40 protein-coding genes and 2 pseudogenes (1 of these 42 cut by a window edge) are annotated in these 55,972 nt (G+C 72.4%); 13 read left to right on the top strand and 29 right to left on the bottom strand.

All coding sequences use genetic code 11. From position 1 onward, the window contains the following. The 10 genes from ACZ5Y0_RS25335 to paaA form a co-directional block, all read right to left on the bottom strand. Positions 1–92: the 5' end (the start) of a GNAT family N-acetyltransferase gene (locus tag ACZ5Y0_RS25335; RefSeq protein WP_469130965.1), read on the bottom strand. 811 nt of this gene lie to the left of the window's left edge; 92 of the gene's 903 nt are visible here — the first part of the coding sequence; its start codon is at positions 90–92; its stop codon lies beyond the left edge, outside the window. A gap of 435 nt (positions 93–527) precedes the next feature. Then, positions 528–1,787: a kynureninase gene (locus ACZ5Y0_RS25340; RefSeq protein ID WP_469130966.1), complete on the bottom strand. Its 1,260-nt coding sequence runs from the start codon at positions 1,785–1,787 to the stop codon at positions 528–530. Further along, positions 1,784–2,632, bottom strand: coding sequence for an alpha/beta hydrolase family protein (locus ACZ5Y0_RS25345; protein ID WP_469130967.1), 849 nt, complete (start codon positions 2,630–2,632; stop codon positions 1,784–1,786). The genes ACZ5Y0_RS25340 and ACZ5Y0_RS25345 overlap by 4 nt, the downstream gene beginning before the upstream one ends. Next, the gene (locus ACZ5Y0_RS25350; protein ID WP_469130968.1) at positions 2,622–3,470 is read right to left on the bottom strand and encodes a tryptophan 2,3-dioxygenase; all 849 of its coding nucleotides are present in this window, start codon (positions 3,468–3,470) and stop codon (positions 2,622–2,624) included. The genes ACZ5Y0_RS25345 and ACZ5Y0_RS25350 overlap by 11 nt, the downstream gene beginning before the upstream one ends. 92 nt (positions 3,471–3,562) lie before the next feature. After that, on the bottom strand, positions 3,563–4,339 hold the full coding sequence (locus tag ACZ5Y0_RS25355) for an SDR family oxidoreductase (protein WP_469130969.1): 777 nt from the start codon (positions 4,337–4,339) through the stop codon (positions 3,563–3,565). A gap of 52 nt (positions 4,340–4,391) precedes the next feature. Then, positions 4,392–5,675, bottom strand: a complete 1,284-nt coding sequence (locus ACZ5Y0_RS25360; protein ID WP_469130970.1) for a 2Fe-2S iron-sulfur cluster-binding protein — start codon at positions 5,673–5,675, stop codon at positions 4,392–4,394. A gap of 8 nt (positions 5,676–5,683) precedes the next feature. Then, complete coding sequence (gene paaD / locus ACZ5Y0_RS25365) at positions 5,684–6,196, bottom strand: 1,2-phenylacetyl-CoA epoxidase subunit PaaD (protein WP_469130971.1); 513 nt, start codon at positions 6,194–6,196, stop codon at positions 5,684–5,686. Further along, positions 6,193–7,113 carry a 1,2-phenylacetyl-CoA epoxidase subunit PaaC gene (gene paaC, locus ACZ5Y0_RS25370; RefSeq protein ID WP_469130972.1) on the bottom strand — a complete coding sequence of 307 codons (921 nt, stop codon included), beginning with the start codon at positions 7,111–7,113 and terminating at the stop codon, positions 6,193–6,195. The genes paaD and paaC overlap by 4 nt, the downstream gene beginning before the upstream one ends. Continuing rightward, positions 7,094–7,405, bottom strand: a complete 312-nt coding sequence (locus ACZ5Y0_RS25375; protein ID WP_469130973.1) for a 1,2-phenylacetyl-CoA epoxidase subunit B — start codon at positions 7,403–7,405, stop codon at positions 7,094–7,096. The genes paaC and ACZ5Y0_RS25375 overlap by 20 nt, the downstream gene beginning before the upstream one ends. Further along, on the bottom strand, positions 7,402–8,523 hold the full coding sequence (gene paaA / locus ACZ5Y0_RS25380; protein WP_469130974.1) for a 1,2-phenylacetyl-CoA epoxidase subunit PaaA: 1,122 nt from the start codon (positions 8,521–8,523) through the stop codon (positions 7,402–7,404). The genes ACZ5Y0_RS25375 and paaA overlap by 4 nt, the downstream gene beginning before the upstream one ends. Positions 8,524–8,897: 374 nt before the next feature. Here paaA and ACZ5Y0_RS25385 point away from each other — a divergent pair, with 374 nt between their 5' ends. From ACZ5Y0_RS25385 to ACZ5Y0_RS25395, 3 genes are all read left to right on the top strand, one after another. Next, positions 8,898–9,146 carry an acyl carrier protein gene (locus tag ACZ5Y0_RS25385; protein ID WP_469130975.1) on the top strand — a complete coding sequence of 83 codons (249 nt, stop codon included), beginning with the start codon at positions 8,898–8,900 and terminating at the stop codon, positions 9,144–9,146. Further along, a complete protein-coding gene (locus tag ACZ5Y0_RS25390) occupies positions 9,146–10,630 on the top strand; it encodes a class I adenylate-forming enzyme family protein (protein WP_469131006.1) in 1,485 nt (494 codons plus the stop codon). Before ACZ5Y0_RS25385 ends, ACZ5Y0_RS25390 begins: the two co-directional genes overlap by 1 nt. A gap of 115 nt (positions 10,631–10,745) precedes the next feature. After that, a complete protein-coding gene (locus ACZ5Y0_RS25395) occupies positions 10,746–11,333 on the top strand; it encodes a hypothetical protein (protein ID WP_469130976.1) in 588 nt (195 codons plus the stop codon). 320 nt (positions 11,334–11,653) lie between these two features. Here ACZ5Y0_RS25395 and ACZ5Y0_RS25400 read toward each other — a convergent pair whose 3' ends face one another. The 4 genes from ACZ5Y0_RS25400 to ACZ5Y0_RS25415 all read right to left on the bottom strand — a co-directional run bounded on the left by ACZ5Y0_RS25400 (position 11,654) and on the right by ACZ5Y0_RS25415 (position 25,806). Then, the gene (locus ACZ5Y0_RS25400; RefSeq protein WP_469130977.1) at positions 11,654–11,848 is read right to left on the bottom strand and encodes an antitoxin; all 195 of its coding nucleotides are present in this window, start codon (positions 11,846–11,848) and stop codon (positions 11,654–11,656) included. 123 nt (positions 11,849–11,971) lie between these two features. Beyond that, entirely contained in the window at positions 11,972–13,201 is a 1,230-nt protein-coding gene (ccrA, locus tag ACZ5Y0_RS25405) for a crotonyl-CoA carboxylase/reductase (protein WP_469130978.1), read from the bottom strand. Between the two features lie 67 nt (positions 13,202–13,268). Then, entirely contained in the window at positions 13,269–17,084 is a 3,816-nt protein-coding gene (locus ACZ5Y0_RS25410) for a type I polyketide synthase (RefSeq protein ID WP_469130979.1), read from the bottom strand. Further along, positions 17,077–25,806, bottom strand: coding sequence for an amino acid adenylation domain-containing protein (locus ACZ5Y0_RS25415; RefSeq protein ID WP_469130980.1), 8,730 nt, complete (start codon positions 25,804–25,806; stop codon positions 17,077–17,079). Before ACZ5Y0_RS25415 ends, ACZ5Y0_RS25410 begins: the two co-directional genes overlap by 8 nt. 471 nt (positions 25,807–26,277) lie before the next feature. Here ACZ5Y0_RS25415 and ACZ5Y0_RS25420 point away from each other — a divergent pair, with 471 nt between their 5' ends. Next, positions 26,278–27,609, top strand: a complete 1,332-nt coding sequence (locus ACZ5Y0_RS25420; RefSeq protein ID WP_469130981.1) for a phthiocerol/phthiodiolone dimycocerosyl transferase family protein — start codon at positions 26,278–26,280, stop codon at positions 27,607–27,609. A gap of 60 nt (positions 27,610–27,669) precedes the next feature. After that, positions 27,670–28,188, top strand: a complete 519-nt coding sequence (locus ACZ5Y0_RS25425) for an RNA polymerase sigma factor (RefSeq protein ID WP_469130982.1) — start codon at positions 27,670–27,672, stop codon at positions 28,186–28,188. Positions 28,189–28,319: 131 nt separating this feature from the next. On the opposite strand, the gene ACZ5Y0_RS25430 is transcribed toward ACZ5Y0_RS25425, so the two are convergent. Beyond that, positions 28,320–28,637, bottom strand: a complete 318-nt coding sequence (locus ACZ5Y0_RS25430; RefSeq protein ID WP_469131007.1) for a LuxR C-terminal-related transcriptional regulator — start codon at positions 28,635–28,637, stop codon at positions 28,320–28,322. Positions 28,638–28,652: 15 nt separating this feature from the next. Further along, positions 28,653–29,087, bottom strand: a pseudogene (locus tag ACZ5Y0_RS25435) (PAS domain-containing protein); the annotation flags it as partial. 719 nt (positions 29,088–29,806) lie between these two features. Between ACZ5Y0_RS25435 and ACZ5Y0_RS25440 the strand changes: the two are divergent. Further along, positions 29,807–31,114 carry a helix-turn-helix domain-containing protein gene (locus ACZ5Y0_RS25440; RefSeq protein ID WP_469130983.1) on the top strand — a complete coding sequence of 436 codons (1,308 nt, stop codon included), beginning with the start codon at positions 29,807–29,809 and terminating at the stop codon, positions 31,112–31,114. 195 nt (positions 31,115–31,309) lie between these two features. Here the strand turns inward: ACZ5Y0_RS25440 and ACZ5Y0_RS25445 are convergent, their stop codons facing one another. After that, the gene (locus ACZ5Y0_RS25445) at positions 31,310–32,587 is read right to left on the bottom strand and encodes an APC family permease (protein WP_469131008.1); all 1,278 of its coding nucleotides are present in this window, start codon (positions 32,585–32,587) and stop codon (positions 31,310–31,312) included. A gap of 347 nt (positions 32,588–32,934) precedes the next feature. Here ACZ5Y0_RS25445 and ACZ5Y0_RS25450 point away from each other — a divergent pair, with 347 nt between their 5' ends. Further along, complete coding sequence (locus ACZ5Y0_RS25450; RefSeq protein ID WP_030933194.1) at positions 32,935–33,105, top strand: DUF5670 family protein; 171 nt, start codon at positions 32,935–32,937, stop codon at positions 33,103–33,105. A gap of 470 nt (positions 33,106–33,575) precedes the next feature. Then, positions 33,576–34,301, top strand: coding sequence for a dienelactone hydrolase family protein (locus ACZ5Y0_RS25455; protein WP_469130984.1), 726 nt, complete (start codon positions 33,576–33,578; stop codon positions 34,299–34,301). Positions 34,302–34,924: 623 nt separating this feature from the next. Here the strand turns inward: ACZ5Y0_RS25455 and ACZ5Y0_RS25460 are convergent. The 7 genes from ACZ5Y0_RS25460 to ACZ5Y0_RS25490 all read right to left on the bottom strand — a co-directional run bounded on the left by ACZ5Y0_RS25460 (position 34,925) and on the right by ACZ5Y0_RS25490 (position 44,812). Further along, positions 34,925–36,133: an SGNH/GDSL hydrolase family protein gene (locus ACZ5Y0_RS25460; protein WP_469130985.1), complete on the bottom strand. Its 1,209-nt coding sequence runs from the start codon at positions 36,131–36,133 to the stop codon at positions 34,925–34,927. Beyond that, positions 36,130–38,499 (bottom strand): glycosyl hydrolase family 95 catalytic domain-containing protein, encoded by a 2,370-nt coding sequence (locus ACZ5Y0_RS25465; protein WP_469130986.1) that lies wholly within the window; start codon positions 38,497–38,499, stop codon positions 36,130–36,132. The genes ACZ5Y0_RS25460 and ACZ5Y0_RS25465 overlap by 4 nt, the downstream gene beginning before the upstream one ends. A gap of 63 nt (positions 38,500–38,562) precedes the next feature. Continuing rightward, entirely contained in the window at positions 38,563–40,365 is a 1,803-nt protein-coding gene (locus tag ACZ5Y0_RS25470) for an alpha-galactosidase D (RefSeq protein ID WP_469130987.1), read from the bottom strand. Positions 40,366–40,422: 57 nt separating this feature from the next. Beyond that, positions 40,423–41,337 carry a carbohydrate ABC transporter permease gene (locus tag ACZ5Y0_RS25475; RefSeq protein WP_469130988.1) on the bottom strand — a complete coding sequence of 305 codons (915 nt, stop codon included), beginning with the start codon at positions 41,335–41,337 and terminating at the stop codon, positions 40,423–40,425. Further along, positions 41,334–42,248: a carbohydrate ABC transporter permease gene (locus tag ACZ5Y0_RS25480; RefSeq protein WP_469130989.1), complete on the bottom strand. Its 915-nt coding sequence runs from the start codon at positions 42,246–42,248 to the stop codon at positions 41,334–41,336. Before ACZ5Y0_RS25480 ends, ACZ5Y0_RS25475 begins: the two co-directional genes overlap by 4 nt. A gap of 21 nt (positions 42,249–42,269) precedes the next feature. Beyond that, the gene (locus ACZ5Y0_RS25485; protein ID WP_469130990.1) at positions 42,270–43,583 is read right to left on the bottom strand and encodes an ABC transporter substrate-binding protein; all 1,314 of its coding nucleotides are present in this window, start codon (positions 43,581–43,583) and stop codon (positions 42,270–42,272) included. A 50-nt stretch (positions 43,584–43,633) separates the two neighbouring features. Further along, positions 43,634–44,812, bottom strand: coding sequence for an ROK family transcriptional regulator (locus ACZ5Y0_RS25490; protein ID WP_469130991.1), 1,179 nt, complete (start codon positions 44,810–44,812; stop codon positions 43,634–43,636). Positions 44,813–45,604: 792 nt separating this feature from the next. Between ACZ5Y0_RS25490 and ACZ5Y0_RS25495 the strand changes: the two genes are divergently transcribed. Together ACZ5Y0_RS25495 and ACZ5Y0_RS25500 are read left to right on the top strand one after the other, a co-directional pair. Next, positions 45,605–46,630, top strand: a complete 1,026-nt coding sequence (locus ACZ5Y0_RS25495; protein ID WP_469130992.1) for a hypothetical protein — start codon at positions 45,605–45,607, stop codon at positions 46,628–46,630. Positions 46,631–46,840: 210 nt separating this feature from the next. Further along, on the top strand, positions 46,841–47,263 hold the full coding sequence (locus ACZ5Y0_RS25500; RefSeq protein ID WP_469130993.1) for an organic hydroperoxide resistance protein: 423 nt from the start codon (positions 46,841–46,843) through the stop codon (positions 47,261–47,263). A 422-nt stretch (positions 47,264–47,685) separates the two neighbouring features. On the opposite strand, the gene ACZ5Y0_RS25505 is transcribed toward ACZ5Y0_RS25500, so the two are convergent. Continuing rightward, the gene (locus tag ACZ5Y0_RS25505) at positions 47,686–48,375 is read right to left on the bottom strand and encodes a cytochrome b/b6 domain-containing protein (RefSeq protein ID WP_469130994.1); all 690 of its coding nucleotides are present in this window, start codon (positions 48,373–48,375) and stop codon (positions 47,686–47,688) included. After that, the gene (locus ACZ5Y0_RS25510; protein ID WP_469130995.1) at positions 48,323–49,045 is read right to left on the bottom strand and encodes a molybdopterin-dependent oxidoreductase; all 723 of its coding nucleotides are present in this window, start codon (positions 49,043–49,045) and stop codon (positions 48,323–48,325) included. The genes ACZ5Y0_RS25505 and ACZ5Y0_RS25510 overlap by 53 nt, the downstream gene beginning before the upstream one ends. 592 nt (positions 49,046–49,637) lie before the next feature. Between ACZ5Y0_RS25510 and ACZ5Y0_RS25515 the strand changes: the two are divergent. Together ACZ5Y0_RS25515 and ACZ5Y0_RS25520 are read left to right on the top strand one after the other, a co-directional pair. Then, positions 49,638–49,784, top strand: a pseudogene (locus ACZ5Y0_RS25515) (WHG domain-containing protein); the annotation flags it as partial. 467 nt (positions 49,785–50,251) lie between these two features. Beyond that, positions 50,252–50,707 carry a MarR family winged helix-turn-helix transcriptional regulator gene (locus ACZ5Y0_RS25520; RefSeq protein WP_469130996.1) on the top strand — a complete coding sequence of 152 codons (456 nt, stop codon included), beginning with the start codon at positions 50,252–50,254 and terminating at the stop codon, positions 50,705–50,707. Positions 50,708–51,591: 884 nt separating this feature from the next. Here the strand turns inward: ACZ5Y0_RS25520 and ACZ5Y0_RS25525 are convergent. Both ACZ5Y0_RS25525 and ACZ5Y0_RS25530 read right to left on the bottom strand, forming a co-directional pair. After that, a complete protein-coding gene (locus tag ACZ5Y0_RS25525) occupies positions 51,592–52,173 on the bottom strand; it encodes a hypothetical protein (RefSeq protein ID WP_469130997.1) in 582 nt (193 codons plus the stop codon). Between the two features lie 658 nt (positions 52,174–52,831). Next, positions 52,832–53,323: a MarR family winged helix-turn-helix transcriptional regulator gene (locus ACZ5Y0_RS25530; protein ID WP_469130998.1), complete on the bottom strand. Its 492-nt coding sequence runs from the start codon at positions 53,321–53,323 to the stop codon at positions 52,832–52,834. 226 nt (positions 53,324–53,549) lie between these two features. On the opposite strand from ACZ5Y0_RS25530, the gene ACZ5Y0_RS25535 reads away from it, so the two are divergent. Beyond that, positions 53,550–54,395 carry an alpha/beta fold hydrolase gene (locus tag ACZ5Y0_RS25535; RefSeq protein WP_469130999.1) on the top strand — a complete coding sequence of 282 codons (846 nt, stop codon included), beginning with the start codon at positions 53,550–53,552 and terminating at the stop codon, positions 54,393–54,395. A 528-nt stretch (positions 54,396–54,923) separates the two neighbouring features. Here ACZ5Y0_RS25535 and ACZ5Y0_RS25540 read toward each other — a convergent pair. Further along, positions 54,924–55,568: a DsbA family oxidoreductase gene (locus tag ACZ5Y0_RS25540; protein ID WP_469131009.1), complete on the bottom strand. Its 645-nt coding sequence runs from the start codon at positions 55,566–55,568 to the stop codon at positions 54,924–54,926. Between the last annotated feature and the right edge of the window lie 404 nt (positions 55,569–55,972).

A 55,972-nucleotide genomic window follows, 5' to 3' on the forward strand; every position in this document is an offset into this window, starting at 1 on the left:
GACTCGCGGCGACCGACCGTCGCCTCCTCGTCCCGGCCGAGCAGTTCGGCGAGGGCGTCGACGTCCGCCACGGAAACGGCTCTCCACTCCATTCCCGCACTGTCGCAGGACGAGGCTTCGGCCGCCAGCGGATTTAGGCGGCGCCGCGGCAGCGGGTGACGATGAGGGAGGGCGCCCACGCCTGCTCGTCCTCACAAACGGGGAAGTCGCCCGCTGACCGACGATCTCCACCGAAGTCACCCGCCCGTCACCAGCATGAGTACCCCGGAGCCGACGCACACCAGGCCCGTGACCTGCTACTTCACGATGCACACCACTCAGTGGGTCTCCCGGCCGCGTCGGCGGCCGCCTGGACAGGTCGCGGTGGACGGCCCTCACACTTCGCGAACCCTCGCGCGGCCGCGGATACGGGTACCGGCGCGCTCCGTGAGATCGGCGCCGAGACCTCCGTGTCCACCGACGGCGAGACGCTGTACCGGACGGTCGGTGGCCTCGTCCCGGTCACCGACCTCGCGCGGCCGGGATCGTCAGGTGACCGTCCCCGCGGGCGGGGGCGCCGGGTCGTAGGCGGCCTCGTGTGCGATGTCCCGGAGGCGCAGTGCGGCCGTGAGCAGGTCCTGGTGGCTGGTGTAGAGGGCGTTGACGCCGAAGCGGAGCAGGTCGGGCGCGCGCATGTCGGCGATCACGCCGTGTCTCGCCAGGGCGACGGTGAGCCCGTGGGCGTGGGGGTGGCGCAGGGTGACCTGGCTGCCGCGGCGGCGGGGCTCGGACGGCGTGACGGAGGTGAAGCCCTCGGGCTTGAGGAGTTCCTCCGCGCAGCGCAGGAAGAAACCCGTCAGCGACAGGCTCTTGCCGCGGACCTGGGTCATGTCGACGCCGTCGAAGGCGGTGAGGGCCGCTTCGAGGGCGAGCAGGGACAGGATCGGCGGGGTGCCGATGCGGGCGCGGGCGATGCCGGGGGCGGGCGTGTAGTCCCGGCCCAGGCCGAACGGGTCGGCGTGACCGGTCCAGCCGGGCAGCGGCGTCTCCAGGGCCGCGTGGTGACGGCGCGCCACATAGAGGAAGGCGGGAGCGCCGGGGCCGCCGGAGAGGAATTTGTAGCCGCAGCCGACGGCCAGGTCCACGCCGAGGGTGTCGACGTCGAGGGGCAGCGCTCCGGCCGCGTGGCACAGGTCCCACAGCGCGAGGGCACCGGCCTGGTGCGCGGCCCGCGTCAGCCCCCGCATGTCGTACAGCTCCCCGGTGCGGAAGTCGACGGGCGAGTAGCTGACCACGGCGACCCGGGCGCCCTCGGCCTCGAGGAACCGTGGCAGGTCGGCCGGGGAGACCCGGCACACGTCGAGACCCCGGCGGCGGGCCACCGCGTCCGCCAGGTAGCGGTCCGTCGGGAAGTGCCCGGGGTCGGTGACCAGCAGGGCTCGGCGCGGGCGGAGTGCGGCGGCGGCGTCGAGCGCGGTGAACAGCTGCACACTGGTGGAGTCGCCCGCGACCGTCTGCCCCGGCGCGGCGCCGATGAGCGCGCCGATGGCGTCGCCGACCCGCAAGGGCGCCTGCCACCAGCCGTTCGTGTTCCAGGAGCCGATCAGGTCGGTGCCCCACTGGCGCGTCACCACGTCGGAGGGGACCGGTCCGACGGCGGCGGGCAGCGGGCCGAGGGAGTTGCCGTCGAGGTAGACGACGTCCGGCGGAAGCAGGTACCGCTCGCGGAGGAAAGCCAGGGCGTCGTCCGCGTCGAGCTGTGCGGCCAGCTCGCGCAACGCGGTCACTGCCGGTGGTGCGGTGGTCATCGGTGTGCGGCCTCCTCGCCCGCTCGGTCGGACGGCCGCGGGCCGAACGCGGCCGACATCTCCCGCAGGATGCCGGCGACCGCACGGGCGCCGGGGGCTCCCGGTTCGATGAGGGTGTAGTGGCCGGTGCCGGGCAGGACGACCGTCCGCAGGTCACGGTGGACGGCCGCGTAGTCACTGAACTGCGTGAGCGGCACCTCCTCGTCCACGGCGCCGTGCAGCAGCACGGTGGGCACCCCGGTGGTGCCGGCCTCTCGCAGCAGGGTCAGTGGGTCGACCTCGGGCAGCCGCTGCTCGAACGCTTCCTCGCCACGGAGGAGTTGCAGGGCGGCTCCGTCGCTGAGGGCGTCGCGCCGGGTGGCGGTGAGGTCGGTGATCGGCGCGAGGGCGAGCACGCTCGTCGGCAGGGTGTTCGTGTGCCAGCGCGAGCCGGGGGGCAGCAGACCGCGGGCGGCGCACCACAGTGCCAGGTGGCCGCCGGAGCAGTGGCCCGCGAGGACATAGGGCCGTCCCTGGGGCAGGGTGTCCACGATCCGGGCGACGTCGTCGAAGGTCTCGGGATAGCCGCCCGCGCCGCCGGAGCGGCGGAAGCCGGGAAGGAGGACGTCGAAGCCCTGCCGGGAGAGGTAGGCCGCGAAGGGGGTGAGGTGCATCCGGTCGTAGCGCCAGTAGCCGCCGTGCAGGAGGATGACGAGCGGCGCGTCGGGATCGTCGGCCGGCCAGGCGTCGTAGGACTGGTGGGGGTGGTCCCCGTAGCGGCGGTGCACCGGGGCCAGTACCGGCTTCAGGCTCAGGACCCGCTTCTCCTCCTCGGCCGCGAAGGCGGAGATGACCCTAGACGTCACCGCGCACCTCCCACAGTTCGGGGAAGACCGGGCGGGCCGCGCGTTGCTCCAGCCAGGCCAGGCCCGCGGAGCCCGCGCTGCCCGGTTTCGATCCCATGGCGCGGCGCACCACCAGGACGTGCTCGAACCGCCAGCGGGTGACCAGTTCGGCGATGTCGGTGAGCAGTTCGCCCAGCGCGAGGTGGGGGTGGTGCTGCGGTCCGGCGTAGATGTGCCGCCAGACGTCCACCACCCCGGGGTCGCAGGTGTGCGGGCTGGTGACGTCCCGCTCGCGGACGCTCCGGGGCACGGGCAGGCCCTGCCGGTGCAGGAACGCGAGCACCTCGTCGTACAGGGACGGTTCGCGGTAGGTCTCCGCGAGTGCCTCGTGGACGGCCGGGTCGCCGCGGTGGGCGCGCAACATCGCGGACGACTTGTCGCCGAGGAGGAACTCCATGTGCCGGTACATCACGGACTGGAAGCCCGACGCCTGGCCGAACGCGGCCCTGAATCCGTTGAACTGGGCCGGGGTCAGCGCGGCGATGGGCGCCCAGGCGCCGTTGAGCGCGGTCAACGCCCGGCGGCTGCGCACCAGGGCGTCCGTGGCCGCGCGCAGGTCGTCCTTGGCGAAGGCCACGCGTGCGGTGCGCCACTCGTACACGATCAGGGTGAACCACAGCTCCATCACCTGGGTGGTGACGAGGAAGCCCATCTCGTCCGGGGCTTCGGTCAGCGGGTGTTGCAGCGAGTTGAGGACGGACGCGCGGACGTACGTGTCGTAGGGGCTCGCGCCCGTGAAGGGCCGGGTCAGGGAGTCGTCCGCCACCGGCTCGGCGAGCGCGGACGTGCAGTTGTTCATCGCAACTCCTAGGTACGGCCGACGGACGGCCAGGAAGGCGAACGGCCGGCGAGCCGGACGCCCGCATGGGGGCAGGGTGCCGGGCGGTGGTGTCACACGCCGAGGTGGGCACCGCCGGAGGCGTCGATCCACTGACCGGTCACCCACCGGGCGTCGTCGCTGGCGACGAACGAGACGACGTCGGCGATGTCCACCGGGTCGCCGAGTCGGCCGAACGTGGAGGCGTCGGAGTACCTGCGGCGGATCTCCGGGATGCTGAGCGTGGGGTTGATCTCCGTCTCGGTGTAGCCGGGCGCCACGGCGTTGACCGTGATGCCCCGGGGGCCCAGTTCCTGGGCCAGGCAGAGGGTGAGGTAGTCGAGGGCGGCCTTGGTCATGGTGTAGGAGACGATCGCCGGGAAGGCGACCCGAGTGGCCACGGAAGAGATGTTCACGATCCTGCCGCCGTCACGCAGCCGGTCCAGGCCGCGCTGGATGATGAAGAACGGCGCCTTGGTGTTGATCGCGAAGACCCGGTCGTAGTCGGCCTCGGTCACGGTGGCGATGGGGCGCGGGAGGGTGATGCCCGCGTTGTTGACGAGGATGTCCAGCCCGGCCGGCGCGTCCTGCCCGGTCAGGGCCTGGTCGAAGGCCGACCACAGGGTGTCGGCGTCGCCGGGTACTCCGAGTTCTGCGTGCACGGGGAAGGCACGGCCGCCGTCGGCCTCGATCTCCTTGACCGTCCGTTCTGCGGCCGCCACGTCGTGGCCGTAGTGGACCGCCACCAGCGCGCCCTCGCGGGCGAGGCGGCGGCTGATGGCTCTGCCGATGCCCCGGCTGCCTCCGGTGACCAGGGCGGTCCTTCCCTCGTGGCGGGCGGTGGCGGTCAAGGCGGTTCTCCTTCGCTCGGTGGTGGTACGGCGGCCTGTCCGCCGGTGCGGGTCATGCGTCGAAGTCGAGGGTGACCTCGGGGGTGCGTGGTCGTGCGCGGCAGACGAGCGTGTAGCCGGCGGCACGGTCGTCCTCGTGAAGGGCGTACTGGCCTTGCGCGGCCACGCGGCCGGACAGGACCTTCGCGCGGCAGCTGCCGCACACGCCTTCACGACAGGCGTACGGCACGTCGGGGTGCGCCCGCAGCAGCGCGTCGAGGATCGCCGAGTCCTGCGGCAGGGTGGTGGCTACGTGGTGGCGCCCGTCGAGGAGGGCGGTGACGCGGGTCTCCCCCACACCGACGCCCGGTACCGGTCCGGCCGTGCCGACGGCTTCGGCCGTGCGCACTGGTCCGGCCGTGCGGACCGCTTCGGCCGTGCCTACCGGTCCGAGCGTCTCCGGCGGCCGCTGTGAGGCCCTGGCCGGCGTGAACAACTCCCAGCGAACCAGAGCCGGGTCGGCTCCCTGGCGTGCGAGGACCTGCCGCGCGGTGTCGAGGAGGCCGGGCGGGCCGCACAGGGCGAAGACGGTGCGCGGGCTGGGACGGGCGTCCACCGCGGCAAGCAGACGGGACAGACTCCCGGCGTCGATCCGCCCTCTGAACGGGCCGTCACCGTGCTCGCGGTCCTCGCGGGTGAGGACGTACAGGACGGTGAACCGGTCCACGAACGCGTCCTTGAGTTCGGCGAGTTCGTCGGCCAGCAGGGCGTCCGCGGCGGTGGGGACCGAGTGCACGAGGGAGACACGGCAAGCCGGGTCCCGGCGCAGAGCGTCGGCGGCCATGGCGGCCAGCGGGGTGATGCCGGAGCCGCCCGCGAGGAGGAAGTGGTGGGCGCCGGGCAGGTCCGGCAGGGTGAAGGTGCCGGTGGGCGGGGAGAGTTCGAGGCGGTCACCGGGGGCGAGGTGGCTGATGGCGTGGGCGCCGAAGCCGTCGGGGGTGCCCCGTTTGATGACCAGGCGAAGCGCCGCAGGGTCGTGCGGAGGCGGGCAGACCGAGTAGCCGCGGCGCAGTTCGCCGTCGGCACGACGATGGCGGACGACGACGTGTTGGCCGGGCCGGTGCGCGAAGACGTCGCTCAGCGCGGCGGGCACGTCCAGGCCGACGGCCACGACATCACCCGTCAGGTGGCGCACGTCGGTGACTTCCAGGCTGTGCCAGTCGGTGCGCGGGCGCGTGCCCGGGTCCTGGTCCCTTCCCTGTTCCCGGTCCTGGTTCCTGCCCCTGTCCCGGTCCTGGTCCCGGTCCCTGGCGACGAGCTTCTCACGGGGGGCGGCGGGCGGGGTGGCGGTGTTCACGGTCTGCCTCACAGTGCGGTCAGGTGGGGGAAGGGCTCGCGGCACGCCGTGCACCACAGCACCGACTGGCAACGGGACGGTCCGAACGGGTTGTGCGGCCGGGTGGCCCGCGAGCCGCAGTGCGGGCAGGGCACCCCGCCCAGCTGGACGGGGACCGGTCCCTCGGGAGCCGGGGAGACGGGCGGGGCGATGCCGTTCGCGGCGAGCCTGCGCCGTCCCTCGGGGGTGATGCGGTCCGTCGTCCAGGGCGGGGACAGAACCTGTCGTACGCGGCCCTCGGGGTGGCCGCAGGCGATCAGCACCTCCCGGACCGCGGAGGTGATCGCGGGCAGAGCGGGGCAGCCCAGATAGGTGGGCGTGATCTCCACCTCCAGGACCCCGTCGGCGCCCCGGGCGACCGAACCCACCACACCGAGGTCGCCCAGGCCGATCACCGGCAGTTCCGGGTCCGGGATCGCCTCCACCCGCTCACGCACCTCCCGTACGGAGCGGCGGAGCGTGGTCGACAGCGGCCCGGTCACCAGGTGCCTCCGGGGAACTGGCGGTGCACCGACTGGAGTTCGGCGATCAGGGGGCCGAACTCCTCGGTGTGCAGACCGGAGCGGCCGCCCTTGGCCGACCAGGAGGCCGTGGGCATGGTGAGCCCCGCGTCGGTGACGACATCGGCGACGCGCTGTTCCCACTCCCCGTGCAGGCGTGCCGGTGAAGGCACCGTGCCGGCGGCGACCAGCCGCCGCACCACATCGTCCTCGTCGAACAGTTCGCCGGTGTAGGGCCATACCCGCTCCAGGCCCCGCTGCATGCGGCGGCAGCTCTCCAGGGTGCCGCGTCCCAGCCGTCGGGTCCAGCGGTCCGCGTGCAGCCGGTGGAAGGCGACCTCCTTGGCGGCGCGAGCCCCGAAGGCGGCCAGTTCGGCGTCGGCGCAGCCCGCCAGCGCCTCGTAGTGGAGGACCGCGTAGTGCGTGTACGCCAGCTGGCGGGCCACGGTCACCGCGAAGTCCCCGTTGGGCAGCTCCGTGAGCAGGGCGTTGGTGAACTGGCGCGCCGAGCGGGTGAAGGCGAGGTCGTCCTCGGTCCGGCCGCTCCCGTCGAGCTGTCCGCTGCGGGTGAGCAGGGCGCGGGCGTGACCGATCAGGTCCAGGGCGATGTTGGACAGCGCCAGGTCCTCCTCGATGGTCGGCGCGCGCGTGATCCACTGGCACAGGCGCTGCCCGAGGACGAGGGCGTCGTCGCCGAGGCGCAGCAGATGCGCGGCGAAGTCGGCGTCGGCCACGCCGGCGACATCGGCGTCGACCGGGCGGGCGACATCGGCGTCGACCGGGCGGGCGACATCGGCGTCGGTACGGGGGCAGGCAACGCGGGAGGCGCCGTCGGACGCCGCCGCGGTCGCGCCGGCCGCGGCGGCGTCCGCCACCGTGTCACTCGGCGTGGTCACCATCGGACCCTTTCTCGGTCAGTGGCGGGAAGTGCTCTGGATAGCGGTACGGCTTGTGGCGCGCACCGGCGAAGTACGGATCGCGTTCGTCCGGGGACGCCGTGTGCACGGCGTCCGAGCGGACCACCCACAGCGACAGCGGATCGCCGCGGCGGGCGTACAGGTCACGTGCCAGCGCCAGCGCCGCGTCCGGGTCGGCCGCGCGCACCGACCCCGCGTGCTGGTGGGCCAGGCCCCGACGGGTCCGCAGGAAGACCTCCCAGGAAGCGGGTGCGCCCTCTCGGTCGCGGCTCATGCGTGCTCCTCCGTCCGCCGCGGGGCGGCCACTCCGGACGGCGTCCCGTCCCTGCCGCCGCTTTCCGTCCGTTCCCCGGCGGCCGCTCCGGCCGGCGGGGCGCCCGCGTCCGCGCGGGCGGCGTACGCGGCGGCCGCCTCCCGCACCCAGGCGCCGTCGTCGTGCGCGGCCCTGCGGTGCGCGATCCGCTGCCGCGCCCAGTGCGTGTCGTCGCCCAGCGCCTCGCGGTAGGTGTCCCAGTCGATGGGGGTGAAGTCGTAGTGGCCGCGCTCCTCGTTCCAGCGGATCGCCGGGTCGGGCAGCGTCAGGCCGAGGCGTTCGGCCTGCGGAACGCACTGGTCGACGAAGCGCTGGCGCAGTTCGTCGTTGGAGTGGCGTTTGATGCCCCAGGCCATCGCGCGGCGGGAAACCGCGGCGCCCAACGCTGCCGTCCGCGCGTCGGCACCGCCCGCCTCGGTGTCCGGCGGCCCGAACATCAACGCCACGGCCGGCAGCCACCAGCGGTTCACCGCGTCCTGCGCCATCTCCCTCTGGTCCGGCGTCCCCTCGCACAGGGCGCGCATCAGGTCGTAGCCCTGCCGCACGTGGAAGGCCTCCTCCTGGCAGACGCGGCGCATCGCCCGCGCGTACGGCCCGTAGGACGTACGGCACAAAGGGGCCTGGTTGATGACGGCGGCTCCGTCCGTCAGCCACGCGATGGCCCCCGTGTCCGCCCAGGTCAGTGCGGGGTGGTTGAACGTGGCCGAGGCACGCTGCTGTCCGCGGTGCAGGGCCTCCAGCAGGTCGGCGCGGTCCACGCCCAGCGTCTCGGCGGCCGAGTACAGGTACAGCCCGTGGCCGGCCTCGTCCTGGACCTTGGCGACGAGGACCGACTTGCGGTGCAGGGAGGGGGCCCGGGTGAGCCAGGCGCCCTCCGGCTGCATGCCGATGATCTCGGAGTGGGCGTGCTGGGCGATCTGGCGGATCAGCATGCGGCGGTATCCGTCGGGCATCCAGTCGCGCGGTTCGATCGTCGCGCCCTCGGCGACGAGCGCGTCGAAGTGCGCGAGCAGTTCGTCCTGGTCCCCGGGTGGGGCAGCCCGCTCCGCGGGCACGGCACCAGGGGTCCGCGCGCTCACGCGGCACCGCCCGCACGAGCGGTGTGCGCCTCGGCGACACGGCGTACCGGGCGCCCTCCCGCGGCCCGGACCGGTACCGGCTGCCTGGGCACTCGCATCACTCCTTTCGCTCCTTCCCCCTCCGCGCCGTGCCGCGACACGGTCGTGCCGGAACACGGTCGCGCCGCGACAGGTCCCAGCGTCGCGGTACGCGGCTTTCCTCGTTGCGATAAGAGGCCGCGGACGAACCCCGGCTATCCCTGGCGCACGCCGTCCGAGCGCGTGACAAAGCTCACGAGCCGGACCGGGGAGTGGGACCGGCCGATTGCGCCTCTTGAGGGGGTGACAGTCGAGATCCGCACGGCGGCCGACACGCCGGGGCGAAAGGGGAAACCATGAGCACCATCAGGGAGTTGCTGGTCGAGCTCACCGGCACGATCGAGTACGCGGACGCGGTGGGCGACGACGTCGACCTCGCCGCCAGCGGTATCGACTCCGGGGACCTGGTGCGTCTCGTCCTGCTCGTCGAGCAGCGGCTCGGCGTGGAGATCACCGCGGAGGACATGGAGAGGCTGCACACGATCGCCGACTACGAGCGCTTCGTCGCCGAGCGGTCCGTCGCCGGTGCCACCGGCGGTGCGTGATGTGGCTGACACAGCTGCTGGAACGCAACCGCCAGTGCTTTCCCGACCGGACGGCTCTGGTGGACGAGCAACGCAGCGTCACCTGGGCGGAGTTCCACGACCGTACGGCCGAGCTGGCGCGTGGGCTGTCCGACCTGGGCATCGCACGCGGTGACCGGGTCGCCGTGCTCTCCAAGGACCGCGTCGAGGTTCTGGAGAGCTACTTCGCGCTCGCCCGGCTCGGCGCGCTGTTCGTGCCGCTGAACCACAGCCTGGCCGTGCCCGAGGTCACCGGGATCGTCGAACGGGTCGGGGCGGTGGCCGTCCTCGGGGAGTCGGAGCTGCTGGACCGGCACACCGAGCTGCCGGCGTCGGTACGGATCCGGCTGGCCTTCGACAAGCCCGCCTTCGAGGCGCTGGGCACCCTGGCGGCCGAGCGGGACCTGCCCGCCGTGGCCGACACCGACCCGATCGCCGTACTCCACACCTCGGCGACCACCGGACAGGCCAAGGGCGTCACCGTCGACAGCGGGTCGTTCCGGGCCATCGCCCTGGGCTGGCTGGTCATGGCCCGGCCCACCGACGACATCGTCATGGTCAACTGCTGCCCGCTCTACCACGGCAGCATGGTCGTGTCCCTGACCTACATGGCGGCCGGCGCGACGGTGGTGCTGATGCCCGGCTTCACCCCCCAGCGGGCGCTGGCCGCGGTGGAACGACACCGTGCCACCCACATGTGGACGGTGCCGCAGATGCTGCGCTTCATGTTGCAGGCCAAGGCGTCCCACAGCACCGACCTGTCCTCCCTCCGGGAGATCCTGTACGGCGCCGCCCCGATGCCGCTCGACGTGTACGCCGACGCCGTGCAGCGGCTCGGCTGCGGCTTCCGGCAGGTGTACGGCATGACCGAGGTGGGGGGCCCGTTCGTCACCCTCGGCCCCGACGAGCACCCCGCCCCCGAGGACGTCACCGCCCGCATCCCGTGCGGGAGGGTCGTACCCGGCATGTCCGTCCGCGCGGTGGACGAGGGCGGCCGGGACCTGCCGTGCGGCGGCATCGGCGAGATCATCGTGCGCGGGCCGGGCCTCATGCAGGGGTACTGGAACGACCCGGAGGCCACCCGCGAGATCACCCTCGACGGCTGGATCAGGACCGGTGACCTGGGGTTCGTGGACGAGCACGGCCGCATCAGCCTCGTGGACCGCACGAAGGACGTCATCATCCGCGCGGGCCAGAACGTCTACCCCTCGGAGATCGAACGCGCCCTGATGGCCCACCCCGCGGTGCGGGACACCGCGGTCGTCGGGATGCCCGACGAGGACTACGGCGAGGTGCCCCTGGCGTACGTCGTCCTGGAGGCGGGCGCGGACACGGGCACGGTGGAACTGCTGGCGCATGTCGCGGGGCTGCTCGCGCCGTACAAGCGGCCGCGGCGCGTGGAGTTCATCGAGCAGGTGCCGCGCAATCCCGCGGGAAAGATCATCAAGAAGCTGCTGCGGGTCTGAGCGTGTGCGCGGGCGTCCGGGGCGAGGCGCGGTGACCGGGGCCCCCCGGGACTGATCCGGCCGCGTGGGTGGCGTCGCTGCGCCGGTCACGGCCGGTCGGCTTCCGGCGCCTGCCGTGCCGGGCGACCTCCCGGCGTCGGTCACGTCCGGTCCGCACCCGGCCGACGACGGCGAGACGCCGGACGGCCACGCAAGCCTCGGCAGCCGCAGCAGCCACGGAGACGTTCCGTGCTCCGAGCGGCTCTGCCGGCTCACCGATGGGCGTGCGCGCGCCACCACCGCAGCGGTCCACGTGCCGGACATCGGCCTGATCACCCGGCTGCGCCCGCAGTTGGCCGCCGCCGGTCTCGGCCTCGGAGCCGCCTGCGTATCGGAGCCGCACCTGGCCCCCGCGGGCCCCTCCGCGCGCCGCCTGGAGTTCCTGGCCAGCCGGCAGGCCGCCCGCAGGGCCCTGCGCGCCGTCGGACCGGACTGCGGCGAGATCCCCCGCTCGGGACGGCTGCCGGTGTTTCCGCCCGGACGGGCGGCATCCGTCTCGCACAGCGCGGGGATCGCCGTGGCCGTGGCCCGTATGCCGGGCGACGGCATCCCGCTCGGCTGTGATCCGGAGTTGCGACCGCTCCCCCGCCGTGCGGCACGCCTGCCCCTGCGCGAGGACGAGGAGGGACTCCTCACCGGCTCCCGGCCGGCCGACGCGGCATGATCACCGACGGAGCTGTTCTCCGCCAAGGAGGCCGCGTGGAAGGCTCTCGACCCGTCCGCGGTCGGCGGTCGTGCGGCCGAGTCGTCGGTGACCCTGCGGGGCCTGCGTGCGTGCCCGTCCGGGGGCGGCCTGCGTATCGGTCTGCGCGCGGAGCCGTGCACGCCGCCGTCCGGGTACGGGTGGTGCTCCTCGGCACAGGGGTGCTCAGCTACGTCGTGGGGTGGGCCGACGCCGAGGAGTGACCACACGCCCCGGCCCCCGGCGCACAGAGCCGGGGGCCGGGGCCGGGGAGCCCGGTGCCGGAAGGTCGGACGCGACGGTCACCTGTCCGTCGTACCGCGGCCCCGGTAGGAACGACGGGCCGCTTCGGCGGCCTTGTCGGTCTGGGCGTCGTACTTGTCCCCCGTCCGCCCGTCGACCGCTCGCTCGGCACTCGTGACGCCCTTGTCGGCCTGGTCCGGGTGACCCTTCGCCATGTCCTTGGCCTTCTTCGCCATGTCGCCCAGCTTGCCCATGGGACACCTCCCGTGATCGCGCGTGCGTCGTACCCGGCCGCGAGTACCCCCGCAGGGGCGGGGCAAATCACCCCGAGTGCGCGGCCGGCACCGCCCCACGTACGACCGGGCCCGCCGAGCCCGTCACACCCTCGCGTTCACCAGCACCGCCATGTTCCCCGCCGGGTGACGGTTGTCGTGGATGAGCTGGTGGGCCAGGCCGATCTCGTCGAAGTCGAAGGTCCGTGACAGGCAGGGGTCGACGACGCCCTGGTCGATCAGCCGGGTGATCTCCCGCGCCTCACGGGCGCTGGCGACGTGCGACCCCTGGAGCCGCTTCTGTCGCATCCACAGGAAGCGCAGGTCCACGTCGCCGTTGTAGCCCGTGGTGCCGCCGCAGATGACGACCATGCCGCCGTTGTCGCACAGGTACATCGACGTGGGGATGGTGTCGGCACCCGAGTGCTCCAGCACGATGCGGGGGCTTCGGCGCTCGCCGAGCACCTCCCAGAAGCGCCGTCCGAAGGCACGGGCGCCGGACAGCCAGCGGGCCGTCGCGGCCTCGTCGGAGGTGTCCGGCAGCCGACCCCAGTGGTCGAAGTCCCGCCGGTCGATCCACCCCTTGGCGCCCAGCTTGAGGCAGAACTCGCCGCGTTCCTCGTTGGAGACGACCGCGACCGGGATGCCTCCGACGTGCCGGACCAGCTGGATGGCGATGCAGCCCAGACCGCCCGCGCCGCCCCAGATCAGCACCGGGTCGCCCGGGCGCACCGTGTGCGGTTCCCATCCGAAGAGCTGGCGGTAGGCGGTGGCCGCGGTCGCCATGTAGCAGGCCGCCTCGGCCCAGGACAGCCGGGCGGGCTTGGGGTGGCACATGTAGTCGTCGACGACCGCGAACTGCGCGAAGGAGCCGTAGTTCTCCTCGTAGCCCCACACTCGCTGGCTCGCGGAGAAGGCCGGGTCGGCGCCCAGGCGGACGTCCTCGGCCGACTCGTCCCACCGGTTGGCCAGGACGACCACCTCGTCGCCCAGCCGCACGCCGCGCACGTCCTCGCCGACCGCCCACACGATCCCGGACAGGTCGGAGCCGCCGATGTGGAAGTCCTCGGCGGCGCCCGCCTTCTGGCGTGCTGCGATCACGTCGAGCGGCGAACCCAGCGCCGCCCACACGTTGTTGTAGTTGATGCCGGCCGCCATGACCTTCACCAGGACCTGGCCGCGGCCGACGGGTGGGACGTCGACCACCTCGGTGCGGAAGGCGTCCACGGGCCGGCCGTAGCGCTCGCGGCGGATGAGCGAGGCGTACATCTTCTTGGGGACGGTGCCGATCTCGGGCGCGTCGCCGAGCTCGTAGAGGTCCTGGGTCGCGGTCACGCGGGTCTCCTGAACGGTCGGGGCGTACTCGGTGGGGCGGGAATCGGGGCGGACGCCGCCCGGCGGCTCAGTCGTGGAGTCCGCGCAGGGCCTTGGCGACCACCGCGCCGATCCGGGCGATCGGCTCGGGCTCGGTCATCTCGTAGTGTCCGCACGGCACTTGGTGGTCGTGGAGCGTGCCGTCGACGTGGGGCCGCCAGCTGTCGGCCTTTCCGGGCAGCACCGCCAGGTCCGTGGGGAAGTCCGTGGCATCCTCCTGGGCGGCGCTGAAGAACAGCACGTCCCCGCGGTAGACGCCGGGGGCGAACTGCGGTGCGATGCGCAGGTTGTTGCGCATGACGGCGGCGATGGCGGCCGCCTCGGCGCGGGTGACGGGCGAACTCGACGGGTCGGCCGCGAGGCAGGCGTCGACACGGTCCAGGACGGTGTCGACGTCCGGCGGCGCGACCCCCGGTTCGACGGGCAGACCGGTCACCCGTGACAGCAGAGCCGCCACCTGCCGTTCCGACGCCTCGGGGTCGTACGTCGTGCCGTGCGGCTGCGGGGCGTCGAGCATGGCGAGGAGTTCGACCCGTTCGCCGCTCTCCTGGAGCGCGCAGGCCATGGCGTGCGCGACGAAGCCGCCGTAGGACCAGCCCAGCAGCCGGTACGGCCCTTGCGGCTGAACCTCCCGAACCAGGTCCAGATAGGCGTCGACCATGGCGGCGGCGTCCGGCACGGGCGGCCGGGTGCCGTCCAGGCCGACCGCCTGGACGCCGTACACGGGCTGGTCGCCGCCGAGGTGGGGCAGCAGGCCCGTGTAGCGCCAGGACACGCCCGCGCCGGGGTGGACGCAGAACAGGGGGGTGGCGGTGCCCTCCGCGCGCAGCGGCAGCAGCGGGCCGAGGGCGGTGGGGGCGCTCCCCCGTGTGTCCTGGTCCCGTCCGTCGGACGTGGTGAGGCTTCCGGCCACGGTGGGCGCGGCCAGCAGGTCGGCCGCCGACACGTCGAGGACTCCGGCCTGGCGGAGCCGGCCCGCCAGCAGCACGGCGCGCATCGAGTCGCCGCCCAGGTCGAAGAAGTTGTCGTGGAGGCCGATGCCGCCGATGCCGAGGGTCTCCTCCCACAGCCGGGTGACCGCCCGTTCGCGGTCGGAGCGCGGCGGCACGTGCTCCGTGGTCAGCCGGGGCCGTGGGGCCAGCGCCGGGCCCTCTTCGGTCCCGGCGGGGGTGTCGGGCGCGGCGGGGTCCGTGCGGGCGCCGGGGGCATCGATCCAGTGGCGGTGGCGTTCGAAGGCGTAGGGCGGCAGCGGGACCCGTCGGGCGGTGTCAGGCACCGGTGGGAGGGCGGAGTCCACGCCGGCGCTCCACAGTCGGCCCAGGGCTTCCGCGAGGACGAACCCGTCGGAGGCCTCGGCCTTGGCGTGCCGCATGGTGGTCACCGTCACGGGCTCCTCGTCGGAGAGCCGCCCGGTGGCCAGCTTGGTCAGGGTGTCCCCCGGCCCGATCTCCACCAGCACGGGGCGCAGGCGGTCCCACAGGGCGGTGATGCCGTCGGCGAAGCGCACCGTGTTCCTGGTGTGGTCGATCCAGTGCCGCACGGAGGTGGCCTGGGCATCGGTGACCCAGGTGCCGGTGACGTTGGTGACGTACGGGATCCGTGGCGGGCGCAACGTGACCTGACGCAGGTGGGTCTCGAACGTCGGCAGGACCGGATCCAGGACGTGGGAGTGGGCCGCGACGGGGATGCGCAGGCGGCGGAACGGGACGCCACGGCGGGCGAGTTCGGCCTCGAGGCGGGCGACGGCGTCGAGGTGTCCTGCGACGGTGCAGGCGCTGGGACCGTTCGCCGCGGCCAGGGACAGCTCGTCGTCGAGCAGCGGCCCGATGTCCTCGGCCGGGGCGGCCACGCCGACGGTCGCGCCGCCCGCGGAGCTGATGAGCCGGATGCGTTCGGTGACCAGAGGCAGCATGTCCTCGAGATCGATGACCCCGGCCAGGCAGGCCGCCGTGTACTCGCCGAGCGAGTGGCCGATCAGCGCGTCCGGGCGCACGCCCTGTTCGGCGAGGGTGCGGGCCAGGGCGTACTCGGTCACCACCAGGCCGAGGAACGCGGCGGTGTCGTCGGGCTGGTGCTCCTCGAACAGGGCGGTGCGGACGTCGGCGCCGAGCGCGGGCCACAGGATGCGGGCGCACTCGTCGACGATGTCGCGGTAGAAGCCGTGGTCGCGGTAGAGCTCCGCTCCCATGCCGGCGTACTGGGTGCCGCCGCCCGGCAGCAGGAACGCCACTCGGGCGGGTTCGTCGACCGGCCGGGGCGTGCCCGGCGCGGCGGTGCGCAGGGCGTCGAGGGCCTCCTCTCGGGTGGCCGCGGTGACGGTGAGGCGGTGGCGCAGCGCGGGCCGGTCGGTGCGCAGGGACAGCGCGACGTCGTCCAGGCGCAGTCGGGGCCGCCGCTCCAGGTGTCGGGCGAGGGCGTCGGCCTGGCCGCCCAGGGCGCCGGCGGTCCGCGCGGACAGCGGCAGCACCAGGCGGCGTCCGTCCTCGGGCGCGCGGGGCGCGGCCGGGGCGACGGGCGGGGCCTCCTCCAGGATGACGTGGGCGTTGGTGCCGCCGATGCCGAAGGCGCTGACGGCGGCCCGACGGGGGTGGTCGCCCGCGGGCCAGTCCTCCAGGGTGGTGGGCACGCGGAAGGGGCCGGAGGCGAAGTCGATGAGCGGGTTGGGCCGGTCGAAGTGCAGGCTCGGCGGGATCTGCCGGTGTTCCAGGGCCAGGACCGCCTTGATGAGCCCGGCGATGCCGGCGGCCGCGCCCAGGTGGCCGATGTTCGTCTTCACCGAGCCGAGCGCGCAGAACCCGGTCCGTTCCGTGCTCTGCCGGAACGCCTCGGTGAGCGCGGACACTTCGATCGGGTCGCCGAGCTTGGTGGCGGTGCCGTGCGCCTCGATCAGGCCGATGGTGCCGGCGTCGATCTCCGCCTGGGCCTGCGCCGCGAGGACGACCTCGGTCTGCCCGGCGGAACTGGGCGCGCTGAAGCCGACCTTGCGGCGGCCGTCGTTGTTGACGGCGCTGCCGCGGATGACGGCCCGGATGCGGTCGCCGTCGGCGAGGGCGTCCTCCAGGCGCTTGAGCACGACCGCTCCGACGCCGTCGCCGGAGGAGGTGCCGGCGGCGTCCGCGGCGAAGGCGCGGCAGTGGCCGTCGGGTGAGAAAGGGCCGTCGGGCACGTGCCGGTAGCCCAGCGCGGCCGAGGGGTTGAGGGAGACGGCGGCGGCGAGCGCGGTGTCGCAGCGGTGGTCGAGCAGGTCCTGGCAGGCGGTATGCACGGCGACGAGAGCGGTGGAGCAGGCCGTCTGGAGCGACACGCTCGGACCGGTGAGGCCCAGTTCGTAGGAGACGCGGGTGGCGAGGGTGCCGAGGGAGTTGGCGGTGGCCGCGTGCACGAGCGCGACCGAGCCGGGCTGCCCGGCGTGGCGCGGGTACACGTGGGCGGGGTAGTAGCGGCTGTCGCCGCTGCCCGCGTACACGCCGAACGCCTCGTGCGTACGGTCGCCGCCGAGGCAGCCGGCGTCCTCCAGGGCGTGGTAGGCCGTCTCCAGCAGCAGCCGCTGCTGCGGATCGACCACCGCGGCCTCGGCGGGGCTGTAGCCGAAGAAGCCGGAGTCGAAGCGGTCCATGCCCTCGACGACGGAGGCCATGCGGACGAGCGAGGGGTCGTCGAGGTCGCGCGGATCGCCGCCCGCGGCGAGGAACTCCTCGTCGGTGACGGGCCGTACGGACTCCCGGCCGGCCGCGAGGTTGTCCCAGAAGGTGTCGAGGTCGTCGGCGCCTGGGAAGCGGCCCGCCATGCCGATGACGGCGACGGCGGGGACCTCCGGCTCGTGGGATTCGGTGATGTCAGGCATGGCCTCGGTCCTTCCCCTGCCGTGCGGTACGGCGCGCGCGGGCCGCACGCTGCCGCTGTGCTTGTTCCTTGGCCCGGTCAAGGCCGGTGGGGGCGGTCTCGGCGGACCGTCGTGCCGCGGGGTCGGCGGTGCGCTGTGGAGCGGGCTCGCGCTGGGGCGAGGGCTCCCCGACCGTCCTGGTGCCGGGGCGCGTCGACAGGTGGCGGGCCAGGTCCCGCACGGTGGGGTGTGCGAAGAGGTCCACGACGGAAAGGTCGGCGTCGAAGGCGCTGTTGACGGCGCTCTGGGCGGTGACGAGGAGCAGTGAGTTGCCGCCCAGGTCGAAGAAGTTCTCGTCGCGGCCCACCCGGTCGCGGCCCAGCACTCCGCACCACACCTCGGCGAGCCGGCTCTCCAGCCGCCGCAGGTCCTCCCCCGGCTCCGCCTGGTCGCGGCGTGCGGAGGTGCCCGCCGAGCGCAGCGTCCAGGCGTCGCCCAGGCCGGCCACGCCGGCACTGTCGGCCGCCGCCCGGTACAGGGCGCCCAGGTCGGTGCCGTCCTCCAGGCCGACGCGGGCGGTCAGGCGTCGCACGTCACGGACCGGGGCCACGACGTGGCTGCGGACCCAGGGAGCGCTGCGGTCGGCACCGATCAGCAGATGCGGCTCGTCCAGGGCGCGGGCCAGGTCGAACGAGCGCAGTGCGGCGGGGGCGTCGAGCAGCCGGTAGCCGCGGGCCTCGGTGAGCGCGGTGAGCCGGTAGCCACGGCTCATGCCCTGCTCGCGCCACATGCTCCAGGCCAGGGACTGCGCGGGCAGGCCGAGGCTTCGGCGATGCCGGGCGAGGGCGTCCAGGTACGCGTTGGCGGCGGCGTAGGCGGCGTTCATGGCACCGCCGAAGTATCCGTTCACCGAGGAGAAGGTGACGAAGGAGCCGACCGGGTGGTCCTCGGTGAGCCGGTGCAGCGTCCACGCGCCGCGCACCTTCGCCTCCAGCGCGCGGCGCCAGGTGGCGATGTCCAGGTCGCCCACGGGACGCTCGACGAGGGCCCCGGCCAGGTGCAGCACCGAGCCCAGCGGCACCCCCCAGGCAGCGGTGGCCGCCTCCACCGCTGCCCGCACCTGGCGGTCGTCGGTGACGTCGGCGCGGGCGTAGCGGACCTCGCCCAGTTCGCGCAGCCGCCGGAGGGCCTCCCCGCGCGCCGATCCGGGCTCTCGGAGGTCCAGTTCGGACTGCGGGGTGCGACCCACGATCAGCAGCCGCGTACCGGGGGTGCGCAGCAGATGGGCCGCCACCTCGCTGCCGACGCCGCCCAGTCCCCCGGTGATCAGCGTGAAGCCGTCGCGCGCGGGCGCCTCGGCGCGCGGCGGTGTGTCGGGCAGGGCTGCCAGACGGCGCACGTGACGACGTCCGTCGCGGTACGCCACCTCCGCCCCGTCCCCGGCGACCGTCGCCTCGGCCAGCAGGACGGGAAGCGGGTCCTCGCCGTCGTCCGGCGCGAGGTCGAGGTGCGCCCCGCGCAGCCATCCGAACTCTTCGCCCAGGGACTTGATCAGGGCGCCGGCCATGGTTCGTGCCGGGCAGGGGCGGTCGTCGGGAAGCACGGCCTGGGCACCCGCCGTCACGTGCACCAGATCGACGGGGCGCTGTCGGCCGGGCCGGGCGGCGAGGGCGCGGGCGAGCGCGAGCAGCCGCTCCGTACCGGTCGTGTCGTACGGCGCCTGCTCCGGCGAGCCGGTGTCGCGCAGCCCGTCGAGGTGCAGGACGGCGTCGACCGGGCGCTGGTCGCGCTCCAGCTCTCGTAGCAGCTCGGTGTGGTCGTCTGCCTCGGCGGCCCGGACGCGGTAGTGGGCGGCGTCGAGTCGGGCGTACGCCGTCCCGTCGCCGACCACCGTGCACAGGCCGCCGCCGGACCGCAGGGCGTCGGCGACGCGGCCGGCGAGCCGCTGGATCCGGGGGTCGCCGCCGGTCAGCACGAGGGTGTGCCGGCCGGCGTGCGTGGCGCGTGGACCGGGGCGTTCCGCCGGCTGCCACACCGGACGCAGGAACCAGTCGGGCACGGTGGCGGCGGTTCCCAGTAGCAGCTGTGCCCTGCGGACCTCGTCGTCGAAGGCGCCCGCCTCGAAGTTCTTGCGCAGTCTGGTGCGCTGGATCTTGCCGATCTCGGTCTTGGGGACGGCGTCCGGCTCGACCGGGATGAGGAAGGCGGGGCTGACGCCGATCTCCCGGGTGACCTTGCCGGCGATCTCCCGCAGGGAGGCGGCCGTGTCCTGTGCGGCGATCCCCCGGGTGAGGTGGAAGAAGAGGGCCAGTTCGTCGGTGGGCGAGGAGGGATCGGAGCGCACCGCGACGGCGGCGGTGAAGCTGCGTTCCACGTGCGGCAGTTCCTCCACGCAGGCTTCGATCTCGTGGCTGTAGTGGTTGACGCCGTTGACGATGATGACGTCCTTGGCGCGGCCGGTGATGTACAGCTCGCCGTCACGCAGGAAGGCCAGGTCGCCGGTGTCGAACCAGCCGTCCTCGGTGAACGCCTCGGCGTTGGCGCCCGGGTTGTCGTGGTATCCGCCGGTCACCGAGGTGCCGCGCACCTGGAACCGGCCCGCCTCGCCCTCCTTGAGGACGGTGCCCTGCTCGTCGACGATCCGCATGGCGAAGCCCGGGTAGGGACGGCCGCAGCTGACGAAGGTGCCCTCGTCGTCATCGGGTTGGCCGGGCAGGACCGCGTCGGTGACCACCGAGCAGGTCTCGGACATGCCCCAGCCGGGGTGCATCACGTCCTGCGGCAGGCCGAAGGGCTCGAGGGTGTGCAGGAAACGGCGGGCGGCCGACGCCACGACGACCTCGCCGGCGTTCATCACCAGCCGCATCGGCGACAGGTCCCAGGCGCGGTCCGTGAAGCGGTGGGATTCCTCGGCGAGGAGTCCGAAGGCGAAGTTGGGCGCCCAGGTGACGGTGACCCGGTGCCGGTCGGCCAGGTCCATCCAACGCAGTGGGTCCTGGAGGATCCAGGACGTCGGGGCGTGGATCTGGCGGCAGCCCAGGTACACGTCCCGCAGGTGGAACATCACCACGCCGGTGACGTGGTCCAGCGGAATCCAGTTCAGCGTGACGTCGGTGGCGTCCAGCCCGTTCATCTGCTCGGTGGCGGCGGAGCGGGTCAGCACGTTGCGGTGGGTCAGCCGCACCGCCTTGGGCAGACCCGTGCTGCCGGACGTCATCAGCATCAGGATGAGGTCGTCCGGCTGGGCGGGGTGCCAGTCGCGGTCCTCCGGTGCCTCGCGCAGGGCGTCGGCCGTGGTCAGCCGCACCCCGGGCCATTCCTGCCGGGCGGCCACGTCACGCAGCCCGGCCTCGCGGCCGGCGGAGCACACGATCCAGGGCCGGCCCAGCATCCGCCAGATGCCCTCCAGCTTCGTGAGCGCCGCCGACGCCGCGTCGTAGGAGACGGGGACGGTCAGCGGGACGGCCACGAAGCCGCCGAGGACGCAGCCCCACAGCACGGCGAGGAAGTCCTCACTCACGTCGCACTGGAGGATGACCTGGTCGCCGGGGCGCAGGCCGGCCCGGCGCAGACCGGCCAGGACCCGTGAGGCTTCCGGGACGAGGGAGGCGTAGCTGCGCCGGTGTTCGCTGCCGTCGGCATGGACGTGGACGATGTCGCCCCGGTCCGTCTCGGCGGCGCGCAGCAGGGCCTGCGCCCAGCCGGACACGGACGGCTCGGCCAGTGCGGGCCCTTCGCTGAGCGCCGGGACGGCGGACACCGAGGTCGCGCTCGCGGTGCTGTCGGCCGGCGCGGGTTCCGCCGTGCGGTCGGGCAGGCCGGCGTGGCGGCGCCCCAGTTCCTCGGAGGCGTTCTCCACCGCCACCTCGACGGCTGTGACGCCGGGGACGCGGGCCAGCCGCTCCCGCCAGGCTCGTGCCGCGGTGCGGTCGACGGCGGGCAGGGCTCGTAGCGCCTCGGTGTCGAGGGTGCCGTCGGCGTGGAGGGGCAGCGCGTTGACCGCCGTGACGCGGACCGTCTCGTGTCCCGCGCGGTCCAGGACGTCCTCGACGCGTTCCGGGGCGTCCGCCCGTCCGGGCACCACGTACAGACGCGGGGGCCCGTCGTCGGCGCCGGCCAGGGCGCGGGCGTCGCGGATACCGGGCACGGACAGGGCCGCGTCCTCCAGCACCGCGGTGTCGGCCGCCGCCGGGGCCGGCGTGCGCTCGGGCATCGCGGGCAGCCGCCCGACGCGGACCGCGGGCTCGGCGCTCACCGTGCGCAGGACGTCGTGCAGGGCGAGGGCGAACCTCTCGGCCGTGCCGGCGTCGTACAGGTCCGTGGCGTACTCGACGTGCAGCGTGAGGCCGTCGGGGGCACCGTCGGGAGTGTGGCGCTCCCGTGCGTCCACGAAGAGGTCGAACTTGGCGGTGCCGGTGGCGGTCGGCCGCAACTCGGCCCGCCGGCCGTCCAGTTCGAGTACGGCGGGTTCGTTGTTCTGGAGGGCCAGCATGACCTGGAACAGGGGGTGCCGCCCGGCCTTGCGGGTCGGGTTGAGTTCCTCCACCAGCCGGTCGAAGGGCAGGTCCTGGTGGTCCAGGGCGGCCAGATCGGCCGCGCGCAGCCGGGCGAGGAGGTCACGGAAGGCGGGGTCGCCGGAGGTGTCGGCCCGCAGGACCAGGGTGTTGGCGATCAGGCCGACGAGGTGGTCGAGGGCGGGCTCGGTGCGGCCCGCGACGGGGGTGCCGAGGACGATGTCCTCGCCGGCGCCGCAGCGCGTGAGCAGGGCGCTGACGGCGGCGTGCAACACCATGAACAGGCTGGCGTTCTCGCGGTCGGCGAGGCTCAGCAGGTCACGGTGCACGGTCGCGTCCACGACGGTCTCCACGTGCGCGCCGCCACCGCGCGGCGCGGCCGGGCGCGGCCGGTCGCCGGGCAGGGTGCACTCCTCGGGCAGCCCGGCCAGGGCGGTGCGCCAGTGGGCGGTGAGCCGCTCCAGCCGTCCCGTGCCGTCCGGTTCGGGCGCCAGCAGCGCACGCTGCCACAGCGCGTAGTCGGCGTACTGCGCGGGCAGCGGGGTCCACTGGGGCGCCCGGCCGGCCCGGCGGGCCGCGTAGGCGGTGCTCAGGTCGTCGGCGAAGGGCCGCAGCGACCAGCCGTCGGCGGCGCTGTGGTGCAGCACGAGCAGCAGGGTCCGGTCGGTGCCGGTACCCAGCAGCCAGGCGGCGAGGGGGCTCTGCGTGGTCAGGTCGAAGCGGTGCCGCAGTGCGGTGGTGACATGGGCGGCCGTCTCGGCGGCGGGGCAGTCGACGCGGCGCAGCTGCGGGCGCAGGTCGCCGGGCGGCACGATCCGCTGGTACGGCACGCCGTCGTGCTCGGCGACCACTGTCCGCAGGCTCTCGTGGCGGTCGGCCAGATCGCCGAGGGCCAGCTCCAGCGCCTCGGCGTCGAGGCCGGCGTCCGGCGCGAAGAGGAGCGGGATGTTGTAGGTGGCCGCTCCGTCGTCGAGCCGGTTGAGGAACCACATGCGTTCCTGGGCGAAGGACAGCGGTACGCGCTCGGGGCGTACGACGTCACCGAGGGCGGGCCGTGGCAGGGCGGCCTCGGACCGCGCGGCGAGCCGGTGGGCGAGGGCGGCCGGTGTCGGCGTCTCGAACAGGGCCGTGATGGGGATCTCGGTGCCCGTCTCGTGCCGCAGGCGGGCCAGCAGACGGGTGGCGAGCAGGGAGTCGCCGCCGAGGTCGAAGAAGTTGACGTCGATGCCCACGGTGTCCCGGGGCAGCTTCAACACGTCTTCGAACAGCGCGCAGAGGACCGCTTGTTGCGGCGTCCGGGGGCGGGTGCCGGATGCCTGGGCGGCGAAGTCCGGGACGGGCAGCGCCCGCACGTCGAGCTTTCCGTTGGCGGTGAGCGGCAGGGTGTCCACCGGGACACAGGCGGCCGGGACCATGTGCTCGGGCAGGTGGGCGGCGGCGTGGGCGCGGAGTTCGGCGGGGCTCGCCGGACCGTCACCCGTCGCCACCGTGTAGGCGACGAGCTGTTGGGCGCCGTTGTCGGCCCGGCGGACCACGACGGCGGCCCGGACGACGCGCGGGTGGCCGGCGAGGACGGCCTCGATCTCACCCGGTTCGACGCGGAAGCCGCGCAGCTGGACTTGAGCGTCGGCCCGGCCGAGGTAGTCGAGGGTGCCGTCGGGGCGGCGCCGCGCCAGGTCGCCCGAGCGGTACATACGGGTTCCGGGCGGGCCGTAGGGGTCGTCGAGGAAGCGTTCGGCGGTCAGCTCGGGCCGGTTCAGGTACCCGGTGGCCACGCCGCCGCCGGAGACGTACATCTCCCCCGTCGCGCCGGGCGGCACCGGGCGCCCCGCGGGATCCAGCAGGTGGACGCGCAGGTCGGCGAGTGGGGTGCCGATGACGCTGCCGCGGCGCGGGTCGTCCAGGTCGGCCCGGGTGACACGGTGGTGGGTGACGTGCACGGTGGTCTCGGTGATGCCGTACATGTTCACCAGCACCGGGCGGTCCAGTCCGTGCCGGTCGGCCCAGGGGCGCAGCCGGGCCGGGCGCAGCGCCTCGCCGCCGAGGACGACGTAACGCAGCGCCCCCGTGTCGCCGTCCCGCTCGAGGTCGGCGTCGATCAGCTGCTCGAACGCGGACGGCGTCTGGTTGAGGACGGTCACCCCCTCGCGGTGCAGCAGCTTCAGGAACTCCCCCGGCGAGCGGCTCACGGCGTACGGGACGACGACGGCCCGACCGCCGTGCAGCAGGGCACCCCAGATCTCCCAGACCGAGAAGTCGAAGGCGTAGGAGTGGAACAAGGTCCACACGTCGTCCGCGTCGAAGTCGAAGTGCTGGGCCGCGGCCGCGAACAGCCGGACGACGTTGGCGTGCGGCACCGGTACCCCCTTGGGGCGGCCGGTGGAGCCGGAGGTGTGGATGATGTACGCGGTGTCGGACGGGCTCGTCGGCCCGTGCCGGTCGGCGTCGGTGAGGTCGGCGGCGGATCGGCGGCCGAGGTCCGCCGTGACCTCGGGGTCGTCCAGGAGGACGGTGGGCACCGAGTCCCCTGCCAGGTGGGCGTGAGCGTGTTCGGTGACGAGGGCGACAGGGGCCGCGTCCTCGACGACCAGCCGCAGCCGCTCGGCCGGATGGCCGGGGTCCAGGGGGAGGTAGGCCGCTCCCGTCTTGAGGACGGCCAGCAGCGCCGGCAGCAGCCGGGGGCCGCGCTCCAGGGCCAGCGCCACGACGCGCCCCGGGCCCGCCCCGCGGTCGGCCAGCAACCGGGCCAGTCGGTTGGCCCCGGCGTTCAGCTCGGCGTACGTGAGGTGTGCGTCCCCGCAGGTGACGGCGGTCCGCTCGGGCACGGACGCCGCCTGTTCCTCGAACAGTTCCGTGAGGGTCCGCTCGACGGGACACGTGCGTACGGGGGTGTCACGGGGATGCTCGCCCGGCAGCAGGATGTCGAGGTCCCGCAGCGGCGTGGCCGGCTCGACGTCGGCCAGTTCGCGCAGCACGGTGAGGAACCGGTCGCGGTGCAGGGCGAGTTCGTCCTCCTCGTACAGGGCCGGATTGGCGTCGAGGGCCAGCCACATCCCGCCGGGCCGCGCCCCGGGGCGTACGCTGATCTGCAGGTCGTCGACGGCGCCGCCGGACAGGTGGTGCCAGGTGGTGGGGTGGCCGCCGAAGACCGGGGACTCGTCGAACGGGACGATGTTCAGGACCGGCCCGTACAGTCGGCGTCCGGTGCCCATCAGACCCAGGTCGCGGCGCAGGAACTCGCCCCGGTACTGCTGGTGTCGGCGCAGGGCCCTCAGTTCTTCCGCGACGGCGCGCACCAGCTCCGCGACGGGCGTGTCCGCGCTTGCGGCCACGCGCAGCGGAAGGACGTCGGAGGCGGTGCCGGGGGTGCGCAGGGCGGCGCTGCCGAGCCGGCTCATCGTCGCCAGACCGAGCACCAGGTCCCCCGCGCCGGTCATCCGGTGCAGGTACGCGGCGGTGGCGGCGGCCAGCAGGTCGGTGCGCGAGACGCCGAGACGTGCCGCGGCCGCGTCGAGGGCTCCGGCCTCGGCGGGCTCCAACTCGGCGGTACGGCGCAGGAAGGGGGCGGCGGGGGCGGCCGTCCGGGTGGTGAGCCGGGCGGGCTCGGGCAGCCCGGCCAGGCGCTGCGCCCAGTGGGCGCGGTCGCGGACGTACCGCTCGGAGCCGCGGTAGGACTCCTCCTCCGCCCGGAGCCGGCTCACCGGCTCGAAACCGGCGGGGTCCGGCTCGCGCCCTTCGGCCAGCGCGTTGTACGTCTCCGCCAGGCGCCGGCCCAGGAGCTTGTAGCTGTAGCCGTCGAGCAGGATGTGATGGGCCCTCAGCAGCCAGATATGGCGGTCGGGGGCCAGGGTCAGCAGGGTGTGTGAGAACAGCGGGCCCTTCTCCGTGTCCACGGGGGTCGCGAGGTCCGTGCGGATGCATGCCCACGCGGCGGCCTCGGGATCCTCGGCGCCGCTGACGTCGACCCGGTGCAGGCTCCAGTCGTCCGCGTCCGGAGCCAGACGGCAGCGAGGGCCGTCGTCGGTGTCGACGAAACGCAGGGCGAAGGTGTCGGCCTCACCGACGGTACGCCGCAGCGCGACCTCGAACAGGCCGGTGTCGAGGGGCCCGTGAATCTCCACCGCTTCCGCGGTGTTGTACGCGGCGCCGTCCGGTGCCAGCCGCCCGGCGTACCAGAGGCCCTCCTGGGCCCCGGACAGCGGTCGGCGTTCGTCCTCCTGCACTGACATAGCACAACCCTCACGTGACAAGCCGTAATGTCCCGGACGGTGAAGGCCCGGCCGGATCGGACGGGTGCGGCCACCGCTCCGTGCCGCCCTCACGTGGGTGCTCGCCGGGCCGGCCCACAGGGGCGGGAAAATGGGAGGTCGCACACCAAGGGCAGGGAATGCTCATCACCCGGCCCCGGATTCACAGGAACTCACGGTGAGATACCGGGCCCGACGGGGTCAAGCCGAGACGGGCCACCGAGCGTCAATTCAGGTGTTTCCCTAATGACCGGGGTGCGAGGGAGTCCGCGGCCCGGGACAACTTCTAGGGAAAACACGCGACTTCGCTGTGCACCGGGTTCTCGGATGGATTCCACCGCGCTTCCCGGTGCACTCTCGGAGGGACCTCGATTCCCGCGGACAGCAGGCGGCGACAGGCCGCTCCCAGGGCCGGGGACACACGAAACGGACGACGGAAAGAAGGCTGACGGCATGCACCGTGCGCTGTGTCCGGTTGAGTCCCTCTACGTGGGCCAGAGAAGCAGGGCCGTCCTGTCCTGCGCCCTGCGCGGACGCGTCGACGTCGAGGCGCTGTCGGCCGCCTTCGACGCCATGACGCAGCGGAACCCGATGCTTCGCTCCCGCATCGTCGAGGAGGGCGCGGGTCACGCGCTGCGCCTGCTCGACGAGGACGAGCGGCCCCACCTGGTCACCCGCACCGGCGACGAGGACGAGGCGTACGCGGTGGAGCTGAACAGCCCTCTGCCCGTCGGAGGGCCGCTGAGCCGTGCCGTCCTGGTCAGCGCGCCGGACGGCGAGAGTCACCTGTTCGTGCTGGTCGTCGACCATGCCGTCACGGACGGTCACAGCAGCATCGCGCTGCACAATGCGCTGTGGGACCGCTACCGGGCGCTGGTCGACGGGGAAGGCGGTATCGAGGCCTCGGAGTCCGGATCGCCGCGATGGCCGCGGCCCGTCAGTCGGTTGCTGCCCGCGGCCGACGAGGCGGACACGGCCAAGTACCTCGACACCCGTGTCGAGGAGACGAGGCGGCACTCGGTCGAGCTGGTGCCGTACGACGTGCGGCGTGCCTCCGCCACCGGCCGAGCGGTAGGCGAGGGCGCGGCCGTGGACGGGCGCATCGAGGTCTGCCGACTGACCCTGGACACGGGACTCACCACCCGTCTGCGCCGCACGGCACGTACCTGCGGCGTCTCCGTGCACGCGCTGATCGCCGCGACACTACTGGCCACCGCCAGGCGTCGCCTGGACGGCGACGGCCCCCGCACGCTCGGCTGCCTCTCCCCCGTCGACCTGCGCTCCCGGCTGTCCCCACCGCTGCCCGCGTCGGACATGGTGCCCGCGGTCACCACCCACCTCCAGACCCTCGACGTGTCCGGGACCTCGGACCCCCTGGACCTGGCGCGAACCGTCCACGCCCGCCTGAACGACTTCATCTCGCGCGGTGACCACTTCCACGAGATGCGCATCACACCGGAGATCCCCCGCAACCCCGCGCTGCAACTGGCCACGGTGATCGTCACCAACATGGGCGTCGTCCCGGGACCGCGGCTGCCCAGGGGACTGGAGGCCGCCGACGTCCGCCTCGCACCCGCCCGCGAGCACTACTTCCCGCAGGCAGGACGCAGTCCCGTCATGGCGTGCGTCGTCTCCTTCGAAGGGCGGCTCGCCATCGAGTTCCCGCACCACACCGCCTGCTTCAGCCGGTCCTTCATGCAGGCCTTCCGCGACGACGTGCGCAGCGGGCTCCTCGGCCTGGCGAGCGCGGCGGAGACCGAGCCCGCCCGCGCGGCCGCCGACTGAGCACCACCCCCTCCGCTCGACGACACGCCGACCCGGCGCCGTAAGGAGCCCTACCCCGACATGACCACCGTCAGCGACCTCCCCTCCCCCCTGACACTGCTCCCCCGAGCCCAGTCGGGCGACGAGCACGCCATGAACCATCTGCTGACCGCCATCACGCCGTACGTCGCGCGCATCTGCCGTTCCGTCACCCACGACGACGGTGCCGACGCCACACAGGAAGCCCTGCTCGCCATCTACCGCGGCCTGAGAGGCTTGCGCGAACCGGCGGCGTTCTACGGCTGGGTGCGCTCGGTGACGATCCGCGAGGCGATTCGCACCGCCAAGCGTTACGGCGAGGAACAGACCTGCCCGCAACTGGAGTCGCGACAGGAGACGAACCCCATGGACGCGGTGTACGTCACCGATGTGCTGGAGCGTCTGTCCCGGGCGCACCGGCAGGTCCTCACCCTGCGCTCCTACGGGCTCAACGAGGAGGAGATGGCCGAGGTCCTCTCGCTGCCCGTGGGCACCGTACGCTCGCGCCTCTTCCGGGCCCGCCGCCGATTCCAGGAAGAGTGGCAGCCCTCGGCGGCATGAGGCGGGCGCCGTCCGTCGCCGGGGCGCGGTCCGGCACGCGTGACGCCGGGCGCCGTGCCCCTGCGGCGGCGGCCGTGGCGGGAGTCACCGCCACGGCCGCCGCACCGGGAGTCGACGCTCGCCGCTCCTTCCTACTTCACGCGCTCCGGAAGGACACGCGGCGGCCACTGGCCGGCGGCGAACATCCCGAGCGCGTGCGCACGCGCCACCAGGGCGGGGCGGTTGGGGGCGTCGAACCGTCGCAGCATCTGCCCGACGCGGTATTCGATTCCCTGACGGCTGAGATAGAGACGGGAGGCCAGCTGAACCGTGGACTCGCCGCCGGCCACACCTTCCAGGACCTGTGCGTCGAGAACGCTGAGCACGGGTCCGTCGGAGGTCACCGGCGCGTTGTCGCTTCCCGGCCGCCGCTCCTCTGCTGTGCGGTGCAGAAGGACGACGACACGCACGATTTCACCGGAAGGGCCTCTGACCGCCTTCGCGGATACCTCCGCGGAAAAGGTGCGGCCGCTGCCGTCCCGGCCAGTGACCGTTTCCGTGAATCGCCCGCGCCGGCCCGAGGAAAGCGCGACGAACTGTTCCCGCAACCGTGCGGGAACGGACGACCGGAGAAGGTCGAGCAGACTCGACCCGCATATCTCGCCGGTGCTCAGACCGAATAGGCGGGCGAATTCCGGGTCCGCGGCCCTGACGGTGATGTCCCCCGGGGAGACGTGCGCTGTGCAGGCACCCCGTGGCGCGGAATCACGCGGTGCGCTGCCCCTGTCGGTGTCGCGGTGGACGCGGGGAGTCGGGTGTGCGGCTTGGTTCTTCCTGCGGGGCGAAGCGTCGGGGAAACTCGTGGTCGCCACTGACGTACCGTCCTTCTTCCTGCGCGTGGAGGGCTGGGAAGGGGTCACGAGCGCGGAGCGGACCGGGTGCGCTGATGCCGGGGTGCCGGCGGACGCCCGGTGCTGGCGCGCGCCACCTCGGGGGTGGCCCGGAGCCAGGTGTTCCGCGTCGTTACGGGAGGCCGGCGGCAGTCGCGGGACTCCCGGAGCAGATCAGGAGCAGAGGTACCGGCACTGGGACGGCCGACACCTTGATAACGTTGTCAGGGCCATTCGATCTCGCCGCCCGGCCCTGAGGGAGAGCCGCCTGGCACAGCGGGCGGGACCGGGCCCGCAGCGCCGCCACCCGGGGGAGCCGACGCCTCGTTCGCCACTGTCCCCGTGATACCGGCGGAACCGGCGACCACGACCGGCCGGACGATCGGCCTTTGCGATGAGCCCGGTCGGGCGTGACGCAGCACGAATACCTCCGCGAGGCGGGTAGGGGAATCGCATCAGGACGGCGCCTTCGAGCCTAAGCGCGCGGCAACCGCCGTGACAAGGGTTTGCCAAGTGACCTGGGCAACCTGTCAACTCCCGTGTGCCTGGCGCTTCTTCGGCACGCGCGACCATGGCCGACACCTGGGGCCGGATCACCGAGAAAGGCTTCTGAACAGGGGAGTTGACCTGTACAAAACAGCTTGCTCCCCTTTCGGAGGCTTCGTAGAGTGTTGACAACTTCATCCGTCCGAGCGGGCGATCCGGGGATGAAGGCCCCGCAGACGACACTCCGGCATCAAAGGAGGGAGATGCTCGAACAGCCGCATTTCGGCCGCCGACTGAAGAGGCTCCGGCTGGAACGAGGCATGAGCCAGGCCAACCTCGTCGGCGAAGGCCTGTCCACGGGATACCTGTCACGCCTGGAGTCGGGTGAACGACGCCCCACCGAGCGCGCCGTCACGTATCTCGCCCGGCGTCTCGGTGTCGACGCGTCCGCGCTGACCGAGCCCTCGGACGGCAGGTCTCTGACGGCGGTGCTGGCCGCCGTGACATCGGCGCCGCCCGGCATGGACGACACAGCGGCTTTGAGTCGTGCGGTCGAGGAGGACACCGGCGACGATCCCGCCGCCCGCTGGCAGGCCCTGTGGCTGCTGAGCCGCGCCGTCGGCCGCGACGGCGACTACGAGCGGGAGCGCGCACAGCTGCGGGAACTCATCGAGCTGAGCGACCTGCTGAAGGCTGCGGAACTCCGGGCGCGGTCGCTCGTCCAGTACGCCCGCTGCACCCGTGCCCTGGGTGACATGCGGGCAGCGGAACCGGCGGCCGTGGAGGCGCTGTCCATCGCCCGCGCCGAGGGACTGTCGGTGTCCGACACCATGGCCGCCCTGATGGTGCTGATCAGCATCGAGACGGAAGTCGGCAGACTGGAAGCGGCCGGACGGCACGTCGACGAACTGGAGCGGGACCTGCTGCCCGAGGCCACTCCGGCCCAGGCGGCCGAGGCACTGTGGACGGCGGCCATGGTCAGCAACCGCCAGGGCGACCACGCAGCCGCCCGGACCAGACTGGAAACGGCTCTGCACCTCCTCCAAGGCAAGGACGACCTGAACCTGTGGACCCGTCTGCGGGCCGCCGCCACCGCTGCCGCGCTACAGATGTCACCGCCCCGGGTGGCCGCGGCCGACCGCTGGCTGAGCGAGGCGGCATGTGTCCTCGCCCTGATCGGCACTCCCCTGCAAGTACAGGAACTACGAGCTCTACAGGCCCATCTCGCGTTCCACAAGGGCCAGGTGGACGACGCCCGCGCACTCAGCCACGCCCTGCTGTCCGAGGAGGACCTGCGCCTCTCCTACCGCGACCGGGTACGGCTGTCGGTCCTCGACGGCCGGCTGATGATCCTGGCGGGCCGCGTCGACGAGGGCATCGCGGTCCTGCAACGGCTGGGCCGGCAGGCGACGGAGTCGAAGAACCTCGACCTGGCGGCCCACGTCTGGCAGGCCCTCGCCACCACCCTGGCCGACGTCCGCTCCCCCGCGGCGCCGACGGCGACGGCGGCACGGCCTCACTCCAGCGGCGCCTCCGGGTCGATGAGTGAGGCGCGGGGCAGCGGCCGGTGACCAGTCGTGGAACGAGCCCGAGGCGCCGCCGCGGTTCGTCGGCGGCCGGCGGGAGACCAGGCGCCCCGGCGGCGCGGGCCCGCCCGGCCGGGGCCGGACGGCGGTCGCGTCCCTCGCCCAGGCTCTTGGGAGCGACGTCACGCCCATGAGGCCTTGGGCCGCGTCGTCCTGGCCGACTGAGGGGGCGACGCCCGTTCAGCCGGCGTCCCGCACGTTCCCGTCCGCCCGCCCGGTTCGCCGCACGGCGGTGAGTGCGGCGAGCACCGTTCCGACGGCCAGGACCGTCAGCCCGCGCAGCCACACCTGGGCCTCGATCTGCGTGGCAAGCACGACACAGGAGGCGATGCCCAGTATCGGCAGTACGGTCGGGGCCCGAAAGTGGTCGGCTTCGCCCGGGTCCCGGCGCAGTACCAGCACCGCCGCGTTGACCATGAGGAAGACGACCAGCAGCAGCAGGACCAGGGTGGATGCCAAGGTGGCGACGCTGCCGGTGAGCGCGAGGAGCATCGCCAGCAGCGTGGTGACCGCGATCGCGGCCCATGGCGTACGGCGGCCCGGCAGCACCTTGGCCAGCGCGGCAGGCAGCAGCCCGTCCTTCGCCATGCCGTAGGCCAGGCGGGAGGACATGATGCCGGTGAGCAGCGCGCCGTTGGCCACGGCGACGAGCGCGATGGCGCTGAACAGGCGGGGCGGGACGCCGCCCGCCTCCTCGACGACCTCCAGCAGCGGCCCGCTCGACCCGGCCAGCCGGGCGGTCGGGACCGCCGCCGACGCGGCCATGCCCACCAGCAGGTAGACGGCCCCGGCGGTGGCGAGGGCGCCGAACAGGGCGCGCGGGTAGGAACGCCGCGGGTCGCGGGTCTCCTCGGCGACGTTCACCGAGGTCTCGAACCCGACGAAGGAGTAGTACGCCAGTACCGACCCGCTCAGCACGGCCGCCGCCGCCCCCTTCTGCGGAGTGCCGAGCTGCGTGAGCCGCCCCACGTCGCCGTCGCCGCGCAGCAGCAGCCACGCTCCGAGACCGACGATGACGGCCAGTCCGCCCACCTCGATGACGGTGGCGACCACGTTGGCGCGGGTCGACTCCTTGATGCCCCGCGCGTTGACCAGGGCGAGCAGGGCCAGGAACAGCACGGCCACGAGCCCCACGGGAAGTGTCACGAAGGACGACAGGTAGTCGCCGCCGAAGCCGCGGGCGAGTGCGGCCACGGAGACGATGCCTGCGGCCAGCATGCAGAAGCCCGCGACGAACCCGGCGAACGGTCCGAAGGCACGCGTCGCGTAGTGGGAGGCTCCGCCCGCCCGTGGGTACTTCGTCGCCAGCTCGGCGTAGGAGGCAGCGGTCAGCAGCGCCAGCAGCAGCGCCACGACCAGCGGTACCCACACCGCTCCCCCGGCGTCGGCCGCGACCTGGCCGACCAGGACGTAGACGCCGGCGCCGAGCACGTCGCCCAGGATGAAGAAATACAGCAGCGGGGTCGTCAGCGCGCGCTTGAGGGCCGTCCCCTCCTGTGCCCCTCCTTGTGCCCCCGTCTCCGCCGCCGCCTGCGCCGACACTCTTTTCCCGACTCTTCTCGCCATACCGGCCCGTGTCCCCCGTATCGCGGGATGCACGCTCGGGCTCCGATCGCCGCACGGATGCGCCGCGTCACACCGGCCGCGTGTCACGGACGGGGGTCGCCCATCCGGGACAGCCCCCGTCAGGGTGGAACCGGCACGAGGGCCGAGTCGACTTCCCGCGGGAACGGTGAAGAAACCAGGGGTATCGACCGTGTGTTCTTCCCGTCGCCGGGCACGAGGAGTCACGGAGGTCGATACATATGGTTCCCCTGCTCCTCGTTCTGCTGCTGGCTCTGATCCTCTTCGGCGCGGGCTTCGCGCTCAAGGCACTGTGGTGGATCGCCGTCATCGTGCTGGTCGTCTGGCTGCTGGGCTTCGTCATGCGCTCCGCGGACACGGGCGGCCGCAAGGGCCGCTGGTACCGCTGGTAACCGCGCCGTACGGCAGCCGGTCCGTGGGCCCCGGGCACATCCCGGGGCCCACGCGCATGACCCGGATCAGGCCATCTCACCGGGCAAACGGTGTAACCACCACCTTGCCGGGCACCAGGGCTCATAGCCGGGGCCCGGTGAAGCAGTGGAACCTGCGCCTCCAGACACCGGGCCCCAGCCCCCCGACACCTCGCCGGCCGACCTGCTCGCGATGCCCCGGGGCCGGCGTGGGAGCAGCCGCCGCAACGGAGCCGGCCCGAGCGGCCCGCGGCTCAGCAGGCGGACGTGCCCTCCGCGATAACCCGTTGGCGGACCACCCCGGCCACTGCTACTTTTCCGGAGGCCGTGCGAGAGAACGAGGAGGTGGTACCCGTGGACGCAGAATCGACATGGGTGCTCCCCTCCGGGGTCACGGTCGGACGATAGGTCGTCCGGGAGCGCCGTTCAGAGCACTCCCGAAAGGCACGACCGTGCGATTCACTTCCGAACAGCGCCTCGACGACGGCGTCCTCGAGCGCGCATTCACCCTCGGCGAGATCCCGGGCACCCTGTGGACGCCAGGATCCGCCGCACCGGCCCCGCTGGTCCTGATAGCCCACAACAACGGTCTGCCCAAGGCGGAACCCCGGCTGGTGGCCCGCGCCCGGTACACCGCGGCGCGCGGCTACGCGGTGGCCACCATCGACGCCGCCGGGTGCGGTGACCGTCCCCGTTCCGCCGCCGACGAGCAGGCCCGAATCGACCTCCGGCGGGCGATGCGGGCCGGCGAGCCGGTCGACGAGATCTTCGAGTCCTTCATCGGCCCCCTGGTCGAGAACGCGGTCCCGGAATGGCAGACCACTCTGGACGCCCTCCTCGAGCTGCCCGAGATCGGCGGTCCGGTCGGATACTCCGGGGGGTGGGCAGCCCTCGGCATTCGGCTGGCGGTGGTCGAGCCGCGCATCGCGGCCGCGGGCTTCTTCGCCGGGGGGTACGTGCCCCGTGCCCAGCGCGCGGAGGCCCGCCAAGTCACCATCCCGTTGCTGTTCCTGCTGCAATGGGACGACGAAGGGAATCCCCGGCAGCGGGCCCTGGACCTGTTCGACGCCTTCGGCAGCAAGGAGAAGACGCTGCACGCCAATCCGGGAGGGCACACCGGCACCCCGTGGTTCGAGCTGGAGGACGGGTGCCGGTTCCTGGACCGACACCTGAAGTGAGGCCGGGCCGTCCGGCGGACGGTAGGCGGTGTCGGCCAGGACGCCGTCGTCGAGGACGGGTTGCGGCCTCCTCGACGGCGGTTGCCGGCTGCACAACCACTCCTACCGCCCCCGCCTGCCAGATACGTCCTGCCGTGCCGCCGCGCCAACCTGCCGGCTCGGCGGCACGGCAGAACGTGTCGCTCACATGTCGGCGCCCAGGTGTGCCCCGCGTCCCAGCCCGCCGGGGGTGCATCCCCGGCGCGCGAGCGAGGACGTGAGCCGTATCCCGTGCAGGGTTCACGTGGTCACGTTTCGGGAGCCACGAGATCGCCGCCGATCGCCTCACGCAGGTGGTCGGCGCGGGGTGAGGTGGTCGAAGTCGAAGGCCGTGCGCGGTTCGTCGGGGCGTGCGTGGCGGGCCGCCCGGTCGGGGGCACCCGTCCGTGCCTCGGCCACGGGTGCGCGTGCTCGTCGTGGCAGTCGGCGCCGGCGCGCGCCCCGTCGTGTCGGTCCGGGGGCGGGTGGCCGACCGTTTGCCGATGCGCGGCCGCCCGGCGGTCCCGCCCCGCCCTCTGCGGCCGGGGCGGCGCCGCGCCGGACGGGGTTTCGTCCAGCCAGGAATCGACAGCGGAACGAGCCGGTCAGGAGGGCGGGTGGGGACAGGCCAGGGCGGTGAGGTCCACCGCGTCCGCCATCGCCTGCATGCCCTTGTCGTTGGGGTGGAGGTGGTCGCCGCCGTCGAAGACGGGGAGCACGCGTTCACGGTCGTAGGGGCTGCGCAGTATGCGGTCGAAGTCGGTCACCGCGTCGAACTCGCCCCCGGACCTGACGAACTCGTTCACGCTCTGCCGTACGGCCTCGGCGGCGGGGTCCCATTCGGACCAGCCCTTGAACGGGGCGATCGTGGCGCCGACCACGCACTTACCGGCCGCGTGAGCCCGGGCGATGACCTGCCGGTAGCCGGCGATGAGGTCGGCGGCGGTGACACCCGTGTGGGCCTTGAGGTCGTTGACGCCTTCGAAGAGGAACACGGTGCGCACACCCGGCAGCGACAGCACGTCCCGGTCGAGCCGGTTCAGGGCGCTCTGCCCGGCGCCGTCGGCGAGGACCTTGTTGCCGGAGATCCCCTCGTTGGCGACACCCTGGACGTCGGATCCGGTCCGCTGGAGGCGGCGGGCGAGGTAGTCGGGCCAGCGGCGGTCGAGGTCGGAGGTGGACTGCCAGCCGTCGGTGATGGAGTCGCCGAGCACGGCCACGGCGCCGGTCCGGGCCGCGGTGCGTACCGTGACGGCGTCGAGGTAGTACCAGGAACCGGTCGTGCCGGTCCAGTTGTCGGCGCCTTCCTCGGCGGTGTGGTCGCCCTGGGTGGTGTACGACGTCTGCATCGCCATGCCGTGGCCGGTCGCCGGGCCGCCCGCGTCGGGGCTGTGCAGGCTGACGACGAGGTTCGCTCCGGCGGGCCGACGGCCGGGAAGCGCGTCGCTGAGCACCGTCCTGCCCGCCGGTACGGTGACGGAGTGGGCGCCGCCGAAGGTGAGCCGCCGGTTGCTGCCGGGTACGAGTCGTGCGCCCGACTGCTGGGTTCCGGCCCAGACGCTGTCGAGGGTCAGGGGCCGGTCGCCGAAGACGTTGGAGAGCCGGATCCGCAGGTCGCCGCCGCCGGCGCTGGTGCGCACGACCAGCCGGTAGGCGCGGTCGGGCGCGCCGTCGCCGAGCCGGTCGGCGCTCGCGCCCCAGGTGACCACGTCGTGCGTTGCCGCCGTGGCGCCCGGTACGGAGACGGCCTGGGTCGCGGCGGCGGTGAGGAGTACGGCGGCCAGTGCGGCGGCGCTCGCGAGCCGGGCCCTCATCGGGTGAAGCCCTTCAGCGTGAGGGACTCTCCCGGCTTCAGGGCGACCGTGCGCGAGGTCCCGGCGAAGGCGACCGTGGTGGTTCTGCCGCCGGTGCTGCGGATCCGGGCCGACGTGGGCTCGCCGGCCTTCCAGGCCAGGTCGACGAGGAATCCGCCGCGTGCGGCGAGGCCGGTGACCGACCCGGAGGCGGCCCAGGCGGCGGGCAGGGCGGGGAGGAGTTCCAGGTGGCCGGGGCGGGAGTACAGCAGCATCTCGCTCACGGCGGCCGGAGTGCCGAAGTTGGCGTCGATCTGGAAGATGCCGCGGCCCGGCTCGGTCTGGTAGATGTCGAACAGGTTGAAGGCGGTGCCGTTGGCGCCGCCGGTGGAGGGGCGCAGGTTGTTGACGATGAGCTGGTAGGCCTTGTCGGCGTTCTTCAGGCGGGCCCAGCACAGGGCGCGCCAGGCGTTGGCCCAGCCGAAGCTCTCGGTGCCGCGGGCGGTCAGCAGGGCGGTGGCTCCCTCGACGATCTCGTCGGGGGTGGAGCCGTCGGGGCGGATGCGGTCGCCGGGGAAGAGGCCGACCAGCGGGGACAGGTGACGGTGGGTGGTCTCGCCGAGGTTGTCCGGTGACATCCACTCCTGCAACCAGCCGGTCTTCGGGCTGACCTCGGGCAGGTACAGCTTGTCGCGCAGCGCGGTGATCCGTGCGGCGTGGTCGCGGTCCCGCTCCAGCAGGGCTGCGGCGTGCGCGTAGTTGCCGAACAGCGTCCAGACCAGTTCCTGGGCGTAGGTGATGCCCTTGGCGTCCAGGGGCCCGTGTTCGGGCGACCAGTCGCTGTCGGCGATGAGCACCTCCTTCGTGCCGCCCGGCACGGTGGTGGTGACCAGCCGCGCCTCCCAGAACTCGCAGGCGCCCTTCAGCAGCGGGTGGATGCGCTCCAGGTGGGTGCGGGAGAGGGTGTACTCGTAGTGCTCGAAGAGGGTGTTGCACAGCCAGGCGTTCCCCGCCGGGTGCCACCACCAGCCGCCACCGCCGTGGGGGTTGGTGGAGATGGCGACGGTCCAGCCGGCGACCCGGCGGGAGGAGTTGCGGTAGCGGTTGCGGGGATCGCCGAACAGCCGGCGGGTGAGGTCGGTCCAGGCGGGGAGCTGGGCCAGGCAGTAGTCGGTGAGAGCGTCGAAGCACGGGGACAGCCCCGTGCGGTCGGCCATCCAGTAGTTCATCTGGATGTTGATGTCGGTGTGGTAGTCGCCCATCCAGTCCGGGTCGTTGCCGTCCAGCCACAGTCCTTGCAGGCCCATCGGGAGGCTGCCGCGGGAGCCGGAGATCATCAGGTAGCGGCCGAAGTGGAGGTAGGCGGCCTCCAGTTCCGGGTCGGGGTCGCCGCTGGTGTGGCGGAGGTTGAGGCGCTCCCAGGTGTCCAGCCCGCGCTGCCGCTCCGTGGAGGCGCCCAGGTCGAGGTCGAACCGGCGGAAGAGGCTCCGGTGGTCGGCGACGTGGGTGCGGCGCAGGGTCGCCGCGGAGTGGGCGGCAGCGGCCCGGACCTTGCTGCGGGCGAGCTTGGCGGGGTCGAGGGTGGGGTCGCGGTAACCGGCCTCGGCATCGGGCGCGTAGTTGGTGCCCCCGCTGACCACCACGGTGAGCTCCCGGCAGCCCGCGAAGTCGATCCGGTCGCCGCGTACGCTCACCCGGCCGCCGCTGCCGTGCGCGGTGACGGCGGCGCCGTAGCGCAGGCCGTTGGGGAAGGCGGAGCCGAAGGACAGCGCCGGATCCTCGCCGTGGGTGCCCGCCAGGGTGATCGTGCCGGTGTGGCGCCCGCCGCCGCTCTGCGTGAAGTGCACGACGATCACGTCGTCGGGGCGGCTGGCGAAGACCTCCCGCCGGTAGGTCACCTTGGATCGGACGTAGGTGGTGGTGACGACGCCCCGGTCGAGGTCGAGGGTGCGGCGGTAGCCGGAGACGGAGCCCAGGTCGTGCTCGGGCAGGTCGACCGTGAGGCGGGCGAGGAGGGTGAGGGAGCCGAAGTCGTCGCGGCCATAGGGGAACTGGCCGTCGGCGTCGAGGGTGTCGTTGAGGCCGCCGGTCCACATCGTGGCGTCGCTGATCAGGAGCAGTTCGCGGCCGGGGTCGTTGCCCGTCAGGGCGCCGAGGCGGCCGTTGCCGACGGGCAGGCCCTGTTCGATCATCGAGTGGGCGTCGCCGGGGGCCTGCCACCACAGGACGTGCCGGGCCTCGCCGTCCACCGCCGGATCCTCGGCGGGACGCTGCGGGGCGGCGGAGGCGGTGAAGGCGGGCAGGCCACCGAGGGCGCCGGCGAGGCCGGCGGTCGCGGCCAGGGCGAGCAGGGTGCGTCTGCCGGGTTCGGGGGTGCTGGTGCTCATGGCGGCTCCTGGGCTCGGGAGAAGGGGGCCCGGCGGGGCGGGCCGGGCCCCCGGAGTGGACGGTCAGGATGACTTCGGTACGTCGATCCGGTCGATGTCCGGTGCGTAGCCGGAGCCGCTGTCGACGGTGAGGGTGTTGGCGCCCGCCTTCAGCGCGACGGGGACGGTCGCGGTCGACACGGTCCCCCAGTCGCCGGTGGAGGCGAACGTGTGACGAACCGCGCCGCCGCCGTTGGCGGAGACGGACGCCGACCGGGCGTCGCCGCTGATGTAGGAGATCCGCACCTGGTAGGTGCCCGCTTCGGGGACGACGACGTCGTTGAAGGTGAGCTTGCCGCCGAGGTAGAGGTTGCCGACCTTCTTGCCGTCGGAGCAGGCCGAGCAGTTGCCGACGGAGGCACTGCCGCCGAGGGTGTTGTCCCCGGACTCGGCCTCGTAGCCGGTCAGGGAGACCGCGGCGCCCTTCGGGGTGACGGTGAACAGGCGGGAGCCGTGCGCGGGCAGCGCTTGGGTGATCTTGTTCCGGTAAGTGCCGAGGTTCTCGTGGTTCCACAGGTCGCGGACGGCTGCCTTGCCGGTGAAGCCGAGGGCCGACCAGTCGGCGGTGACCGCGGCGGGAGCGTCGGCGAGGTTGAACAGGGCGACGGTGTAGGTGCCGTCGGGGTTCTTGGCCGCCCACACCTGCTGCGGGTCGGAGGCGGTGACCAGGTGTGCCGGCGGGGTGTCGCCCTGGTTGACGGCGATGACCTCCTTGTTGGTCAGCAGGGACAGGCCGTAGGAGTCCAGGCGGGTGAGATCGTCACCCGTGTACAGCGGGGACTTGGCGATGGCCCACAGGGTGGCGTAGCTCTGCCGTTCGGCCTTGGTGAGGCCGTCCATCTCGCCGTTGCCGACGTCCAGGGCGTCGAGGTCGTTCCAGCCGTCGGCGCCGGCGTGCCGGGTCCAGGCGGGGAGGTCGTTCCACCGGTCGTCGACCGAGTTCTCCCAGCTGACGAGGGTGTTGCAGTAGCACTCGACGTCGGTGTCGATGCGCCAGCCGTCGGAATGCTTCTTCCAGTCGGCGGCGTGCCCGATGTCGAGGGACCAGGAGATCTCCAGGTGGATCGGGCGTCCTGTGGAGGTGATGGCCTTCTGCCAGGCGGCCACGTCGGCGACGTTGTCGTAGTGGTCGCCGCTCTTGAAGGAGCCGGGGCCGACGCCGTCGAGTTTGAGGAAGTCGTAGCCCCAGTCGGCGAAGAGCTGTGCCTGGGAGTCGACGTACTTCTGCGCGCACGGATCGGAGAAGTCGATCTTGTAGGCGCTGTCCCAGCCGTTGGTGGTGCGCAGGTCGTCGTAGACGATGTCGGCGGTGGTGCAGCCCTCGGCGTTCCAGATCGGCGACTTGCCGTCGTCGTACGCCTCCTTCTCCAGACCGACGGGGAGGTAGATGCCGGCCTTGAGCCCGTTGGCGTGGATGTGGTCGGCGACCGCCTTCATGCCGTGCGGGAAGCGGTCGGGGTCGGCCTTCTGGCGGGCGTACTGGTCGAACTCCGGTTTCCAGGCCTGGTCGCGCCACCAGCCGGCGTCGATGTTCACGTACTCGTAGCCGTACTTCTTCAGCTTGGCGGCCAGGGCGTTCGTCTGCTTGAGGACGTTGGCCTCGGTGAGATAGCTGTAGTCGCCGTCCGGGTTGAGGCCGGGATACTTCGACGACTGCATGCTCCAGCTGGACCAGCCCATGTAGGGCTTGTCGGCCACGACCGGCACGCCGGTGCCGGTGTCGGCGTGGGCGGCCGGGGCGGTCGTCGCGAGGCCTGCGGCGAGGGTCAGCACGACCACGGCTCTCAAAGAGCGTGCCGGCAGGACGGAGTACGAGGATGACCGCATGGGTCGTGCCTCCTGAGGGTGGGTTTCCCGGTGGGTTTTCCGGCGGGGAGGGGCGGCTCAGCCCTTGCCCGAGCCGAGGGTGAGTCCGCTGATGAACTGCCGCTGGAGCGCGAAGTACACCAGCAGGGTGGGGATCGCGGTCATCAGGGCGCCGGCCGCGATCAGGTTGGGGTTGGTGAAGTACTGGCCCTGGAGGTTGGCCAGGGCGGAGGTGACGGGCCGCTTGTCACCGGTCTCGATGAGGGTGAGCGGCCAGAAGAAGTCGTTGTAGATCCAGATCGATTCGAGGGTGGCGAGCGCGGCGAAGGCCGGGCGGCACAGCGGCAGGACGATCTGGAAGAACTGCCGCCACACGGGGGCCCCGTCGACCAGGGCCGCCTCGGTGATCTCCCGCGGAATCGTCTTCATGTAGTTGCTGAGGACGAAGGTGCAGAAGCCGCACTGGTAGGCGATGTGGATGGCGATGATGCCCCAGGCGGAGTTGTACAGCAGCAGGCTGTCGCTCATCCACCACGGCAGCGGGATCAGGAGGTAGAGGCGGTACAGGGGGGTGATGAGGACCTGGGCGGGCAGCAGGTTGCCCGCGGTGAACAGCATCAGCAGGGCGAGGTTGAGGCGGAAGTCGAAGCGGGTGACGAAGAAGGCGACGGCCGCGGAGAACAGCAGGGTGCCGAGGACGGCGGGGATGGTGATGAGGACGGAGTTCCAGAAGAAACGTGGCATGCCCGACTGGGACCAGGCGTCGGTGAAGTTCTGCAGGCTCAGGCTGTGCGGCCAGGAGAAGTAGCCGTGCTCGGCGGTGTCCCCGTAGGGGCGCAGCGAGGTGTAGACCGCCCACAGCAGCGGCACGAGCCACGCGACGGAGATCGTGCCGAGCAGCAGGTGGCGGCCGGTGTCGCGGCGCGGGCGGGCCGGGGCGGCCGGGTGCTTCGGACGGGTCGGGGAGGCGGGGCGGGGCGTGGTCGTCGTCATGCGTCCTCCTTGCGGAAGGTCTGCACGAGGAACGCGCCGATCGCGGCCAGGGAGACGAGGAGCAGAACCACGGCGAGCGCGGAACCGTATCCGATGTGGCCGGACTCGCCGATGATGTTGTCGGTGATGAGCAGGGAGAGGAGTTCCATTCCGGGTTTGCTGCCGGTGCCGCCGCCGAGTACGTAGACGATGTCGAAGGCGCGCAGCGACTCCATGACCGTGACGACGACGATGATGACGTTGACCGGTTTCAGGACGGGGAGGACGACGCGGAAGAAGGTCTGGCGGCCGTTCGCGCCGTCGAGGGCGGCGGCCTCCTTCAGGGCCGGGTCGAAGCTCTTCAGGCCGGCCAGGTAGAGGATCATGATGTAACCGGTGTGACGCCAGGCGGAGGCGACGAGCACGGCCCACAGGTTGAGGTCGGGGTCACCCAGCCAGTCGACGTGGTGACCGGCGCCGGCCGCGTCCAGCAGGCTGTTGAGCAGTCCGGTGTCGGGATCGTAGATGATCTCCCAGACGAAGCCGACGACGGCCAGGGACAGCACCATCGGCAGGAAGATCGCGGTCTGGTAGAAGCGGGTGAACCGGATCTTCTGGTCGAGGTGGTAGGCGAGGAAGACGCCGAACGGGGTCGGCAGCAGCGCCGTGAAGAGCAGCCAGAGCACGTTGTGGCCGACGGCCGGCCAGAACGGCGGGTAGTTGGTGAGGATCTCGGTGTAGTTCTCGACGCCCGTCCAGTGGATGCCGGACAGGTCGAGGCCGTCCCAGGTGGTGAAGGACAGCGCGATCGAGGCGAGCGCGGGCAGCCAGACGAAGACCAGCAGCGCGAGCAGGGGCAGACCGATGACGACCGCCAGGAACAGGCGGTCACCACGGCCCAGGCGGGAGGGTGAGGACGGTGCGCAGGACACGGGCGGACCTTTCCGTCCGGGTCAGGAGGTGAAGAAGCGCGAGCGCTGCGACTCGATCTTCTTCAGCGTGGCGGTGCCGTCGTCCGGGTGGTCGAGCCACTCGGTCAGGCCGGGCAGGACGACGGTGGAGATGAAGCCGGGGTCGCTGTCGCGGTCGGCGAACTGGCTGATGTGCTTGGCGGAGGCGATGAGTTCGGCCGACTTCTTCTGGAGCGCGTTGTACGAGCCGGTGTCCGCCCGCTCGTTGACGGCGAGGTTGCTGGGGTCGACGCCCATGTACGTTTCTTCCGCGCCCGCGCCGCCGAGGTAGGTCAGGAACTTCTTGGCGCCGTTCTCGTTCTTCGGCCGGCGGCTGAGCATGAAGCCGTCGGTGGGCGCCTCCACGGCGTCCTGGCCGTGCGCCGGGTCGATCTCGGGGAAAGCGAAGAAGTCGAGGTCGGCGCGGATCTTCTCGTCGGTGACCTGCTGGCCGAGGAAGAGGCCGATGACCGCCATGCCGGACTTCTTGTCCAGCAGCGACTGGGCGGCGTCCTGCCAGGACCGGCCTCCGCCGCTCTTCTGGTAATAGGGGGTCAGCTCGCGCCACAGGTCCAAAACGCGGACGGCGCGCTTGTCTGTCCAGGAGGTCTCGCCGCGCATCAGCGACATGTGGAAGTCGTAGCCGTTGGCGCGCAGGTTCAGGTAGTCGAAGGCGCCGAGGATCGACCAGCTGTCGCCGCCGCCGTAACCGGAGGCGACCGGTGAGAGGCCGTCCTTGCGCATGCGCTTGGCCAGGGCCGTGAACTCGTCCCAGGTCCGGGGGACCTGGTAGCCGCGCTCGGCGAACAGGCTCTTGCGGTAGAAGACGGCCCACGGATAGTTGTACAGCGGCACGAAGTAGTACTTGCCGTCCTCGCCGCGGGAGAGCTGCTTGGCGGCGTCGGTGAAGCCGTCGCCGATGGTGTCCCACACCTCGTCGAGCGGGCTCGCGAGGCCCTTCTTGGCGAAGTACTGCATGCGGTACCCGGCGAACCACGTGAAGACGTCGTCGGGGGTGCCCTGGAGGTAGCTGGTGATGCTCTTCTGGAAGGTGTCGTGGTCGACGGTGTTCGTCTTCACCGTCAGGCCCGACTCCTGGGAGAATGCCTTGGTCAGGGCGGCGTAGGCGGACTTCGGGGTGGCGTCCGCGCCGTTGGATCCGAAGGTGACCGTCTTGGGGTCGGCCGACGGTCCCCCTCCGCAGGCGGTGAGGACGGGCGCGGCCAGGGCGGCGGCCGGGAGGCCGAACAGGGTGCCGACGACCTTGCGGCGCCCGGGTCCGGGAGCAACCGGTGATGGGCGGGTCTGCTGCGTCATGGATGCTCCTCGCACGTGCGGGTTCGATCTGGTGACGGGGGTCGGGGCACTCACTGGTGTTGCCCTGATCCGATGTAGGACTGGATGGCGGTGGCCGCGGCCCCGCGTGCCCACTGCTCGAAGGGCAGCGGGCGGGTCTGTACGTCGCATTCGGCGGCGGAGCCGAACGCGGCCGTCGTGAACGCCTCGCGGATCTGCACGGCGAACAGGTCGTAGGCGGTCAGGCCCTCGCCGGAGATGATCACGCGTTCGGGACCGAACAGGTTGGCCACGGTGGCGATGCCCCGGCCGATCGCCTCGCCCGCCCTGGCGTACGCCTCCTGCGCCCCAAGGACGCCGTCGTGGGCCAGCGCGGCGGCCTCCACGACGTCGGCGACCTCGGCTCCGGTGACGGCGCGGATCCGGTCGACGATGGCGGCGTCGCCCGCGATGGCCTCGACGCAGCCGCGGTTGCCGCAGTGACAGGGGGGACCGGCCGGGTCGACGGTGACGTGTCCGATCTCGCCGGCCACGCCGTGCGCCCCGGCGACCACCCGGCCGTGCACGACCAGGCCGCAGCCGATACCCGCGCCGAGGGTGACAAGGGCGAAGTCGGACAGGCCCACGCCCGCGCCGAACCACTGCTCGGCGACGGTGAGGGCCCGCACGTCGTTGTCGACGGTGACCGGCAGGTCGGTGGTCATCGCGACCAGTTCGGCGAGCGGCACCTCGCGCCATTCCAGGAACGGCGAGTACCGCACTCCGCCCTGCGCTCGGTCCACGTCACCGGAGACGGCGACGCCCGCGCCCACGACGTGGACGCCCAGGCCGTCCGCCTCGGCCAGCAGTTCCTGCGTCAGTGCGGCAAGTGTGGTCAGCACCGCCCGCGGTGCGCGGTCGGCCAGCGGCAGGCGCCGGGTGACCAGCACCCGGCAACACAGGTCCGTGAGGACCCCGATGACCTCGTCGCCGGTGACCTTGATCCCGATGAACAGGGCCCGTCCACCGTCGACCCGGACCAGGCCGGCGGGCCTGCCCAGCGTCGGACGGGCGTCCTCGTCGGCGCTCTCCACCAGGTATCCGGCCTCGATGAGGGGCCGTACGGCCTTGGTCACGGCGGCTGGGGACAGTCCGGCCCGCCGGGCCAACTCCGAGCGGGTGAGCGGGCCGTGGGAGAGGGCCGTGAGGAAGATCTGCGAGACGGCCGGTGTGTTGGCCGGGAACGTCTCGGCACGAGGTGGCGAGGACATGGCCGGGAACCTAGGCGGCTTATTTTCCGCTGTCAATGAAAGAAGCAAGATTCTCTTGAAGGTTGACTAAGAGCCCTTCCCTGCTTTCAAATGACGTCCACAGGTGGGTTGCTGTCATGCGATCAAAGGATGTATCTGGTCTTCGGCTTCTCCCCGGCAGCCCTGTCCCGACGCCCGCCCTCTTCGTCCCTCGTCGCCACGCACGTGAGGCCTGATGCCGATGATCCGCCGCGCCCGCTGACGCGGGATCCGGCTCGCGTCGACCCCGCGCGACCTACGTCCCGTGCCGCTACGACACGGGCGGCCCGGCAGGTGCGTGGGGAGACCGGTCGGCCGGGCGGAGGCCGAGGACCTCCTCGTGACCGACGGCAGCCGGCGAGCAGCTTCGGGGGCGGGCGCCGGTCGGCGAGGAGCCGGTCGACGGCGGCGCCCGCCACGGCCACCCTCCCTGGGTCCGGCGCGCGGTCGGCTCCCGCCCCCGCACGCGGCAGCCGACAGGGCGGGACGGCGGCTCGGCGCGGGGAGCAGGGCCTGGCACGCGCACACCCGCGGGCACATCCTGCCGCACGGGCGAAGACTCCCTGGCGTGCTCCAGCTGTCCGGGCAGGCCACGGCTCGACGTCGAGGGGGTGAACCGGTGGCGGCCGGCCGAGCGGACCACTTCGCTCGTGGTCGAGCCGGGTGCACCCTTGCCGACCCCGAGATACGAGCATATGCTCCTATTACGAATGGGGCATGACGCCTCCCGCTCCCCCACCCGTCCACCCCCGCCTCCCCCCCGAAGGTCACGCCATGACTACTGCCGAGCGCGAGCACACGCTCCCTCCAGCGGCAGAGCAAGTCCCGAAGCCCGACCAGGGCACCCGCCGAACGCCCCTCAAGGCGTGGCTCCAGCCGACCCTGATCTCCCTGATCGTCGCGGCGGCCTTCATCGCGTGCTACGTCGGCCTCCAGCGCGATCCGCAGCCGCACCAGGTGCCCATCGCCGTCACCGGCCCCGATCTGCCGAGTCAGGTGCACCGGGCCCTGGGCGGCGCCGTCGAGGTGCACCCGGCCGCGGACGCCGCGACGGCACAGGAAGCACTGGAGCGCCACGATGTCGTGGCGGTGCTCAGCACCGAGACTCCCGACCGCCTGAGCCTGAAGATCGCGGGAGCCGCCGGCACGTCCACCACCTCGGCCGTGGGCCACCTCGTCAGCACCTACGCCCAGCAGACCGGAGCCCAGGTCACCACCCAGGACGTCATCCCGCTGGCGAAGCACGACGCCCGAGGCCTGGCAGGCTTCTACGTGGCCTTCGGGGTATCCCTGGCCGGGTTCGTCCTCGGCTCGAACGTCCTGGGCCTGGCCGCCGTCATGCGGCTGCGCCACCGGCTCTTCCTGCTGACCGGCGCCTCTGGCGCCATCGGAATCGTGGGGGCGATCCTCGTCGGCCCCGTCCTGGGCTCCGCCCCGGCACCACTGGTCCCCCTCATGTCCGTTCTGGCCCTGCTGGCCGCCTCGGCGGCATTCACCACCACCCTCCTGGGAACCCTTCTGGGGCCGATCGGGCTGCCGATCACCACGCTGGTGCTGCTGACCGTCGGCAACGCCACCAGTGGCGCCGTCATCGGTGCCGATCTCCTGCCTGCCGGGGCCCGGGCGATCTCGGCGCTGCTGCCGCCCGGCGCCGCCGTTCGCGCCATCACCGATCTCAGCTACTACGGCGGTTCGCACCTGGCCGCCCCCGTGCTCACGTTGGCGGCATGGGCGGCGGTCGCCGGGACCGTACTGGCTCTGCCTCCACACCTTGCGCGACGCCGTGCGGTCACCGGCTGACCACCGCAGGGTTCACCGGCCCCGCCGTCCCGGGACGGCGGTATGCCGCACATCACCCACTCGCATTCGTCACCGGCTTGACTGGTGACTACGCAGGTTGAAAGTATGAGTTCACCGATCGAGCGCGTGCCGCGAAGAGCGACCCGCCGCGAGGTTCACCGACGCACGCACCCCTTGCGTCCCTCCCACCCCTTGCCAAGAGGACTTGCCATGCCGAACAGCTACACCGCCCATGTGAAGGTCACCGGCGAAGGCCGCAACGGCGGCCGAGCCCAGTCCGACGACGGTCTGCTGGAGACCGATCTGGCGCTGCCCAAGGAACTCGGCGGCGCCGGTACCGCGACCAATCCCGAGCAGCTGTTCGCGGCAGGCTGGGCGGCCTGCTTCCTGGGCGCGGTCCGGGTCGCTGCCGCTGAGCGCAGAATCCGCCTCGCCAGTACCGAGATCGACACCGATCTGACGCTGAACCACGGCGAGGACGGCTTCTCGCTGGCTGCCGTCCTCAACCTCCAGGTCGGCGGCGTCACTCAGGACCAGGCCGTCGAACTGGCCGAGGCGGCGCACCAGATCTGCCCGTACTCCAAGGCGGTCCGCGGGAACATACCCGTCACCATCAACGCCGTCGCCGTCTGACCTCCCCGGTTCGCCTCCCACCGGTCCGCGCCCCGGAGCCGCAGGCCCCGCACGTGTAAGCGCCACTCGTGCGGGGCCTGCCTCCGTTTCCGCATACCCCGTGCGCACCGGCCGGGACGGGCGGGGCGAGGGGTCTCCTCCCCGACGCGCTGTCCGGCAGTGCCGTTCACCGCGAACAGGCCACCCGCCGACGCGCCAGGAGGCTGCGCCGTCCCTGGACGGCCAGGGACGGCCGTCCGTGACGGGGGGCCGTGATCCGAGAGAAAACGATCCAGATCATGAGTGGGGCTGAGGTGCAGCCCTGCGGGTAGCGCGCCGAGCGGCCCGGATGCTCGGGTTCGGCTCGCAGTCAAGACCGCCTTCGGCTCCTGACACGGCGGGAGGCCGCCCCACGGGCTGCGGTGGGGCGGCCTCCCGCCGTGTCATTTCCCGGCCCTGTCGGGCTGGTCCTCGTCCTGCTCGTCGGAGAGCCACCGGGAGTGGTGGCGGGCCGCCCAGGCGCGGTCGACGTAGCCGGTGCGCATTCCTTGCAGTGCCTCAGGGTGCGCGCGCGCCTTGCGCATGTGCGCGATGACGACGAAGGCGATCGCCCACGCGACGACATCGTGGATGAAGATGGCGCTGGCGCGGGAGATGAAGGGCAGGAGCCCCATGAACCACATGAGCAGTCCGGTGAACATCATGACCAGTACGGCGCCGGCGATCCACCCTGCGTAGATCTTCTGCCCCGCGTTGAACTTGCCGGCCGGCCGCGCACCGGGGGACGTCAGTCGGCGGCGGACCGCGCGCAGCCACTGCCTGTCGTACTCGGCGAAGCGGTTGAGCCGGCGCAGGTCCGAGCGCAGCGCCGCCGAGAAGAGGCCGATCAGCAGGGGGGCGGGGAGAAGGATGCCCGACCACTTGTGGAGGGTGGCCATCAGATATCGCTGCCCGACCAGTTGGGCGATCGGCCCGATGTAGAGACAGGCGGCCGTCACCAGGCATATCAGCATCAACCAGCCTGTCGTACGGTGCACCATTCGTTCGGCACGACTGAAGCGCCGAACCCTGCCGGGGGGATCAGGCCGCGGCGTTGTCCCTGTCGGCCCCTTCGAGCCAACCGTCGACGTCATATCCGCGCTCCTCCCAGTAACCGGGTATCACCTTGCGGGTGACCGTGATGCCCGACAGCCACTTGGCCGACTTGTAGAAGTACATCGGCGCGACGAAGAGCCGGACCGGACCTCCGTGAGCGTGCGTGATGGGCTTGTCCTGCATGTCCAGAGCGACCAGCACGTCCGACCGGCGTGCCTGTTCGAGGGTGAGGCTCTCGGTGTACGCGCCGTCGAAGCAGGTGAAGTGGACGGCCGTGCCCCGCGAGCGCACCCCGGCGGCGTCCAGGAGATGTGACAGCTTCACACCGCTGAAGGGCGTGTCGTCGACGCGCCACCCGTCGGTGCACACCGCGTCCGCGACGACCCGCGTCTGGGGCATCGCACGCAGGTCCGCGAGTGTGTAGGTCGTCGGCCTGTCCACGAGCCCGTCGATGCGCAGTTCGTAGTTCGTCGCATCCTTGTGCGGCACCGAGGTGACCACGCTGAAATACCGGAACCCGCCCGGGTTGGGCAGGAGACCGGTGAGGCCGGTCGGGTCGGCCTGGGAGGAGGACGCGAGGAACCGCTCCCAACCGTTCTGAAGGTGGGGAGCGCCGGCGAGTCCGGCGGCACCCGCGGCGAGCATGCCCAGCATGGCCCGGCGCCCTACCGGTGCTCCTTCGACCGGACGTTTTGATTGTCCTGTCATGACCACCATTCCTTCGCCTTCGCGACGATCGTGGCGCAGCACGGGGCCGGTGTCGGCCGTGCGTGTGCGCGATGAGTTCGTGAGATCGGGGTTGTCGGGCAGTACCTGAGCCGACCGCCTGCCCGGCCGGTCGACGGCAGTCGGACGTCCACTCGTAGCCGACTTCTGGCCGGCTGGGCAGCGATTGGCCACCCGAAACAGTGCTCGCATGCTGCCACACCGCATCGTCACCAGTCAAGACAGTGACGGACTGTCGGAGTCCCCGCGGTCATTGCCGGTTCGCGCGCCTGGTCCGACCGATGGCGGCCCACCAAGCATGTTCCCAGTGACTTCCGCGGCGACAGCGCGGTCGCGGTGCCGTCGCGCGTCGTCGGCACGGGCCGCCCGCAGGCGTCAGAACTGCCGACTCGCCGCCACATGCCGCTCGTCGCCCCCAGCAGGCGCCGTACGGACACACCCGGTGCCGTACAGTCATCACCTGACACACCGGTGACGCGATCTCGCAGGACTCCAGGCGGCAGGCGAACGGGACCAGGCCGCCGACCGGAAGAGCGAAGACCCGAAGGGGGACGTCCCTCCGGCCACGACGCCAGGCTCTGCGCGCCACCCGGCGCTGTTCACCGAGGTGTTCTGGGCGGCCCTGCACGGGCTGGCGACCCTGACCCGGGCCGGACGACTGCCGCCGGAGGACACCGAGCGGAGGACGGAACTGCTGGTGGACCGGCTCGCCATGGTCTGACGCCAACGTCGCGGTGTACGCGGCCGGGCCCTCGGGCCCCGGCTGCGTGCCTGCGGCATCGCTCCGCTCCGTCCCCGCACCCACCCGGCGCGGCGCGGATCGCCGGGCCTCGCACCCTCGACGGGCACCCGCCCCGAAAGCTGAGGTGCTCGTGGCTCACGATCCGGTGCGCGCCCCCACGTGCCGGCCGACGCCTCTCAGCCCGGCGTGACGCCTGTATCCCGTTTCCGCGGCAAGTACTCCCCCCGCTTGGCGTTTCCGCCGTCCCTGCGGTGAAGACCCGCCGCCGCCCGGTGTCGTCCGGGTGGCCTCACCGGCCGCCCGGACCTCGACGACCGTCACCGGCAGGACGACCGCGCCGCCCACGCCGACGGTCGGGGCGCTACGGCGGAACCAGCGGAAGTCGTCGCACGCCGGATTTACGAGCGGGTGCTCCTATCATGAGGGAAGATGCTCTGGAGGAACCCATGACCCCTACGCCGACCAACCGCGGTGACGCGTGCAACAACCTGGCTCTGCGCAAAGCCGCCCGCTATCTCGGCGCGACCTACGACAAGGCCCTCGCCCCCGTCGGCCTGCGGTCGACCCAGTTCAGCATTCTTCAGAAGCTGCACTCCCAGGGCGAAGAAGTGACGATCACGCATCTTGCGGACATGATCGCCATGGATCGTACGACGATGGCATCGAACCTGAAGCCACTCGCACGGGAAGGGCTGGTCACGGTCGAGACCTCGGTGACCGACCGTCGGGCGCGGATCGCCACCATCACCCCGGAGGGCGTCTCCCGACTGAAGGAGGCGCTGCCCCTGTGGAAAGAGGTGCAGGCACGGTTCGAGGAGAGCTTCGGCGCCGCTGAGGCGGCCCAGCTGCGTGCGTCCCTCGACGCCGTCCTCCACACCGGATTCGAACCCTGGGCCGAGTAGGCGCCTGGCCCGTGAACGCCGCGGCCGCCGGCCACGGGGCGGCTCAAGGTAGCGGGCCATGACGCGGCCGCGCATCGTTCCGGGAGCTGTGCACCCTCTGCCCCGATCGTGAGGTGACGCGACCGCTCCTCTGCGTCGCGCCGGCCAGGGTCTGGTCGCTGCCCGTCTCGCCGTCGACGACCCTGGCCCGTGTTGCGGGAGCGGGGAGGCGGGCGGTCGTGGCCCGTCCGGGCGCCTGTCGGCGTTCCCCGGCCCCGCCGACCGCCACGGCGGGACCGGAGAACGCCGCGGCACCGGCACCCCGCCCCGATGAGCACGCGGGGCGGAAGCGGAGAGCCCGCACCGACATCACGGACTCCTTCACGGCATGGCCCCGCCGCAGCGCACGACGACCGGCCCCTCGACGACCTCGCCGACGGCCTCGTGCTCCCCACGCGCGCACTGCGTGTGACGGTGAACGCGCACGGACGCAGTACTCCCCCGCCCCTTCACCCCTCAGCGGGACGTGACGGCAGAACGACAGCAGGGAAGCGCTCGGCGGAAGGGACCCGGTGTGACGTGGAGGCTGCCGAGGGCGGTGCGGGCCACTCCCGTGCCCCCGTCCGATCTGCGGCCGGACGGTCCGGGTGAGCCGAAACGGGACGGGCCCCGTCGACGCCGGCCGGTGGTGCCGCGCCCGAGGCGCGGCAGCGAGATGGGGCCGGCGTCCCGGTGGTGGGCGGGGCCGCGCAGCTGCCGACGTACCCGCGGTCCCGGTCCGTGTCCACCGCATGCACCACGGACTCCTGCCCCGGACCGGGCTCCGGCGACGCCCGGCGCACTCGGGGCTCTATCCCGGGTTGCCGGGTTGCTCCACCGGTCCGCGCCCGCCACCAGCGGGTCCCTCAGGAGTGCTGCTGCATGAAGGGGGTAGCGGCGGCGCGAGCCCGCTCCCACATGCCGGGCAGCTGCTCCTCAGGACGCTGCTGTTCACCGTGCAGGGCGTTGAGCACCACCAGGCATCCGGTCAGGGCCGGCACCGCCCACTGCGCGGAGGCCAGCTGCCGCTGGGCCTTGTCGAGATCGATGGGGTGCTGGGCGGCCTTTTCGGCGTCCTGCGGGTCGGAGGAGGAAGCCAGCTCGACCTTCTTGCCCAGGACACGCGCGTAGGCGGTAACCGCCAGGGCTGCGGCGGTGACGACGGTCTTGGCCACGGTGGAGGCCCCCACACCCTTCTGGGCGGCGACCCGGTGAGCGTTCACCGCGAGCAGTCCGCCGCCGCCGAACAGGTGCGCGCCGATGGCCACGGCGTTGACCGGCGTCCACTTCGCCCACCCCGACGAGGCGATCCGTGCCCCGGCCCGGGCCGTGTCGCTTTCCTCCTTCGCTGCCCCGTTGAGACCGACTGCGCCCATGAGTGAGCCGCCGAACCAGGCTGCCAGACCCACATCGTGCATGCTGCGGATGAGGGTGTTGCGATCGGACATGACAGTGCTCCTTGGAACAGGGGACAGGTGCCGACCGGAACGTCGACACCACCCCACCCTCGCCGGAGCCTGGCCCCGCCGCCATCACGATTGACCCGGATGGATGGCGGGGACCGCGGAGGGGGACGCCGCGGCAGGCCTGATCTGTCCCGGCGACGTCAAGTCCAGTCGTGCGGCGGGTTCGTCCGCCAGCAACGAGGCAGGAACGGCCACCCGGCAAGACGAATCGCCGTGGTCCTGCCTTCCTCCTGGCCCTTCTGGGGCTCTTGTGCGTTTCGCCAGATCGTGAGGTCGACAGGGATGTACGTGCTCGGGTCGTCGGTGCCGGACCTGCCGCGACAGGTCGCCAACACGATGTGGCCCGCGTCGCTGAGGACGCAGATCTGTGATCCGTCACTGAGCTGGTCGAGGCTGATCCGAGCAGGGCTTCTTCGCAACCGAGGTGACTCCGCGTCGACACCTCGGAGCCGGGGTCCCCTGCGCCGCCCGCCCGCCCGGCCGAGTCGAGCGACGGTCCGTTCGCGGCAGGCCGCCGGACCGGGTACGCGCGCAAGGGCCGGCGCACGCCGAGGCCGGCGGCGCTCGTGCGGGCTCCCCGCACCGCCGCGGCGGCCGTCGGACGCGGGGGCAGGGAGAGCCAGCGCCTGCGGTACGGCGGTCAGGCCGTCCCGCGCGCCGGAGTGCCGGCGTTGTGACGGTTCACGTTGACCGTCAGGCGGCGCGCGAGGTCCTGGAGGGTGACGATCTCGTCGAGCGTCAGCCCCACCGCGTCCCCGATGGCGGGCGGGACGCGGGAGAGGTGCCTGTGCACCGCGAGGCCCTCCGTGGTGAGCGCGACGTGAACCACCCGCTCATCGTCCGCCTGGCGCTGCCGCTTGAGCAGGCCGTTCGCCTCAAGGCGCTTGATCAGCGGGGTGACGGTCCCGTAGTCCAGTTGCAGGAGGGCCACCAATTCCTTGACGGTCAACGTGCGGTGCTCTCCGAGGACGACCAGCACCAAGTACTGCGGATAGGTGAGGCCGAGCGGCTCGAGCAGGGGCCGGTAGGCACTGGTGATCGCACGCGAGGCCGCGTACAGCGTGAAGCACAGGTGATCGTCCAGAAGCGGAACGGGGTCGCGCGGCTCGGTCGCGCTGCTGTGGTCACTCATCGTCGGCTCCTCGCTCCCCAGGTCGCCATGCCGCCTGGTGTGACTGTGGCAATTCGGACATTGCTCCACCGTTTCAGAAACACTATACACTCGCCTCCTTTTATCTGGTGCGCAAGAGACTTGCGCACCAGATAAAAGGAGGCTAGGTTTCTCGTCATCCCCACCGGGCGGAAGACATCGCCCAGTGGCTGTCCCAGCCCCGCCCCTCGCCGCAAGGAGACCTGCCATGAACGTCTCGACCGCCTTCCGCCCCACTCGCAAGCGCGTCGCCATCGCCGGGGCCCTGGCCGGAGTGGCTGCCCTCTCCCTCGCCGCCGTGGCCCCGGCGGACGCCACGGCCGGCCACGACCCGGCGGACAAGCCCACGGTGGTTTTGGTGCACGGCGCCTTCGCCGACTCCTCCAGCTGGAACGGCGTGATCGAGCGCCTGCGCCACGACGGCTATCCGGTGGTCGCCCCGGCCAACCCGCTGCGCGGCCTGACCAGCGACGCGGACTACCTCAAAAGCTTCCTCAAGAGCGTCGAGGGACCCGTCGTGCTCGCGGGCCACTCCTACGGCGGCGCCGTGATCAGCGAAGCCGCTACGGGCAACCCGAACGTCAGGGCACTGGTCTACATCGCCGCCTTCGCCCCCGAGAAGGGCGAGACCGCACTGGGGCTGTCCAGCAAGTTCCCCGGCAGCACGCTCGGATCGGTCCTGAACCCCGTGCCCTTCCCGCTGCCCGCAGGCGGCACCGGGACCGACCTCTACATCAAGACCGACAAGTTCCACCACCAGTTCGCCGCCGACGTCCCCACGCGAGTCAGTGACCTGATGGCCGCCACGCAGCGCCCCGTGGCCGCTTCCGCCCTGGAGGAGAAGGCAACGCAGGCCGCCTGGAAGACCATCCCCTCCTGGAACCTCGTCACCACCCAGGACCTCAACATCCCGGCCGCCGCCCAGCGCTTCATGGCCCAGCGCGCCCACTCCCACACCACGGAGATCAAGGCCTCCCACGCCGTCTCGGTCTCCCGGCCGGGCGCGGTGACGCGCCTGATCGAGCAGGCCGCGCGCTCCACCGCCGGCCACTGACCCCGGCTGTCCAGGCCGACCGTCGGCTTCCGTCCGGCGCACCCCGCGCCCCTGCGGACGGAACGAGCCCACCGGAGGTTTCCTCCGGTGGGCAGCGATCACCCCCGCGGGTCGCGATCAGGATGTGCGAGCGGCCCGGCTGTCGACGGAGACGATCCGGCGGTCGGACAGGAGGGGTTCGCGAGCGGAGCGGGCGGACGCACGCCCGGACCCCGGCCTGCGCGCCTCGTCGGGGCCCCTCCACGAGCGCGGCGACGTGATCCGTCCCGGTGTCCGCACGCACCGCAAACAGGCCTCACTCGTTTCCGGCCTTCTCGCCCGCTCCGACAACCGACCGGCCGTCCATCGAGCCTGTCGCCGCCGCCTCTCCGCCGGAGTCCGCCGCTCCCCTCCACCGGCCGGACCGTGACAGACCCTGGACGGACCGGCCGGGAAACGGTCGCCCACCGTGGACGGCCCGCTGGGCTGCCCACGGTGGGCGGGGGTCGTGCGGGCGAAGACCGGCCCGTCGGCAACCTCATCGGAACACTACGCGGCGGGGCGATCCGCCCACGCCTGCTCCAGGGCCCGGGTGAACGCCTCGGGCGACTGGACACCGCTCACGCCGTAGCGTCGCTCCAGTACGAAGAACGGCACACCGCTCGCGCCCAGCTCGGCCGCGAGTCGCTCGTCGGACCGCACTTCCTCGGCGAAGGCGTCCGGATTCCCGAGCACCTCCCGCACCTCGGCCTCCTCCAGACCAGCCGCTACGGCGAGACGGACCAGGGTCTCCTCGTCGTAGATCGAGGACTCGTCCGCGAAGTTGACATGGAAAGCCTGGTCCAGCAGTTCGCTCTGACGGCCGCGGGTCTTGGCGAAGTGGGCGAGACGGTGCACGTCGAAGGTGTTTCCGAAGACGCGTCCGCCGACGCGGAACTCCAGTCCCACGGCATTCGCCATGGCCTTGGCCTGTTCCTCCCTGGCGACCTGCTGTTCACGGGTGCGTCCGTACTGCGCCGCGACCGCGTCGATGATCGGGACCGTACCGTTCTCGGCCTGGGGGTTCAGCTCGAAGGAACGGTGCACCACCTCCACCTGATCACGGTGCGCGAAGGCGGCAAGTCCCTCGGCGAAGTGCGCTCTGCCGACGTAGCACCACGGGCAGGCGACGTCCGTCCACATCTCGACTCGCATCATCTTGAAATCTCCATTCGCGATACCGGCGGACTCGCCCCGAACGTCGGAGCTGCCGACCCCGTCGATCCCAGTGTCAACTGGCACCTCCTGAAGAATAGACGACCGACCGTCTTTTACCAAAGCGGCAGTTCAGAGGCCATGCGCGGCGAATCCGCTTGATGGAGGATGATCATCCGAGGCGGGACGCGAATCCGTGGGACCGATGACGTCGAGGGGGGCAGATGCCGAGGGACGTCCCGCGCTCGGTCCGACCGGATCGCACCGAGCGGGGTCGGGGGGGGGGGGGGGGGGGGGGGGGGGAGAAAGGCACCCACCCCCCCCCCCCCCCCCCCCCCCCCCCCCCCCCCCCCCCTTTTCCCCCCCGCCTCTCCCCGTCCCTTCCAAAAGAAGGAAAAAGGTTC

Source organism: Streptomyces sp. NPDC033216 (assembly GCF_055577115.1).

Bases quoted from the DNA above. Each gene is read 5' to 3' on its own strand.
- ACZ5Y0_RS25460 (WP_469130985.1), bottom strand. From the start codon at position 36,133: ATGAGGGCCCGGCTCGCGAGCGCCGCCGCACTGGCCGCCGTACTCCTC.
- ACZ5Y0_RS25520 (WP_469130996.1), top strand. From the start codon at position 50,252: ATGACCCCTACGCCGACCAACCGCGGTGACGCGTGCAACAACCTGGCT.
- ACZ5Y0_RS25415 (WP_469130980.1), bottom strand. From the start codon at position 25,806: ATGTCAGTGCAGGAGGACGAACGCCGACCGCTGTCCGGGGCCCAGGAG.
- ACZ5Y0_RS25440 (WP_469130983.1), top strand. From the start codon at position 29,807: ATGCTCGAACAGCCGCATTTCGGCCGCCGACTGAAGAGGCTCCGGCTG.
- ACZ5Y0_RS25540 (WP_469131009.1), bottom strand. From the start codon at position 55,568: ATGCGAGTCGAGATGTGGACGGACGTCGCCTGCCCGTGGTGCTACGTC.
- ACZ5Y0_RS25420 (WP_469130981.1), top strand. From the start codon at position 26,278: ATGCACCGTGCGCTGTGTCCGGTTGAGTCCCTCTACGTGGGCCAGAGA.
- ACZ5Y0_RS25400 (WP_469130977.1), bottom strand. From the start codon at position 11,848: ATGGGCAAGCTGGGCGACATGGCGAAGAAGGCCAAGGACATGGCGAAG.
- ACZ5Y0_RS25525 (WP_469130997.1), bottom strand. From the start codon at position 52,173: ATGTCCGATCGCAACACCCTCATCCGCAGCATGCACGATGTGGGTCTG.
- ACZ5Y0_RS25535 (WP_469130999.1), top strand. From the start codon at position 53,550: ATGAACGTCTCGACCGCCTTCCGCCCCACTCGCAAGCGCGTCGCCATC.
- paaC (WP_469130972.1), bottom strand. From the start codon at position 7,113: ATGGTGACCACGCCGAGTGACACGGTGGCGGACGCCGCCGCGGCCGGC.
- ACZ5Y0_RS25495 (WP_469130992.1), top strand. From the start codon at position 45,605: ATGACTACTGCCGAGCGCGAGCACACGCTCCCTCCAGCGGCAGAGCAA.
- ACZ5Y0_RS25450 (WP_030933194.1), top strand. From the start codon at position 32,935: ATGGTTCCCCTGCTCCTCGTTCTGCTGCTGGCTCTGATCCTCTTCGGC.
- ACZ5Y0_RS25375 (WP_469130973.1), bottom strand. From the start codon at position 7,405: ATGAGCCGCGACCGAGAGGGCGCACCCGCTTCCTGGGAGGTCTTCCTG.
- ACZ5Y0_RS25385 (WP_469130975.1), top strand. From the start codon at position 8,898: ATGAGCACCATCAGGGAGTTGCTGGTCGAGCTCACCGGCACGATCGAG.
- ACZ5Y0_RS25475 (WP_469130988.1), bottom strand. From the start codon at position 41,337: ATGACGACGACCACGCCCCGCCCCGCCTCCCCGACCCGTCCGAAGCAC.
- ACZ5Y0_RS25530 (WP_469130998.1), bottom strand. From the start codon at position 53,323: ATGAGTGACCACAGCAGCGCGACCGAGCCGCGCGACCCCGTTCCGCTT.
- ACZ5Y0_RS25470 (WP_469130987.1), bottom strand. From the start codon at position 40,365: ATGCGGTCATCCTCGTACTCCGTCCTGCCGGCACGCTCTTTGAGAGCC.
- ACZ5Y0_RS25410 (WP_469130979.1), bottom strand. From the start codon at position 17,084: ATGCCTGACATCACCGAATCCCACGAGCCGGAGGTCCCCGCCGTCGCC.
- ACZ5Y0_RS25500 (WP_469130993.1), top strand. From the start codon at position 46,841: ATGCCGAACAGCTACACCGCCCATGTGAAGGTCACCGGCGAAGGCCGC.
- ACZ5Y0_RS25340 (WP_469130966.1), bottom strand. From the start codon at position 1,787: ATGACCACCGCACCACCGGCAGTGACCGCGTTGCGCGAGCTGGCCGCA.
- ACZ5Y0_RS25510 (WP_469130995.1), bottom strand. From the start codon at position 49,045: ATGACAGGACAATCAAAACGTCCGGTCGAAGGAGCACCGGTAGGGCGC.
- ACZ5Y0_RS25425 (WP_469130982.1), top strand. From the start codon at position 27,670: ATGACCACCGTCAGCGACCTCCCCTCCCCCCTGACACTGCTCCCCCGA.
- ACZ5Y0_RS25350 (WP_469130968.1), bottom strand. From the start codon at position 3,470: ATGAACAACTGCACGTCCGCGCTCGCCGAGCCGGTGGCGGACGACTCC.
- ACZ5Y0_RS25505 (WP_469130994.1), bottom strand. From the start codon at position 48,375: ATGACGTCGACGGTTGGCTCGAAGGGGCCGACAGGGACAACGCCGCGG.
- ACZ5Y0_RS25490 (WP_469130991.1), bottom strand. From the start codon at position 44,812: ATGTCCTCGCCACCTCGTGCCGAGACGTTCCCGGCCAACACACCGGCC.
- ACZ5Y0_RS25390 (WP_469131006.1), top strand. From the start codon at position 9,146: ATGTGGCTGACACAGCTGCTGGAACGCAACCGCCAGTGCTTTCCCGAC.
- ACZ5Y0_RS25465 (WP_469130986.1), bottom strand. From the start codon at position 38,499: ATGAGCACCAGCACCCCCGAACCCGGCAGACGCACCCTGCTCGCCCTG.
- ACZ5Y0_RS25485 (WP_469130990.1), bottom strand. From the start codon at position 43,583: ATGACGCAGCAGACCCGCCCATCACCGGTTGCTCCCGGACCCGGGCGC.